The 57,671-nt window shown below is 59.6% G+C and carries 52 protein-coding genes and 1 other RNA gene (2 of these 53 running past the window's edge); 36 read left to right on the plus strand and 17 right to left on the minus strand.

Annotated features, from left to right (window positions below):
* The 4 genes from IC235_RS09110 to IC235_RS09125 form a co-directional block, all read left to right on the plus strand.
* Positions 1-228 carry the 3' end of an electron transfer flavoprotein subunit beta/FixA family protein gene (locus tag IC235_RS09110; RefSeq protein ID WP_191004862.1) on the plus strand. It extends 513 nt beyond the left edge of the window, so 228 of the gene's 741 nt are visible here — the last part of the coding sequence; its start codon lies beyond the left edge, outside the window; its stop codon occupies positions 226-228.
* A 98-nt stretch (positions 229-326) separates the two neighbouring features.
* The gene (locus tag IC235_RS09115; RefSeq protein ID WP_191004863.1) at positions 327-1,304 is read left to right on the plus strand and encodes an electron transfer flavoprotein subunit alpha/FixB family protein; all 978 of its coding nucleotides are present in this window, start codon (positions 327-329) and stop codon (positions 1,302-1,304) included.
* Positions 1,305-1,518: 214 nt separating this feature from the next.
* On the plus strand, positions 1,519-2,154 hold the full coding sequence (locus IC235_RS09120; RefSeq protein WP_191004864.1) for a bifunctional nuclease family protein: 636 nt from the start codon (positions 1,519-1,521) through the stop codon (positions 2,152-2,154).
* Positions 2,155-2,277: 123 nt separating this feature from the next.
* Positions 2,278-2,826: a YfiT family bacillithiol transferase gene (locus IC235_RS09125; RefSeq protein WP_191004865.1), complete on the plus strand. Its 549-nt coding sequence runs from the start codon at positions 2,278-2,280 to the stop codon at positions 2,824-2,826.
* Positions 2,827-3,106: 280 nt separating this feature from the next.
* Here IC235_RS09125 and IC235_RS09130 read toward each other — a convergent pair whose 3' ends face one another.
* A complete protein-coding gene (locus tag IC235_RS09130; RefSeq protein WP_191004866.1) occupies positions 3,107-3,922 on the minus strand; it encodes an ABC transporter ATP-binding protein in 816 nt (271 codons plus the stop codon).
* Between the two features lie 99 nt (positions 3,923-4,021).
* Entirely contained in the window at positions 4,022-4,753 is a 732-nt protein-coding gene (locus tag IC235_RS09135) for an MlaE family ABC transporter permease (protein WP_191004867.1), read from the minus strand.
* Between the two features lie 106 nt (positions 4,754-4,859).
* Here IC235_RS09135 and IC235_RS09140 point away from each other — a divergent pair, with 106 nt between their 5' ends.
* Positions 4,860-5,579 carry an SDR family oxidoreductase gene (locus IC235_RS09140; RefSeq protein WP_191004868.1) on the plus strand — a complete coding sequence of 240 codons (720 nt, stop codon included), beginning with the start codon at positions 4,860-4,862 and terminating at the stop codon, positions 5,577-5,579.
* A gap of 13 nt (positions 5,580-5,592) precedes the next feature.
* Here IC235_RS09140 and IC235_RS09145 read toward each other — a convergent pair whose 3' ends face one another.
* Entirely contained in the window at positions 5,593-6,375 is a 783-nt protein-coding gene (locus tag IC235_RS09145) for a GIN domain-containing protein (protein WP_191004869.1), read from the minus strand.
* A 42-nt stretch (positions 6,376-6,417) separates the two neighbouring features.
* Between IC235_RS09145 and IC235_RS09150 the strand changes: the two genes are divergently transcribed.
* The 8 genes from IC235_RS09150 to IC235_RS09185 all read left to right on the plus strand — a co-directional run bounded on the left by IC235_RS09150 (position 6,418) and on the right by IC235_RS09185 (position 15,534).
* A complete protein-coding gene (locus IC235_RS09150; RefSeq protein ID WP_191004870.1) occupies positions 6,418-7,113 on the plus strand; it encodes an SDR family oxidoreductase in 696 nt (231 codons plus the stop codon).
* A gap of 250 nt (positions 7,114-7,363) precedes the next feature.
* Positions 7,364-8,272 carry a gliding motility-associated ABC transporter ATP-binding subunit GldA gene (gene gldA / locus IC235_RS09155; protein ID WP_191004871.1) on the plus strand — a complete coding sequence of 303 codons (909 nt, stop codon included), beginning with the start codon at positions 7,364-7,366 and terminating at the stop codon, positions 8,270-8,272.
* 38 nt (positions 8,273-8,310) lie between these two features.
* Positions 8,311-9,651: a DUF262 domain-containing protein gene (locus IC235_RS09160; protein WP_191004872.1), complete on the plus strand. Its 1,341-nt coding sequence runs from the start codon at positions 8,311-8,313 to the stop codon at positions 9,649-9,651.
* Entirely contained in the window at positions 9,648-10,847 is a 1,200-nt protein-coding gene (locus IC235_RS09165; RefSeq protein WP_223847165.1) for an AAA family ATPase, read from the plus strand. The genes IC235_RS09160 and IC235_RS09165 overlap by 4 nt, the downstream gene beginning before the upstream one ends.
* 3 nt (positions 10,848-10,850) lie before the next feature.
* A complete protein-coding gene (locus IC235_RS09170) occupies positions 10,851-11,795 on the plus strand; it encodes a hypothetical protein (RefSeq protein WP_191004874.1) in 945 nt (314 codons plus the stop codon).
* A 6-nt stretch (positions 11,796-11,801) separates the two neighbouring features.
* Positions 11,802-12,527, plus strand: a complete 726-nt coding sequence (gene gldF / locus IC235_RS09175) for a gliding motility-associated ABC transporter permease subunit GldF (RefSeq protein WP_191004875.1) — start codon at positions 11,802-11,804, stop codon at positions 12,525-12,527.
* Entirely contained in the window at positions 12,527-14,257 is a 1,731-nt protein-coding gene (gldG, locus tag IC235_RS09180) for a gliding motility-associated ABC transporter substrate-binding protein GldG (protein WP_191004876.1), read from the plus strand. The genes gldF and gldG overlap by 1 nt, the downstream gene beginning before the upstream one ends.
* Before the next feature lie 404 nt (positions 14,258-14,661).
* Complete coding sequence (locus IC235_RS09185; protein WP_191004877.1) at positions 14,662-15,534, plus strand: manganese catalase family protein; 873 nt, start codon at positions 14,662-14,664, stop codon at positions 15,532-15,534.
* Positions 15,535-15,761: 227 nt separating this feature from the next.
* Here the strand turns inward: IC235_RS09185 and IC235_RS09190 are convergent, their stop codons facing one another.
* Positions 15,762-16,388, minus strand: a complete 627-nt coding sequence (locus IC235_RS09190; protein WP_191004878.1) for a chloramphenicol acetyltransferase — start codon at positions 16,386-16,388, stop codon at positions 15,762-15,764.
* A gap of 222 nt (positions 16,389-16,610) precedes the next feature.
* Between IC235_RS09190 and IC235_RS09195 the strand changes: the two genes are divergently transcribed.
* The 3 genes from IC235_RS09195 to gldC all read left to right on the plus strand — a co-directional run bounded on the left by IC235_RS09195 (position 16,611) and on the right by gldC (position 19,352).
* A complete protein-coding gene (locus IC235_RS09195; RefSeq protein ID WP_191004879.1) occupies positions 16,611-16,793 on the plus strand; it encodes a hypothetical protein in 183 nt (60 codons plus the stop codon).
* 961 nt (positions 16,794-17,754) lie between these two features.
* The gene (dnaN, locus tag IC235_RS09200; protein WP_191004880.1) at positions 17,755-18,879 is read left to right on the plus strand and encodes a DNA polymerase III subunit beta; all 1,125 of its coding nucleotides are present in this window, start codon (positions 17,755-17,757) and stop codon (positions 18,877-18,879) included.
* Between the two features lie 137 nt (positions 18,880-19,016).
* Positions 19,017-19,352 carry a gliding motility protein GldC gene (gene gldC / locus IC235_RS09205; RefSeq protein WP_191004881.1) on the plus strand — a complete coding sequence of 112 codons (336 nt, stop codon included), beginning with the start codon at positions 19,017-19,019 and terminating at the stop codon, positions 19,350-19,352.
* 205 nt (positions 19,353-19,557) lie between these two features.
* On the opposite strand, the gene IC235_RS09210 is transcribed toward gldC, so the two are convergent.
* From IC235_RS09210 to IC235_RS09230, 5 genes are all read right to left on the minus strand, one after another.
* Complete coding sequence (locus IC235_RS09210) at positions 19,558-20,106, minus strand: hypothetical protein (protein WP_191004882.1); 549 nt, start codon at positions 20,104-20,106, stop codon at positions 19,558-19,560.
* Positions 20,107-20,236: 130 nt separating this feature from the next.
* Entirely contained in the window at positions 20,237-20,776 is a 540-nt protein-coding gene (gene dcd, locus IC235_RS09215) for a dCTP deaminase (RefSeq protein WP_191004883.1), read from the minus strand.
* Positions 20,777-20,835: 59 nt separating this feature from the next.
* Positions 20,836-21,708: a hypothetical protein gene (locus tag IC235_RS09220; protein WP_191004884.1), complete on the minus strand. Its 873-nt coding sequence runs from the start codon at positions 21,706-21,708 to the stop codon at positions 20,836-20,838.
* Between the two features lie 93 nt (positions 21,709-21,801).
* Complete coding sequence (hemL, locus tag IC235_RS09225; RefSeq protein WP_191004885.1) at positions 21,802-23,103, minus strand: glutamate-1-semialdehyde 2,1-aminomutase; 1,302 nt, start codon at positions 23,101-23,103, stop codon at positions 21,802-21,804.
* A gap of 86 nt (positions 23,104-23,189) precedes the next feature.
* Positions 23,190-24,923 carry an ABC transporter substrate-binding protein gene (locus IC235_RS09230; protein WP_191004886.1) on the minus strand — a complete coding sequence of 578 codons (1,734 nt, stop codon included), beginning with the start codon at positions 24,921-24,923 and terminating at the stop codon, positions 23,190-23,192.
* 145 nt (positions 24,924-25,068) lie between these two features.
* Between IC235_RS09230 and IC235_RS09235 the strand changes: the two genes are divergently transcribed.
* Positions 25,069-25,743, plus strand: coding sequence for a DUF1361 domain-containing protein (locus IC235_RS09235; protein WP_191004887.1), 675 nt, complete (start codon positions 25,069-25,071; stop codon positions 25,741-25,743).
* Positions 25,744-26,059: 316 nt separating this feature from the next.
* Here the strand turns inward: IC235_RS09235 and IC235_RS09240 are convergent, their stop codons facing one another.
* The 4 genes from IC235_RS09240 to IC235_RS09255 form a co-directional block, all read right to left on the minus strand.
* A complete protein-coding gene (locus tag IC235_RS09240; RefSeq protein WP_191004888.1) occupies positions 26,060-26,707 on the minus strand; it encodes a response regulator transcription factor in 648 nt (215 codons plus the stop codon).
* A 29-nt stretch (positions 26,708-26,736) separates the two neighbouring features.
* Positions 26,737-27,534 carry a sensor histidine kinase gene (locus IC235_RS09245; RefSeq protein ID WP_191004889.1) on the minus strand — a complete coding sequence of 266 codons (798 nt, stop codon included), beginning with the start codon at positions 27,532-27,534 and terminating at the stop codon, positions 26,737-26,739.
* Positions 27,510-28,154, minus strand: a complete 645-nt coding sequence (locus IC235_RS09250; protein ID WP_191004890.1) for a hypothetical protein — start codon at positions 28,152-28,154, stop codon at positions 27,510-27,512. Before IC235_RS09250 ends, IC235_RS09245 begins: the two co-directional genes overlap by 25 nt.
* Before the next feature lie 95 nt (positions 28,155-28,249).
* Positions 28,250-28,708 (minus strand): hypothetical protein, encoded by a 459-nt coding sequence (locus tag IC235_RS09255; protein ID WP_191004891.1) that lies wholly within the window; start codon positions 28,706-28,708, stop codon positions 28,250-28,252.
* 382 nt (positions 28,709-29,090) lie between these two features.
* On the opposite strand from IC235_RS09255, the gene IC235_RS09260 reads away from it, so the two are divergent.
* The 5 genes from IC235_RS09260 (at position 29,091) to IC235_RS09280 (ending at position 38,179) form a co-directional block, all read left to right on the plus strand.
* Positions 29,091-30,104, plus strand: coding sequence for a hypothetical protein (locus IC235_RS09260; RefSeq protein WP_191004892.1), 1,014 nt, complete (start codon positions 29,091-29,093; stop codon positions 30,102-30,104).
* Between the two features lie 32 nt (positions 30,105-30,136).
* Positions 30,137-30,619 carry a hypothetical protein gene (locus tag IC235_RS09265; RefSeq protein ID WP_191004893.1) on the plus strand — a complete coding sequence of 161 codons (483 nt, stop codon included), beginning with the start codon at positions 30,137-30,139 and terminating at the stop codon, positions 30,617-30,619.
* A 46-nt stretch (positions 30,620-30,665) separates the two neighbouring features.
* The gene (locus IC235_RS09270; RefSeq protein WP_191004894.1) at positions 30,666-31,424 is read left to right on the plus strand and encodes a hypothetical protein; all 759 of its coding nucleotides are present in this window, start codon (positions 30,666-30,668) and stop codon (positions 31,422-31,424) included.
* A gap of 115 nt (positions 31,425-31,539) precedes the next feature.
* Complete coding sequence (locus IC235_RS09275; RefSeq protein WP_191004895.1) at positions 31,540-36,714, plus strand: S8 family serine peptidase; 5,175 nt, start codon at positions 31,540-31,542, stop codon at positions 36,712-36,714.
* A gap of 46 nt (positions 36,715-36,760) precedes the next feature.
* Positions 36,761-38,179, plus strand: coding sequence for a M15 family metallopeptidase (locus IC235_RS09280; protein WP_191004896.1), 1,419 nt, complete (start codon positions 36,761-36,763; stop codon positions 38,177-38,179).
* 60 nt (positions 38,180-38,239) lie between these two features.
* Here the strand turns inward: IC235_RS09280 and IC235_RS09285 are convergent, their stop codons facing one another.
* Both IC235_RS09285 and guaA read right to left on the minus strand, forming a co-directional pair.
* Complete coding sequence (locus IC235_RS09285; RefSeq protein ID WP_191004897.1) at positions 38,240-38,959, minus strand: type 1 glutamine amidotransferase; 720 nt, start codon at positions 38,957-38,959, stop codon at positions 38,240-38,242.
* Positions 38,960-39,061: 102 nt separating this feature from the next.
* Positions 39,062-40,597, minus strand: coding sequence for a glutamine-hydrolyzing GMP synthase (gene guaA, locus IC235_RS09290; RefSeq protein WP_191004898.1), 1,536 nt, complete (start codon positions 40,595-40,597; stop codon positions 39,062-39,064).
* A 219-nt stretch (positions 40,598-40,816) separates the two neighbouring features.
* Here guaA and ffs point away from each other — a divergent pair.
* The 9 genes from ffs to IC235_RS09335 all read left to right on the plus strand — a co-directional run bounded on the left by ffs (position 40,817) and on the right by IC235_RS09335 (position 48,258).
* Positions 40,817-40,914: signal recognition particle sRNA small type (gene ffs, locus IC235_RS09295), an RNA gene on the plus strand.
* Positions 40,915-41,096: 182 nt separating this feature from the next.
* On the plus strand, positions 41,097-41,753 hold the full coding sequence (gene fsa / locus IC235_RS09300; RefSeq protein WP_191004899.1) for a fructose-6-phosphate aldolase: 657 nt from the start codon (positions 41,097-41,099) through the stop codon (positions 41,751-41,753).
* 255 nt (positions 41,754-42,008) lie between these two features.
* Positions 42,009-42,212 (plus strand): fructose-6-phosphate aldolase, encoded by a 204-nt coding sequence (locus IC235_RS09305; RefSeq protein ID WP_191004900.1) that lies wholly within the window; start codon positions 42,009-42,011, stop codon positions 42,210-42,212.
* Between the two features lie 102 nt (positions 42,213-42,314).
* Positions 42,315-42,995 (plus strand): cell division ATP-binding protein FtsE, encoded by a 681-nt coding sequence (locus IC235_RS09310; RefSeq protein ID WP_191004901.1) that lies wholly within the window; start codon positions 42,315-42,317, stop codon positions 42,993-42,995.
* Positions 42,996-43,048: 53 nt separating this feature from the next.
* Positions 43,049-43,939 (plus strand): glycosyltransferase, encoded by an 891-nt coding sequence (locus IC235_RS09315; RefSeq protein ID WP_191004902.1) that lies wholly within the window; start codon positions 43,049-43,051, stop codon positions 43,937-43,939.
* 95 nt (positions 43,940-44,034) lie between these two features.
* Positions 44,035-45,189, plus strand: coding sequence for a DegT/DnrJ/EryC1/StrS family aminotransferase (locus tag IC235_RS09320; RefSeq protein ID WP_223847166.1), 1,155 nt, complete (start codon positions 44,035-44,037; stop codon positions 45,187-45,189).
* Positions 45,179-46,225, plus strand: a complete 1,047-nt coding sequence (locus tag IC235_RS09325; protein ID WP_223847167.1) for a Gfo/Idh/MocA family protein — start codon at positions 45,179-45,181, stop codon at positions 46,223-46,225. Before IC235_RS09320 ends, IC235_RS09325 begins: the two co-directional genes overlap by 11 nt.
* A gap of 54 nt (positions 46,226-46,279) precedes the next feature.
* Positions 46,280-47,293, plus strand: a complete 1,014-nt coding sequence (locus IC235_RS09330; protein WP_191004903.1) for a hypothetical protein — start codon at positions 46,280-46,282, stop codon at positions 47,291-47,293.
* A 314-nt stretch (positions 47,294-47,607) separates the two neighbouring features.
* Complete coding sequence (locus IC235_RS09335; RefSeq protein ID WP_191004904.1) at positions 47,608-48,258, plus strand: HD domain-containing protein; 651 nt, start codon at positions 47,608-47,610, stop codon at positions 48,256-48,258.
* A gap of 1,345 nt (positions 48,259-49,603) precedes the next feature.
* Here IC235_RS09335 and IC235_RS09340 read toward each other — a convergent pair.
* Positions 49,604-50,536, minus strand: a complete 933-nt coding sequence (locus tag IC235_RS09340; protein ID WP_191004905.1) for a DUF3078 domain-containing protein — start codon at positions 50,534-50,536, stop codon at positions 49,604-49,606.
* A gap of 102 nt (positions 50,537-50,638) precedes the next feature.
* Between IC235_RS09340 and IC235_RS09345 the strand changes: the two genes are divergently transcribed.
* A complete protein-coding gene (locus IC235_RS09345) occupies positions 50,639-50,905 on the plus strand; it encodes an SMI1/KNR4 family protein (protein ID WP_191004906.1) in 267 nt (88 codons plus the stop codon).
* A gap of 357 nt (positions 50,906-51,262) precedes the next feature.
* Here IC235_RS09345 and IC235_RS09350 read toward each other — a convergent pair whose 3' ends face one another.
* Entirely contained in the window at positions 51,263-51,625 is a 363-nt protein-coding gene (locus IC235_RS09350; protein ID WP_191004907.1) for a hypothetical protein, read from the minus strand.
* 569 nt (positions 51,626-52,194) lie between these two features.
* Here IC235_RS09350 and IC235_RS09355 point away from each other — a divergent pair.
* From IC235_RS09355 to IC235_RS09370, 4 genes are all read left to right on the plus strand, one after another.
* Positions 52,195-55,368, plus strand: coding sequence for a PD-(D/E)XK nuclease family protein (locus IC235_RS09355; protein WP_191004908.1), 3,174 nt, complete (start codon positions 52,195-52,197; stop codon positions 55,366-55,368).
* A 45-nt stretch (positions 55,369-55,413) separates the two neighbouring features.
* The gene (locus tag IC235_RS09360; RefSeq protein WP_191004909.1) at positions 55,414-55,605 is read left to right on the plus strand and encodes a deaminase; all 192 of its coding nucleotides are present in this window, start codon (positions 55,414-55,416) and stop codon (positions 55,603-55,605) included.
* A gap of 589 nt (positions 55,606-56,194) precedes the next feature.
* Entirely contained in the window at positions 56,195-56,950 is a 756-nt protein-coding gene (locus tag IC235_RS09365; RefSeq protein WP_191004910.1) for a DUF4272 domain-containing protein, read from the plus strand.
* A gap of 84 nt (positions 56,951-57,034) precedes the next feature.
* A protein-coding gene (locus IC235_RS09370) for a DUF2071 domain-containing protein (RefSeq protein WP_191004911.1) crosses the window boundary here: on the plus strand, positions 57,035-57,671 show its 5' portion. Its footprint extends 98 nt past the window's final position; the window shows 637 of its 735 coding nt (coding positions 1-637); it begins with the start codon at positions 57,035-57,037; the stop codon falls past the right edge of the window.

The raw sequence follows: 57,671 nt of genomic DNA on the forward strand, positions 1-57,671 counted from the left end.
GTGGCTTCGTGCCAGCAGCCCATGTGCGAGCCCCGCATCCCGAACATGCGCGGCATCATGACGGCCCGCACCAAGCCCCTGAAAGTAATTCCCCCCGTGGGCGAGCCCGCCCGCACTACCGTGGCCGAATATGCGTTGCCCCCCAAGAAGCAAGGCGTGAAGCTTATTCCCGCCGAAAACGCCGGCGACTTGATCAAGCTGCTGCGCAACGAAGCCAAAGTCATTTAAATTAAAAATTCATAATTAAAAATTAAAAATTACAGGTTGCCGTCACTAACTGATAGTCAATTTTTTAATTCTTAATTTTTAATTTTTAATTCCCTACTATGTCTGTATTAGTTGTTGTTGAATGCGCCGAGGGTGAAGTAAAAAAATCTTCGCTCGAAGTAGCCTCCTACGGGGCGCAAGTTGCTGCTCAACTGGGCACCACGGCCACGGCCATCGCCGTCGGGGGGGCCACCGAGGCCAACCTCGCCAGCCTGGGCGAGCAGGGCATCACGAAAGTGCTTTACGATGCCGAGCCCCGGCTGAAAGAGTTCTCCAATAATGCCTACACCAAGCTTATCGCTACGGCGGCCGAGCAGGAACAAGCCACTATCATCGTGCTGGCCAATTCCAACATTGGCGCGGCGGTGGGCTCGCGCCTATCGGTGCGGCTGAAAGCCAGCCTGGCCACCAACGTGGTCGAGCTGCCCAAAACCGACGGGGGCCAGTTTGTGGTGAAGCGCGGGGCCTTCTCGGGCAAGGCATTTTCGAACGTCGTGCTGAGCGGCGACCGCAAAATCATCGCGGTTAAGAAGAATTCGACCGAGGCCCGGCACGAGGCCGGTAAAATCGCCGAGGTGGTCAGCTTCTCGGCCCAGCTCAGCGACGCCGACTTTGCCGACGCCCCCACCAAGGTGGTGATGCAGGAACAAGCCGGCGGCGTGCTCCTGCCCGAAGCTGAATTAGTGGTATCCGGCGGGCGCGGCATGAAAGGCCCCGAAAACTGGGGCCTGATTGAGGATTTGGCGAAAGCTCTCGGCGCCGCCACCGCCTGCTCCAAACCGGTTTCGGACGTCGACTGGCGCCCCCACCACGAGCACGTGGGCCAAACCGGCATCACGGTTTCGCCGAACCTGTACATTGCCTGCGGCATTTCGGGGGCCATTCAGCACCTGGCCGGCGTGAACAGCAGCAAGGTGATTGTGGTCATCAATAAAGATCCCGAAGCGCCGTTCTTTAAGGCCGCCGACTACGGCATCGTCGGCGACGTATTCGAGGTACTACCCAAGCTAACTGCTGCCGTAAAAGAGCTGAACTAGCTTATTGATTGAGTATTGGGGATTTGAGCACCTGGTTTTCGCGAGAAAGCTGCCGCTTGGGTCCCCAACTCTTTTTTTCGCATTTTAGCAATCCCCGACCGGTTTTAACGGCAGATACCTGGACTTTTCTTTATTTGCACGTACATCCCTCTTACCGGCTTTCGTCGGGCGCACGTCTTTCCTCCAAAGTCCCCAAGACCCCAGCTCCATCCCCTTGAAAAAAATCCAGCTTGAAATCCTGGGCCTTTCGTCCAGCCAGTCCCAATCTGGCTCCTTTGCGCTCATTTTGGGTGAGAAGGGTGGCAACCGCCGCCTACCCATCATCATTGGCATGTTTGAAGCCCAAAGCATTGCCATTCAAATTGAGAAAATCAGCCCCAACCGCCCGCTCACGCACGACCTGTTCAAATCCTTTGCCGAGCACGTGCACGTCGTGATCCTGGAAGTGGTCATCTCTGACCTGAAGGAAGGGGTATTCTACTCGCGTATCGTGTGCTCCGACGGGGCCACCACCTTTGAGATTGATGCCCGGCCTTCCGATGCCATCGCCATTGGGCTGCGCTTCGGCGTGCCCATCTTCACGGTGGAAAGTGTGCTCAGCGAGGCCGGCATCATCCTTTCGGACCTCGACGAAGCCGACAATGAGGCCGAGGAAGACGATGAGGAGGAGGACGACGAGGACACCGATTCCGATTCTTCCCGCTCCTCCCGCTCCCAGCCGGAGCCGCGGGACCCCAGCGGCCAGGTATCGCTGGATGAGCTAACCAAAATGCTGGCCCAGGCTCTCGAGAAAGAAGACTACGAGAAAGCCGCCAAAATCCGCGACGAGCTCAACAAACGCAACGGCTGACCACGGATTCATTCGGATTTTTCGGATTCCGCGGATGGTAACGTGCCTTACCTTAGCGCGTATCCACTGGTGCTTGAACGCTGCTTTCTACTGGGAAGCAGCGTTTCTGTTTTCTTTGCGGCTATGGAATCACCCAACCAAGACCTTAACCTTAGCTACCCTATTGGGCGGGCGCAGTTGCCGGACGGCTCGCTCACGGCAACCGAGCGCACGGCTCTTATTCAGCAGCTTGCCGAGTTGCCGGCCCAGCTCACCGCGGTGGCGCGGGCGGTGGGGGGCGAGGGCTTGCAACGTTCCTACCGCCCCGGCGGCTGGACCGGCCGGCAAGTCATTCACCACTTAGCCGACTCGCACCTGAACAGCTACTCTCGCTACCGGCTGGCCCTCACCGAGGAGCACCCCACCGTCCGGCCCTACGACGAAAAAGCCTGGGCCGAGCTGCCCGACGTAGCCGCCACGCCCATCACGGTATCGCTGACGCTGCTCGAAGCCCTGCACTCGCGCTGGGTAACGCTGCTGCACCACCTCACCGACGAACAGTGGCAATGCACCTTTTACCACCCCGGCATGCAGCGCGACTTCACCCTCGACCAGGCCCTGGCCCTGTACGTCTGGCACGGGCAGCACCATCTGGCCCATTTAAAGCTCTTGCTGCCAGCAGCATCGGCCTAGCTTCCCTGCAGGCTATTACAAAGGTCCTGCTTCTATGCACAGCGCGTCGGGTGCAACCTCACCCCCGGCCCCTCTCCGCAGGAGAGGGAAGCCAGGCGACAAGAACACGGAGCGGAGAAATGCTTTAAGTAGCTATTCATAAAGTGTACCCTTACTGATGACCCACTACTTAAATCCGTGGCTAGAACATTCTTCGGTTCTGTATCCTCTTCGTTAGGCTTCCCTCTCCTGCGGAGAGGGGCCGGGGGTGAGGTCCCGCCGCGCCAACTCAGCTCCCGCCCTAGATCCCGCCGCCCGACTCGCTTTCTTCGGCAAAGGCGGCCATGCCGCCTTCGGTTTCTTCGTCGATGCGCTTGGCGGCCCGGACCAGGCTGCTGCTGAAGATGAAGTCGCGCAGCTCGGGTACGGGTGCGTTGAGAATTTCTTCCTTGGTGCCGTCCCACAGCTTGCGGCCCTGGTGGAGGAAAATGATGTGTTCTCCGATTTCAATCACCGAGTTCATGTCGTGGGTAACGATGACGGTGGTGATGTTGTACTCGTGCGTGATTTCGTGAATCAGCTCGTCGATTTTAATGCTGGTGGCAGGGTCGAGGCCGGAGTTGGGCTCGTCGCAGAACAGATAAGTACAGTTGGGCGCGATAGCACGGGCAATTCCGACCCGCTTTTTCATGCCGCCTGAAATTTCGGCGGGCATCTTGTTGCCCGCGTTTTCGAGCCCCACGCGCTTGAGGCAGAACTCAACCCGTTCGCGGCGCTCGGCAACCGACATTTCGGGCGTGAGCATTTGCAGGGGAAACTCCACGTTCTGAGCCACCGTCATCGAGTCGAACAGAGCCGAACCCTGGAATAGCATCCCGATCTTGCGACGAATCTCCTGCCGGATGTCAATCTTGTTGTTGGTGTACACCGTGCCATCGAAGGTGATAGAGCCAATATCAGGCTTCATCAGCCCCACGATGCACTGCAGCAGCACGCTTTTGCCGGTGCCCGAGCCACCGAGCAGCAGGTTGCACTTACCGGTTTCGAACACGCAGGTAACGCCCTTGAGCACGGGCGTGCCGTTAAAGGATTTTTCAACGTTTGATACTTCAATCATGTTAGTTGTCGGTTGATTGTTGCTCGTTGTCAGTGAAAAGCCTCGTTCTAAGCTAGGCAGCAAGTCCTGCCAACTGACGAGGAACCGCTGGCAACTAAATCACAGCAGCAGCGCGGCCAGGGCGAAGTCGGCGATGAGGATGGCAATGATGGAGTTGGTAACGGCCCCCGTGCTGGCCGCGCCCACTTCCAGGGCACCGCCGGTGGTGTAAAAGCCTTTGAAAGATGAGATGCCCGACACCAGGAAAGCAAACACGACGGCTTTGATCAGGGCAAACGTGATGTTGTAGGGCACAAAGTCCAGACGGATGCCTTCGATGTAGTCCTGGGCCGTCATGACGTTGGTGAGCGTGCCGGCCAGGTAGCCCCCGAGGATGGACAACACCATGGCCAGAATCACCAGCAGGGGAAACATGAGCAGGGCGGCCATGATGCGCGGGAACACCAGATACGAGGCCGAGTTGATGCCCATTACTTCCAGGGCCGACACTTGCTCGGTGATGCGCATGGTTCCCAGGCCGCCGGCGATGCTGCTCCCGACCTTGCCCGCCAATACGATGCTGGTAATGGTGGGGGCCAGCTCAAGGATGGTCATCTCGCGCACCATGTAGCCGATGGTGGACTGCGGAATGAGCGGGTTGGTGAGGTTATAGGCAATCTGCACGCAGGTCACGGCCCCGATAAAGGCCGACACGATGGAAACGATGACCACCGAGTCGACCCCAATGAGGATGGCCTCGTCGATGGTGCGCTTCCAGAGCACGTTAAACCGCTCCGTGCGCGAAACCATACCGCGCAGAAATAAGACGAAGGAGCCGAAAGTTTGAAGCATGGGAGGTTGTTGGGAAATAAAAACCGAAGTTTGAGCCAGCGGGTTGCTTCGGGCGGAAGCTTAAGCAACCAGCCACTTTACGTAAAATCACGCAGACACAGTGCAAATGAGCGAAAAAATAATTGTTGTAACGGGCGGCAGCAAAGGTATTGGCCGCGCCATCGTGTTGCGCTTTCTGCGCGCGGGCTACCCGGTAGCCACCTGCGCCCGCTCGGCGCCCGATCTGGCGGCCCTCACCACCGCAGTGGCGGCGGCCGTTCCGGGGGCGGTGCTTCATACGTTGCCGGCCGACCTGAGCCGGGCCGAAGACTGCGCGCGCTTCGCGGCCTTCGTGCGGGCCCTGGGCCAGCCGATAGCCGTGCTGGTAAACAATGCCGGGGCCTTCCTGCCCGGCCGCCTGCAGGATGAGCCCGCCGACGGCTCGCAGCTGCGCCAGATGCTGGCCGTGAACCTGCTCAGCGCCTACGACGTGACCCTGCCCCTGCTGCCAGGTTTCCTGGCCCAGGGCTCCGGCCACATCTTCACGATTTGCTCCACGGCCAGCGTCACGGCCTATCCCAACGGGGGCTCCTACGGCATTGCCAAGCACGCCTTGCTGGGCTTCACCAAAAACCTGCGCGAAGAACTAAAGCCCAGCGGCGTGCGCGTCACGGCGGTGCTGCCGGGCCCCACGCTCACGGCCAGCTGGGCTGGCGTCGAGCTGCCCGCTGAGCGGTTCGTGCAGGCCGAGGACGTGGCCGAAGCCGTGTTCTCAGCCTATGCCATGTCGCCCCACGCCGTGGTAGAGGAACTGCTGATTCGGCCCCAACTGGGCGACCTGGGCTAACCGCGCAGGGCTGCTACTCGGCTTTTTTGCCGCCTGAGCCCGTTATCCGAATATCGGTGGAAGCGGGCGGGCCGCCGTAGTACAGGGTGCCGGTGCCGGCAACGGTGCCGCCCACGATATCGGTGGCCCGCACGTGAGCATCGCCGTAGCTGTCGCGGGTCATGGTGAAGTAGCAGCGGCGCGGGGTGATGCCCTGGGCAAACAAGCGGCCCGCCCCCCCCAGCGTGAAGTTTAGCTCCTCAGCGGTTCCGCGCACGGTGATGTCGCCCAGCTCGTACTGATCCAAATACAGCTGCCGGGCCTTCACGTTGAGGTCGTAGTCGCCGGAGCCCACGAGGTGGAAAAAGATGGTGTCTTGCTCGAACTGGCCCACAGTGCTGCCATTGCCCTGCCCGCGCAGGAACACGTTGGTAATGTGAGGCAGGTGCAGCGTTACCTCACGCGGGGTGTCGTAGCTGCGGGCCCAGTTACAGGAGCTCGTGTTAGCAATTTCCAGGCTATTGCCGTGGCGGGTGAATTCAATATCCTCGATTAGGCCCTCCCCCGCTCGCACTTCGGCGTACGTCTCGGAGTCCTGCACCAGGCGCAGGTCCACGTTGTCGAAGGCTGTTACCACAGCAAGACCGGGGGCCAGCTCGCGCCGCTGGGTGATGATGCGGCCGGTACTTTTCAGGCAGTCGGTGCCGTGGCCGGGCTTACAGGTGCTCAAGCCAGCCGCCAGCAGCAGCCCGAGCGCCACCCGGCTCAGCCTCTGCCCTACCCCAAACCACCCCGGGCCGCTAACTTGCGGCGGCAAACTCGTATAGCACATTTGCATCCTTATTTTTTTCAAAGATAAATGGACCTTACCGGCAAAATCGCCATTGTCACCGGCGCAAGCAGAGGAATTGGGCGCGCCACGGTAGAAGCCTTGCTGGCCCGCGGCGCCGCCGTGGCCGGCTGGGGCCGCACGGCCCCAACGGGCCTGGTGCACGACCGTTTCCAGTTTTTTGCCTGCGATGTACGCGACGAAGCAGCCGTGGGCGCGGCGCTCACTAACACGGTGCGCGAGCTGGGCCCCGAAATCCACGTACTGGTCAACAACGCTGGGCTCGGCATCGCCGGCCCCGTCGATGGCTTTAAAGCCGAGGACTGGAAGCTGATGTTCGACACCAACGTGCACGGCACCTTCTTTTGCTCGCGGGCCGTGCTGCCGCAGATGAAGCGCCAGCAGGTGGGCCACATCATCAATGTTGCCAGTATTGCGGGCACCACCGGTATCGAGAACATGGCGGGCTATTGCGCCACGAAGTTTGCGGTGCGCGGCTTCTCGCAGTCCTTATTCAAAGAAGTGCGGAACGACGGCATCAAAGTGACGTGTTTGTACCCAGGTTCGACCCAAACGAATTTCTTCGACGACATCCCCGGCACCACGGCCAACGACTCGATGATGAAACCCGAAGACGTTGCCAGTGCCATCATCTACGCCTTGGAAACGCCCTTCAACTTCCACATCGTAGACGTGGAAATGCGCCCCCTGCAACCTCGGAAATAACGCTTGGTCGTTTTGGAGCCTGGTTGTTGGTGCATAGTGCTTGGAGCCTAGTGCTTGGTATGTAGAATCTCATGCTAAGCTTGCCGAAGCATCGTACAAGTCATCCCATCACCAGAACAAGAAAATAATTACCACCCCATGCGGGCTGCTTCGGCTAGGCAGACGCCAGATAAGCGGGACGTTTTACGTACCAAGCACCAGGCACTAGGCACCAACAACCAAGCACTAGGCTCCAAGCACCAACAACCAAATGGTAGAGATTGAAAATCTGACTAAAACCTACGGCACGCAAAACGCCGTGGATAATATCAGCTTCACCGCTGGCAAGGGTGAAATCGTGGGCTTCCTCGGGCCGAACGGCGCGGGCAAAAGCACCACGATGAAGATTGCCACCGGCTACCTTCCGCCCACTGCCGGCACCGTTTGCGTGGCCGGGCACGACGTTCTGACCGAGAGCCTGGCCGTGCGGCGGCACGTGGGCTACCTGCCCGAGCACAACCCCCTCTACCTCGACATGTACGTGCATGAGTACCTGGAATTCATCGGCTCGGTACACGGGTTACGGGGTGCCGGCCTCCGCACCCGCGTGCGGGATCTCGTGCGGCGCGTGGGGCTTGCGCGGGAGCAGAACAAGCAAATCGGGGCGCTCAGCAAAGGCTACCGGCAGCGGGTGGGGCTGGCGCAGGCGCTCCTCCACGACCCAGACGTGCTGATTCTGGACGAGCCCACCACCGGCCTCGACCCGAATCAGATCCTGGAAATCCGCCAGCTCATCCGCGAAGTCGGCGAGAATAAAACCGTCATCTTCAGCACCCACATCCTGCCCGAGGTTACTGCTCTATGCTCGCGCGTGCTCATCATCAGCCGGGGCAAGCTGGTAGCCGACAGCCCCGTGGCGGAGCTAGCAGCCCGCGCCGCGGGCGAAACCGTGGTTAGCGCCGAGTTCGAAGGCGTGGTGGATACCGCCCTGCTGGCCCAATTGCCCGGCGTGCGCCACGTCGAAGCCACCCCCGCTGGAGTGGTGCTGCTCCGGGCTGCGCCGGGCTTGGATGTGCGCGCCGCCGTGTCGCGGCTGGCCGCGCAGCAAGGCTGGATATTGCTGGGGCTGCGGCAGGAAAAGCAGTCGCTGGAAGCAGTGTTTGGCGAACTAACTAAATAAATATATTAATATCAATGAATAATACTTTACGCATCCGAATGCTAAAAGACCATCCTAGATACTCCCAAATGCGAGTGGGGGATGAGGCTGCTATTCTTACTCAAGAGGCTGAACAGCTAATTACAAAAGGCTGGGCTGAGCTAGCCCCACTGCCAGAGCCCGTATCATTGCCAATAGCTGCCGAAGCTGTTACTGAGCCTAGCCAGACCGGAGTAGAAGTGGAAGATATTGAAGGTGACCCACAAGATGCAACGGGAGAGAGCATAATACAGCCCTTCGACCCGAAGAAAATTCAGGTCAGCATTCAACAACTCACCGTTGATAGTATTATCAAACGCATTGCAAATGATGAGATTGATTTAACAACCCCTTTCCAACGTGCAGCTGGGCTGTGGAAAGATCAAGAGCAGAGTCGCTTGATTGAGAGTATTCTAATTAGGTTTCCACTACCGGCGTTCTACTTTGATGGTTCAGATGATGACCATTGGCTGGTAGTGGATGGATTGCAGAGACTTAGCACACTTCGACGCTTCATTCATACAAACGAGCTGCAATTAACTGGTATGGAATATTTGCAACAATTTGAGGGATGTAAATTTAAGGAATTGCCGCGTTCGATGCAGCGAACGATTGAAGAAGCTCAAATAACGGCGTATATCATCAAGCCGGGCACACCAGAACAAGTGAAGTTCAACTTGTTTAAGCGCATCAATACTGGCGGTCTGATGCTGCGGCCACAGGAGATTCGCCATGCTTTGAATCAGGGCACCCCAGCCAATCTGGTAGCTGATTTGGCCGCGCTATCAGCGTTCAAGACGGCTACGGGCGGTTCGGTAGACCCACGTCGGATGGATGACCGGGATTTTGTCATGCGCTTCGTGGCATTCTATCTCACGCCTTATCCACTATACCAGCCCGACCTCGACACCTTCCTGAATACGCAAATGAATAAGCTGGGGCTCCTCACCTTAGCACAGCAAGCGACGCTAAAGGCAGACTTTACCCGGGCCTTACAGTTGGCCCGGGACATTTTTGCGCGGCAAGCTTTTCGCAAGATGATGACCCCTGAACCGCGAGGGCTAAACCCTATCAACAAGGCGCTATTTGAGAGTTGGACCGTAAGCCTAAGTCGACTGACAGAAGAACAGGGCAGACTGCTGGTAGCCCGGCAACGCGAGGTGGTGCACGCCTCGGTAAACTTAATGCAGGACACCGATTTTCTGCGGGCCATTTCGTCCGCAACCGGCGACCGAAAGCGAGTTGAACAACGTTTCCGAGCCGTAGAGCGGCTGATTCGGGAGCAATTGCAACTTGCCGGTGACGAGGCTATCGTGCCTGGATTTGCGCCGGCCCCACCCACTTCGAGCGAGATAATATGATAACCCGACTTCGCATAGAGAATTTCAAGTCGCTGCAAAACGTAGACGTACCCTTACGCCCATTAAGCCTTTTTACCGGACTGAATGGCATGGGCAAATCATCATTCATTCAGGTATTGCTACTGTTGCAACAGAGCCATTCGCAGCAATTAAGTGGGCAGGGCCTAATGCTCAATGGACCGCTGGTAAGCTTAGGCACGGGACAAGATGTGCTAAGTGAGGGGGCTGAGTCGGAATACATCAGTATTCAAATTTGGTCAGATGCGATGAGAGAGCCATTCAGTTGGAAATTGAAAAGCCAAAATGACTCAGACGCTCTTAAAGTAGAAGCTTTTAAGCTACCTGATGAAATAACGGCTTCTTACAATGATTCAAACTACATATATACACTACCGGCTCACAAACAGCCTATTTCGACTGTTTCTTACGCTGCAAGCAGGTTTCCTTTTCTAAAAGGCGAAAAAACACAATACCTATCGGCAGAGCGTATCAGTCCGCAATTGGCCTACCCCACTTCTTCACACGAAGTAAGCCAGCGGCATCTGGGCAAGCACGGCGAATATACTCCCCACTTCTTAGCCGAACATGGTGATGAGCAGGTAAGATTCCGTAACGTATTATTTCCCGACACAGTTGGACAGGAAACGCCGAATACATTGGTTCAGCAGGTTGGCGCGTGGCTTAATGAGATTAGCCCTGGGCTTCGTTTGGAAGCTTCGCTTAACCGCGAATTTGGCTTAGCACGGGTAGGCTATGCTTACCAGACGGCGGTGGGCTATACGCGGCCTTTCCGACCAGATAACGTAGGGTTTGGCCTGTCTTATGCTTTACCCGTGTTGACGGCCATTCTATCGGCACGGAAAGACAGCCTGCTAATTATTGAAAATCCAGAATCGCATATCCACCCAAGAGGACAATCGAAGCTGGGAGAGTTGCTCGCGCTGGCAGCCCAAAACAATGTGCAGTTACTAGTAGAAACGCACTCAGACCATGTACTAAATGGCGTACGGGTGGCAGTAAAGAAATATCAACTCGACCCAGAGCGAATAGGGCTGTACTTCTTCGAGCGGGCCGATGAGCAGTTGAGTCACCAAACCCGTATCGTCCAGCCCAAGCTGGATAAGGATGGAAGAATTGATGTATGGCCCCGCCATTTTTTTGATGAGTGGGATAATAACCTGATGGAGCTTCTATAGGTTATGGACATCATACTTAATGAGCTGTCTCTTCGAGTGCTACCAACTACGGGCAGCCACGCAGCGGTGTTATTAGATGCGTGGCTAACGCAACTTATAGGGTTGGCTAAAGTGCATAAGGTATTGCCAGCCTTTCGAAGTCTAGCGTCGGTACGGGATATGCAAATAGCAGCCGATGGCACTTTTTTTCAACAATGGTTGGGACAATTGCCTACTGACCGAAAACGGTTGGCGCTGACATTTACAACAAAAGCACCTTTCATTCATTACTATCCAGAATACTGGTTTATCGGGCCAGAGCCAGCTGGAATGCGAGGTCTAGAATGTAAAGGTTTGGCGTTTGCTGCGGAGAATAATTTACTAGCCTGGAGCCTCGACCCATTTGGACAATGGGCTGCGCCCTACTACCACATTCACTGCACTGCCATTGACGAAGTGCGTGATGCGTTGGACGAATATGAGCTAACCACTTGGCATCTGCCTGCCAGTGGCGAAACTAGTGAGCATGCCGCATACTACGCAGGAGTTCTAGCAGCGGAGGAAATGCAAGTAGTGCAGGCCGCTACCAGCGGCAACGTGCTACTACAACGATGGACAGAGTGGTTTCCGAAACTTAGGCTTACCGATATAGCCAGCGAGTGCTTGCGTGAACTCACCATTGAGGCCACTCGACCGGTAGCAGAACGGCTAATTGCCTTACATCGCTTCTTCGCTGTCTGGGATAGAGTGCCCGCGAACTATGACCAAGTCTTGAGCTATAGAACTTCGCCGGAATCTGACACTAGATTACGAACACTATCTGAATTACAATTGCGTTGCCCCGATGGCCAGACACGGGCCATGAGCTGGCACATGCGCTATACACCGCAGGCGGGCAGACTATATTTCGTGCCAGATGTAGAGACAGGTGATTGTTTTATTGGTCATATAGGACATAAAATCATCTAGCAATTTATGCTAACCATTCTTCAAAAAGAATTCAACTCCTTTCTTAATTCGCCGGTTGCCTACGTGGTGCTGAGCGTCTTTCTGATTGCTACCGGCTTATTCGTCTGGGTTTTCCCCGACAGCAGCGTGCTCGATTACGGCTACGCCGACTTGCAGACGCTCTTTTCGCTGGCCCCCTGGATATTTCTGTTCCTGATTCCGGCCATCACCATGCGCACGTTCGCGGAAGAGAAAAAAGCCGGCACTATTGAGCTGTTGTTAACCCGCCCGCTCACCGACGGGCAGATCATTGGCGGAAAATATTTAGCGTGTTTCTTATTGGCGCTAGTGGCCTTGGTTCCGACCCTGCTATACTATTTCTCAGTGTACAAATTGGGCAGCCCGGAAGGCAATGTTGATTCCGCCGCCACGGTGGGCTCGTACCTGGGGCTGGCCTTATTAGCGGCGGTGTTCGCGGCCATTGGCGTACTGGCTTCGGCGCTTACCCGCGACCAGATTATCGCGTTTCTGGTGGCCGTGGTGGGGTGCTTTCTGGTTTACTCCGGGTTCGACTCCCTGGCTTCGGTGCTCGACGGCAGTCCGGCTTATTACGTCAGCCAGCTGGGCATTGCCGCGCACTACCGCGACCTCAGCAAGGGCCTGGTCGACTCCCGCGACTTGGTTTATTTCTTCAGCGTGGTAGCGGTGGCTTTGCAAGCTACCCGGCTGGTATTACGGAGCCGGAACTGGTAATGGAAGATACGCTAACGAACCCGCCGCTCGGCACTCCGGCCCCGGCCTCGCGCAAACGGCACGACTTGCTGCTTTTCGCGGCGGTACTGGGGGGGCTGCTGCTGTTTAATTTTATCGCTCAGCGGTTCTTTTTCCGGCTCGATTTAACGGAAGAGAAACGCTATACCATGTCGCCGGCCACCAAAGCGCTGCTGCGCGGCCTCAAGCAGCCGGTAACCATCACGGTGTACCTCACGGGCGACTTTCCGCCGGCTTTCCGTCGCCTGGAGCAGGGCGTGCGCGAAACCCTGACCGAATTCCAGGTCTACGGCGGGGCCAACCTGAGTTACATCTTTATTGACCCCAGCGCGGCCGGCACTGCTGCGGCTCGCAACCAGTTCTACGCTTCCCTCTTCAAAAAGGGCCTGAAACCCACCAACCTCGGGGCCACCGAAAACGGCAAGCGCGTGGAGAAAATCATCTTTCCCTGGGCTGTGGTGAGCGTCGGCGGGCGCGACCGCAACGTGCTGCTGCTGCGGGGCAACCAGGCCGCGCCGCCCGAGGTCCGGCTCAACCAGAGCATCGAAGGCCTTGAATACGAGCTGGCCAGCACCATCCGCTCGCTGGTGCCCAGCCTGCGCAAGCGCCTCGGCATAGTCGAAGGCCACGGCGAGCTCACCAACGTGCAAGCCGGCGACATGCTCAGTACCTGGCAGCAGCAGTACGACGTGTACCGCGTCACCCTCAGCAAGGTGCCGGACCTGCGCGCGCTCGACGCCATCGTGGTTGCCCAGCCGAAAACGCCCTACTCCGAAGACGACAAGTTCAAGCTCGACCAGTTCATTACCCAGGGAGGGCGGGCCCTGTTCTTCGTCGACGCCCTGCGCGTGAACCTCGACAGCGTGAGTCGCAACGGCGCGGCCCTGGCCACGCCCTACAACCTCAACCTGGAAGACCTGTTCTTCAAATACGGCGTGCGCCTAAACCAAAACCTGCTGCTCGACCTCAACTGCGGCCAGATTCCGCTCGTGACCGGCATGGAGGGCAACAAGCCTAAAATCGAGCCCATGCCCTGGCAGTTGTACCCGCTCATCAACAAGTTCAGCCCCCACCCTATCACCCGCAACCTCGACGCGGTGTACCTGAAATTTACGGGCAACCTCGACACTGTAAAGGCTGTGGGTATCCGCAAGACACCGTTGCTCACCACCTCGCGCTACACCCGGGTGCTGCCCGCGCCCGTGCCCATCAACTTCAACGACGCCCGCCTCGAGCCCAACCCCAAGCTCTACCAGAAAGGCTTCCAGCCGGTGGGCTACCTACTCGAAGGCCAGTTTACTTCGTTGTTTGCCAATCGCGCCCGGCCGGGCACCCTGCAGTTCCAGCCCGAGAAATCACCCCAGGCCCGGCCCAGCAAACTCGTGGTGCTGGCCGACGGCGACTTCATCCGCTCCGAAATCGACCCCAAAACCGGCAACCCCTTCCGCCTGGGGTTCGACCGCCTGGCTAACACCGAGTTCGCCAACCGCGAGCTGGTGCTCAACGCCACCGACTACCTGCTCGACGAGACCGGCCTGATTGCCGTGCGCGGTAAGCAAATCACCCTGCGCCCCCTCGACAAAGTGAAGCTGGCCGAGCAGCGCCGCCGCTGGCAGTTGCTCAACCTGGGCGCCCCGCTGGCGCTGCTGGGGCTGTTCGGCGCCGGGCGGGCTTGGCGCCGCAAGCGGCGCTACGCGCGGTTTGCAACCTAAGCAGGGATAGCGCAAGAGCTAAGAACAGAAATTCCCGGTAGGGCTTCGGCGTTGAATTTCGGTGGGATTGGGCGCCTCACAAAACGGGTATCAATTGAGAGCATCCAGCAGGCTTTCATCATGGTGCATCTGCACGATAGACAGCCCGCGCCCTTCGGGCAAGGGGCGAACTCGTTGGTTTTCCACTACTCTGCCGCTGGGCAGAAGGTGACCAAGCTGGTGTATTTGCCTAAGGTGCCACTGGAAATCAGGCAGGTCCATTTCGTACATCTTTGGCCGGATAAGGGGGAGGAAGTAACCTAGCTGGTTTCTTTTTCGTCCTACTAAGAGCGTGAAAATTTTAACGCTCTACACTAATAGCCCCTGGAATGTCCAGAACAGGCTACCTTACTTTCTACCATCCTATGTTTTATCACGACCGAGAGCTCCAGTACAAAGTCCGGGTTGACAACCCCAACCCCGTGTTTGCCCGAATGCTCCAGCAAGCCATTGGCGGCATTGAAGGCGAAATCCGCGTGTGCCTGCAGTACATGTTTCAGGCCTGGGGCGCCCGCGGTCCAGCGAAGTACCGCAACATGCTGCTCGAAACCGGCACCGAGGAGATGGCCCACATTGAAATGCTGGCCACAGCCGTTGCCCTCAACTTGGAAGGAGCGCCCGTAAGCATGCAGGACGAGTTTGCGAAGGACAAGATGGTGGGCGCCATTATGGGTGGCATGGACCCGCGCCACATCCTCTCCTCGGGCATGGCGGCCATGGCCGTGGATGCCAACGGGGTGCCCTTCAACGGTTCTTGGGTAGTGGGCAGCGGCAACCTGGCCGCCGACATGTACGCCAACGTGATGGCCGAGAGCACTGGCCGCGTGCTGGCCACCCGCCTCTGGGAAGCCACCGACGACGCCGGCATGAAAGACATGCTGGCCTTTCTCATTGCCCGTGACACCATGCACCAGAACCAGTGGCTGGCCGTCATAGAGGAACTCGGCGGGCTCAATGCCCACCCCATCCCCAACAGCTTTCCCCAAAGCCAGGAAGTGCAGGACTTCAGCTACGCCTTTGTGAGCACCTACGTGGGCAACCAGGAAACCATTGCGGGCCGCTGGGCGGCCGGGCCGTCGCTGGACGGCAAAGGCGAGTTCCGGGTCGAGAAGGCTGCGCCCTTAGGCGGGGAGCCCAAACTGGCGGCGCCCGACCCGCGCGGCCATGCCCAAACCGAGCAGATGAATGGAGAAGGCATGATTGACCAAGCGGCGCACAAGCTGGCCTCGATCAGTTAAAGTAAACGTCCTGCTTCCTTCAACAGCCCCGGCCACTGGTGTTTCCACTGGGAGCTGGGGCTGTTTGAATGGCAGTTGCGCCTGAGTATTTTCTTAGTTCCTTATTTAGGCTGACTCCCCGTTCCGGGGATAGATTTTCAGGCATAGTCACGCCCCATTGTCCGGTCTAAAAAAGCCAAAAAAGACGATTTCAGCCAAAATTTTTACGCTAGAAGATACCAGTATTGCTAGCCAAGTCGGTCTTGAAATACCGATAGGAATTGTCCGACGTGGTATCCATCAGCTAAGCCATGATGCATATTCACAGACACCGGTAATAGGGTAGCCCCCCTCTCCAAATAGGTCTGCCCGAACGATATTTTGGGCACACTGTCAGGACGACCAAAGCTGCGGGCGTGCGTCAGGCCACTAAAACGCACCCAAGGCAAAGCGGAAAAATGGATAACATCCGGACGGCCAGTAGTCTCGGTCAAACGCAAGCCCTCACCCGTTCGCACTGCCTCAATTTCTTCTGCGGCTGCCCTTACAAAACTAGTCAATTCATCCTGTTGCTCTATGAAAGAAAACCCAAACGTGTGATCCTCGCGGCCGATGGTAGCAGAAGCGTGTACGCGGTCGTACTGGTAAACTTGGCCGTTTTCAATGCGGTAGCGAAACGCCTCCACTTGATTGGCCGCTTGCAATGCATGATAGAGGTAGTACACAAAAAATGGCACTCCAAGCCGTTTCGCTTCGGCCAAGGTGCGTGTACAATCGACGGGGGCAACTAGGCCAAAAAACGGCTCATCGAAGCTTGAAAAGAATTCAAAATGTTCCCGGCGGTTCCACTGAGCGAGGTTAAGCTGTTTTTTCATAGGAGGCAAGTTAGATAACTTTACCTGCCCTGGCTGGCATGAGACCCGACAATGCGGCGTGGTTATGGGGGGCGCACAACAGTAAGAACGGAAAACAACGCTAAGGCGTTTTGAGCTGGTAACCCAGCTCAAAAAACGCCCGTGGCTGTTGCAGAAGTGAGTAGCACAAGGTGGAAGGCTCGTAGATGCCTACATGCCACAGGCTACGGCCTCATCACGCACGTGCTAGCCGATAGCCGCGACATCCTGCATCTGCCCCGACTGCTGACCGGCTTGCAGCAGCGCTTGCGCATGCACGAGTTGACGTTGCGCAACCTGCTAGCCGATCCCGGCTACGCCAACAGCTCCAACTATGCCCTGCTAGAGCGGCAACACATAACGGCCTGGGTATCCGTATTCGGGTAGTACAAGCCAGTCGTAGAAGGCTTTACCCTTGACGCGGGCACCAACAGCTTTACTTGCCCGGCCGCTGAGGCACTGTCCTTCAAACATTATGAAATATTGGCCGACGGGGACTGGGTCGAACTGTACTCGGCCGCTTATGCAACTGTAAGCAATGTGCGCGTAAACCGACTTGTATCGCGAAGGCGAAGTGCAAACGCCTCACGCGCACCATTTACGACGCGGCCTACTAACAGGCGTGGCAGCGCCAGCAGAGCAACGGCCCTGGCCTACAACCTCAAGCGGCTGTGGAGTGTTCTGCAACAGCCACGCCCGTTTTGAGAGACGCCCAATCCCACCGAGATTCAACGCCGAGTCCTTACTCTTGCGATACCCCAAGCCCTGCCAACATTCATCACTGATCCAGCCAAGTTTTTACCAGAATTCCGCATAGCTTTGTTGACCGTGGAAGATGTTTTATCCCAGAAAGGCCGGCTTACCAGGCCGATGGCCGGCAAGACGATTTAAATTACTTGCGTCAGGACTTTACTATTTGCTTGACTTCGTCATGGATTTTCCACTCACCACGGTCAAGCTCAGTAAGCCCTTGTATCGACCTTCCCGGCAAAAACCAAATGCTCAAATAGGGCATCCAAGGCGCATTCACCGAGGGGCTTTTCCAGCGCGTTGCATGCGCTCAAAGGAGCTGGTTTCAGCACTCTGCCCTTGCTGGCGACGGTTTCCACTTTCCTCTGGAAGTATCAGGCGCTCAACTAGCTCCTTCTATTCAAAACTGAGTGGTCATGATTTGATGCTTTTGCCAGCAGCTTGTTGAGTCATGACGCAACGGCAAGAGGTTTAAGGCAAGGTACGCCTGGCGCAATCAGGTTTTCGGTGAATACGCGAAACCGCTCGGAATGCCCCTTCCAAAGCCCGGCCCCACCCCCTATCTTTGCCCTCCCTCACCCCTAGCCCTGCCTTTTTTATGAAATTTATTGTTTCGTCTTCCGCGCTGCTCAAGCAGCTGCAAAGCATCAACGGCGTGGTTACGAACAACCCCGTGGTGCCCATTCTGGAGAACTTTCTGTTTGAGATTGAGGCTGGTAAGCTTACCATCACGGCCTCCGACCTGGAAACCAGCATGATTACCGAGCTGCCCGTGGAGGCCCGCGATACCGGCCGCATCGCGGCGCCGGCGCGCATCCTGCTCGACACCCTCAAGAACCTGCCCGACCAGCCCGTGACCTTCACCCTGGACGAGGAAACCTACACCATCGAAATCAGCTCGGCTAATGGGCGCTACAAGCTGGCCGGCGAAAACGCTGCCGACTTCCCCCGGGTGCCGGTCGTAAAGGGCTCCTCGCCCATTGAGATGCCGTCGTCGTCGCTGGCGCGGGCCATCAACAAAACCATTTTCGCGGTCAGCACCGACGAGCTGCGCCCGGCCATGACCGGCATTCTGGTGCAGCTGGCCGACGCGCAGGTAACCTTCGTGGCTACCGACGGCCACCGCCTGCTGCGCTACCGCCGCCAGGATGTAGGCGCCGGCCAAACCGCGAACCTCATCATCCCGCGCAAAGCCTTCAACCTGCTGAAAGGCACCTTGCCCTCGGAGGCCACGCCGGTAAAAATGGAGTTCAACCAGAGCAACGCCTACTTCAGCTTCAACCAGATGCGCCTGGTGTGCCGCCTGATTGACGAGCGGTACCCGGACTACGAAAACGTGATTCCGGTGAGCAACCCCAACAAGCTGGTTATCAGCCGGGCCGAGCTGCTTAATTCGGTGCGCCGCATCAGCATATACTCCAACAAAACCACGCACCAGGTGCGCCTGCGCCTGGCCGGCTCCGAGCTGGTGGTATCGGCCGAAGACCTGGACTTCAGCAACGAAGCCAAGGAAACCCTGACCTGCCAGTACGACGGCGAGGACATGGAAATTGGCTTCAACGCCCGCTTCCTGCTCGAAATGCTGTCGAACATCGACTCGGAGGAAATCACCCTGGAGCTGAGCACGCCCAACCGCGCCGGCCTGCTCATGCCCACGCTGGCCGACGACAATGAAAGCATCCTGATGCTGGTGATGCCGGTGATGCTCAATAACTACGTCTGATCACGGATTTAGTCGGATTTTGCGGATTTCACGGATTGCTTGTTACTCCGAGAAGCCTGCAAAATTCGGCCGTATTCGAGTGAGTGTGCGAAGACAAATACTCCGCGAAATCAGTAAAATCAGATTAAATCTGTGATATGAAGAAATCAGAAATCCGCTTCAGCATTGCGCTGGACGAGAACAAAATACCCGAGGCCATCAGTTGGTCGGCCACCGATGCCGGGCCGGACATTCACTTCGCCAAGGCCATCAATATTGCGCTGTGGGACCGGGAGCAGGTGGGCACCATGAAAATCGACCTCTGGACCAAAGACATGCCCGTGGATGAGATGAAGCGCTTTTGCGTCGACAACATCGGCTCCATGGCCGAGAACATCGTGACGGCGACCAACGACAAGGAGATGGCAACCAAGATGCGGGCCCTGTGCAAGGAGCTGTCGGATTACCTGGACAAACAAGAGCAGAACGGCTAGCCCGAAGTAACCACGGCTAAAGCGAGCCCGGGCAATGGGGCGTGTATATCCTAATCCTATATGCCCGCAACTAGACGCCAAACGGAAGAGCTAGCCGCGGGCGGGCTAATAGATACATCTGGTCAGCCATCCTGAATCGAAAAGGCCCGTCGCTTAGCGCGACGGGCCTTCTTATTCTTATTTGGATTGCCTCCATTAGAGTCGGCTAGCGGGCATTGCGGCCCAGGTTCCCGGCGGGGCGGTTAGCCGGCTTGGGGTTGGTCGGGGCCACGGTCGCGTTGTTGGCCCGGGCGGGCGCCGGGTTCTGCACCGAGTTAGTGAGCAAAATGCTAGCCGATTGATTGGCGTAGTCCTTATCGAACTTGTAGTAGGTAGCCCGGGAGCCGAAGTAGCTGCTGTACTGATCGGTGCTGAGCACCGCTTGCAGCTCCTGGTCGCGCTCCTTACACACGCTACCGCACTGTTCATCGATCAGTTGAGGGTTGCCGGCGTTTTTACGCTCGATGGCGGCCATTTTAGCCACTTTGTCGGCGTTGATGGCGCGCAGCCTGGTGGCTTGGTAGTTGTTGAGCCGGAGGTCGCGCACCATTTGGTTGCTGAGGCGGTCGGCCCGGGCCTGCACCGGGTTGAGGCGGGGACTCGGCTGGGTTTTATCCTGCGCTTCGACGGTGGATGCGCGCGGGGCCTGCTGGGCAAAAGCACCCCCGGCCAGTAAGGCCAGCGTGAGGGAAGCAAGAGCGGTTTTGATAGTCATCGTCGTAGGGGTTTTAGTAACACACTTACGCAAGGACTAAGCCAGAGAGAAAGGGCTCAGTGTTCAGGTTAAACGCAGCAAATGCGGTTGCGGTTCGGCCCTACCCCATTAGTATCGCCCTTCCTACTGGCTACCAGTTATTTTTCCACATCATCGATTCGACTGGACGGTCGGTTCGGTCGTTGTATTTGGCGCTCTGCTTGAGGTTGTAGCGGGTAGCCACCTCGCCCTGGACGGTGAAGTAGATAAGCTGACCGATGGGCATGTAGCGGTACACGCGCACGGGCATGGAAACGCTGATTTCCAGGGTCCAGTGGTTGCAAAAGCCCACGTCGCCCTTGCCCGCGGTGGCGTGAATGTCGATGCCCAGCCGCCCCACGCTGCTTTTGCCTTCGAGAAACGGCACGGTGGCGTGCGTCTCGGTATACTCGTGGGTGACGCCCAGGTAGAGCCGGCCGGGCTGCAAGACAAACCCTTCGGTTTCGGGGATTTCAAACGTATCGATTTCGTTGTGCCGGCGCGCATCCAGCACCTCGTCGCGGTAAGTGGCCAGGTACCGGCCGAGGTGGACATCGTACGAATTAGTACCCAGGCAACTGCGGTCGTAAGGCCGGATGACAATGGTGCCTTTCTCAATCTCCGCGAGAATTTGCTGGTCGGTTAGAATCATTGAAATGGTGAGGCTGAATGGAGAGGCGGAACTAGGGCGTCGGGCGAAGGCTAACGGGATTAACGGTGGGGTCCCGTGGCGTGGTCCGGGTCATCGTTATCCTCCTCGTACCGGTCTTCGTGCAAGCCGGGCGAGCGGGTGGCGCGCAGGCGGCTGATCAGACTGCGGGGCTCAGGTTCGGGCTCCGGTTCGGCGGCCAGGTTGTTGATGCGGCGGCTAAGAACCGGCAGCACGCTGGTGGTGAGGTACAAGAGCAGCAGTACGCTGGTCAGGCTCAGCAGCAGGGTGAAATAGTCGAGCCAGTCGTGCCGGGGAGCCGGGCCCGAAGCCGCGGGCTGGGAAGTGAGGGAGGGCTCCTCGGCGGCATCGGCCGCGCTGGCCGAGCCCTCGTCGTGGGTGGTGAGGGGGGCGGCTACCGGCGCTTCGGGCTGAGCATCCACATCGGCGGGGGGCACCGCGGCCGCGTCTTCTGAGGCGCCGGAGGCATTAAACTGGGCCGTGGCTTGCTGGATCAGGCGCTGCTCGGCCCGCACGAGGGCCACCCGCTCGTCGCGTGGCAGGTTATGGATGAAAAACTCGAAATTCTTATCCAACAACACCGAGTTAAGCTGTTTCTGAAACTCGGCCAGGGTATTGGGCCCGTTGCCGTAGCGGTTTTTATAGCGCTCGGCCGCGTCGTTATAGTTCATAAACAGCCGCTTGAGGGTCGCGTTGTTGTCGAACCCATCAAAGCTGCGACGGGCGGCGGCGGTACGCAGCGTGAGCGGGAACTTGCCCCGGGCAAACGACTTGTCGTACACCGTCTCCATGGTGCGAAAGTTTAGCTCGTCAATGGTTTTATCGAAGAGGCGCTTGTTGGCTTCCGCGGGCGTTTCGGCGTGGGCCAACGGGGCCAGCAGGAGCAGCAGAGCGAAGAAAATCTGTTTTACCATAAGGCAAAGGTCGCGCAAGGTCGCGCGAAGTGAAAATATAAGTTTCGCAAAGGACTATAATTTCCCTTATTTAAATTGGCGAAACTTATATTTTCACTTTGCGCTATGGGCTTCCGCCAACGACTCACGGCAGGCGCGGAGGTAGTGGTCCACCAAGTCGTCGGTGATGGCCGTGGAGACGAACAGCGCTTCGAACTGCGAGGGCGCCAGGTAGATGCCCCGGTTCAGCATGGCGTGGAAGTAGCGGCCGAAGGCAGCGGTATCGCATTTTTTGGCGTCTTCCAGGTTGGTTACCGGCTCCGCAGTGAAGAACAGGCTGAACATAGAGCCGACGCGGTTCACGGTGTAATTCAGGCCCAGCTCGGCAGCAATTTGGCGGGTGCCGTCGGCGAGGCGGGCGCTGGTCGCTTCGAGGGCCATGTACAGCTCGGGGTGCTCGTGCAGGTAACGGAGCTGGGCCATGCCGGCGGCGGTGGCGATGGGGTTGCCGGAGAGCGTGCCGGCCTGGTAGACCTTGCCCGCGGGGGCCACGCAGTTCATGATGTCTTCGCGGCCCCCGTAAGCCCCCACGGGCAGACCGCCCCCGATGATTTTGCCGAGCGTCGTCAGATCCGGCCGGATGCCGTAGAGCTGCTGGGCTCCGCCGGACGTGAGGCGAAAGCCGGTCATCACCTCGTCGAAAATCAGGACGATGCCGTACTCGGTGCACAGGGCGCGCAGGGCCCGCAGGAAGCCGTCGGCGGGCGCTACCAGCCCCATGTTGCCCACCACCGGCTCCAGAATCAGGGCCGCTATCTGGCCGGGGTTGGCGGCGATGAGGGCTTCGACGGCGGGCACGTCGTTGTAGGGCGCGGTGAGCGTGTCCTGGGCCACGCCCTGGGTTACCCCGGCCGAGTCGGGCTCGCCGGCGGTCAGGGCGCCGCTGCCGGCGGCAATCAGGAAAGCGTCGCCGTGGCCGTGGTAGCACCCTTCAAACTTGATGATTTTGGCTCGGCCCGTGTAGCCGCGCGCCGCACGGATGGCCGACATGCACGCCTCGGTGCCGGAATTCACGAGGCGCACCTTTTCGATGCTGGGCACCATTTCCCGAATTAGTTCGGCCATTTCCACCTCCCGGCGGGTGGGTGCGCCAAAGCTGAGCGACTGGGGCAAGGCCTGGCTCACGGCCTCCAGCACGATTTGCGGGGCATGGCCGAGAATCATCGGCCCCCAGGAGTTGATAAAGTCGACGTAGCGATTGCCGTCGACATCGGTAAGCCAGGCCCCCTGGGCGTGCTGCATAAACACCGGGGAGCCACCCACGGAGCGAAAAGCGCGCACGGGAGAGTTGACGCCACCCGGAATCAGGGTTTTGGCGCGGTCGAAAAGAGCAGAGGAAGTGCTGAGATTGAGCATGAAAAGTAGCGGGCAGCCTGTGCTGCGGAAATCAGAAGAAAGAATGTTTAGCACAACAGCGGAGGTGCAGCAAAGATTGCGCGCCGCTACCGCAGCACCTGCGCCTCCAGATTGTTCAGCTTGATGATGGGCACCACCTGGTTATCGTGCGCCCCACCCTCGTAGCTCTGGCCCTCAAAAATGGCTCCCTGCACCGGGGGCGCCCCCGCCAGGCCGGCTTGCAAGGCCGGCCCGTACTGATGCAGGGCCGCCCCGAAGTACAGCAGCAGCTCGAAGCCCTGGTTGGCGTACAGCGAGGGCGGCAGGCGCTGCCGCTGCAAATACAGCTGCCGAAACCGACGGTAGCCCGCCCCGCGCTCGTTGTAGTATTTGGGCATAAAAAAGTAGGCGCTGATCGTGTTCAGGTCCCACACATCAAGCCGGGGGTTGTCGAGCCAGGAACCGGGGCACACCAGTACCGGGCGCTTGGCGGCCGGCGGCGTCTGCAGCACGTTCAGGGTGTAGGGGCCCAGGCGGCGGTTATCCGACGCCACTACGATGTGGCTGGCGCCGGGCAGGTCGAGCCCGGCAAAGGCCTTGCTCAAGCTTTCGTTGGTGTCGGCGCTGAAGGAGCGCACGACCGCGATTTTGCCACCCTGCGCTTCGTAAGCGGCTTTGTAGGCGTTGGCAAAAGCCGCGTCGCCCTTGGTTTCTTCGTGCAGCACGATACCCGGACGGCTGGGGCCAAAGGCTCGGAAGGCAAACTCGGCGGCAATGCGGCCCTGGGTAGCGGCGCTGGCCCCGAACAAGTAGTGCCAGGAATTGTCGAGCACCAAGTCGCCATCTTCCGATAGTGGGTTGACGCAGACAATCTGGTGCTCGCGGGCGTAGCGGGCCAGCAGCCGAGCGCCGGATTTATACACCGGGCCGATGAGCAGGTCCATGCCCGCCAGCTCGGGCTGGGCCAGCACCTGCTTGAGAACCAGGGTATCGGCGCTGGTATCGTAGGCGAACAGCTGGACCGAACGGCCGGCGCGCTGCAGGCTGTCCTGAGCCAGGCGCAGACCGGCGTAGAGGTCGGTCACGAACTGGTTTTTGCGCTGGCTTGGCCCGCCCGGGTCGCTCAGCTCGAAGGGCAGCAGCACCGCTACGTTGTAGCTGCTTCGTTTAACCGGGCGCGGCGGGGGCGTATACCGGGCCCGGTTGAGGTCGAGCTTATCGATTAGCTCGTCCAGAATAGGCTGGTCGGCGTCGGTATAGACGCCGCCGGTTATGAGCCGATCGGCGTAGGCCCGGCCCAGGGTGGCATCGTTGGGGTAGCGCCGAAGGAGGCGCAGCCAGGTGCTCCGGTCTCTGATACGCGGTAAGTAATTGACCTTCATAGCCTCGCGTTCGGGCCCCAGCTGGTTGGCCGGCAGCAGCGCCAGGGTTTTAAAAGCGTTATCGTAGTCCTCTTGCTCAAATGAAACCTGGCTTTGTAGAAATAAGGCTTCCGGCAGGTTGGGATAATTGGGGTACTCGGTTCGCAGCAGGTTGAGCAGCTGCTCGGCCTCGGGCCATTGCTTGAGGCGGGCGGCGGCCACGGCGCTCAGGTAGGCGGCATCGGCGGCCTGGGCGAAGCGGGCGGGGCGCTGGGCCAGCGGTTCGAGCTCCTTCAGCGCCAGTTGGTACTTACCCTGGTCGAGCAGGGCTTTGCCGTTGCGGTAGTGCACGGCCTGCTCAGCGGGTGGCGCGGCAACGGGGCGGGGCTTGGCCGGGGTTTGGGCCAGGGCAGAACTGGTTAGCAGCAAGCTGACTGCTAGCCACTGCGCCGGCCGCCACAACGTAGAAGTAAACGTCATCGAAGGGGAAATAGGCTTTCTACGGGGAAAGCGGAGCAAAATTAGCCACAAATGCCGGGGGCCGGGTTGGGCCGGGCGGCTACTTATACGGTCGCCGGCCCCCTCGTCGTTATCTTTCCTCTCGCAACTTTCTTCTAAGTTATTTATGGCACTTTCCTCCAGCCCATCTTTCTCTCGCTCCCGACTGACGCTGGTTTTTGTGCTGGCCAGCTCCATCGCCCTGAGCATCATGCTGGTGGTAGGCCGGGTCTTGTTGACGGGCAAGTTAACCTTCTTCTTCCTGATCTGGAACCTGTTTCTGGCCCTGATTCCCTTTGCCATCAGCACCTTACTCGGCATTTCGGCAGGGCCCCTGCGGGCCCGCCTGCTGGTGCCTGCCGGGGCCGCCTGGCTGCTGTTTTTCCCCAACGCGCCCTACATCCTCACCGACCTGTTTCACCTCGACGCCCGCCCGGGCATACCGCTCTGGTACGACCTGGCCCTGATTCTGAGCTGCGCCTGGAATGGCCTGATGCTGGCCTACGCCTCGCTTTCCGACATGCAGCGCCTGGTGCAGCAGCGGCTGGGCGTTTGGGCCGGCTGGGGGTTTGCCACGGTCGCGCTGCTGCTCAGCGGCTTTGGCATCTACCTGGGCCGCTACCTGCGCTTCAACTCCTGGGACGTGCTGGCCAACCCGCTCACGCTGTTTTATGACATCGTAAATCGCATTTTTCACCCCTTTTCGTTTCCGGGCACCTGGGGCGTGACGCTGGTTTTCGGCCTGTTCCTGCTGGTTGGCTACAGCACGGTGCGCCTGCTGGGGCACCCGCACGAGGAATAAGTTACCCTGACCAGCAACTCTGCGACAGCGCCTTGAGCCTTATGCACGGGCCACGCCTGCGGTGGTGATGACTACATTTATTACAACCATTGCTTTCTAGCCAACCCAAGTTGCGGACTAGCCGCGTAGCGGCGATAGGTTAGTAGAGAGAACATGGTACCCCGGGCTAAACGAGAGCCGCGTAGCGGTGACAGACCAACGCCAACAGCCGTTTAGCAGGGCCGAATACAATTAAGCTAAATGCCTTTTTTGATGCTGGGGGCCGCGTCTACCAAAGGCAGCGGTTTTATTTATAACAGTTCTGAATAATAGCTGCTCAGACCTGAATCAGGCCTTTTTTGACGGCGTAAATTACCAGGCCCACGATATTTCGGGCCCCGATTTTTTCGAATAAGCGGGTGCGGTACCCTTCCACGGTGCGCACGCTCAGGAACAGGCGGTCGGCAATTTCGGCGTTGGAAAACTCCTGGCAGAGCAGCTGCAGCACTTCGGTTTCGCGCTCGTTGAGCTCGGTCGCGTTTTTCTGCTCGGCATTGCCTTGGTCCACCAGCTGCTTTACGAGGGTCGTGGAGAGGGATTCGTTGAAGTAGAAGCCCTTTTCGTGGACGGAGGTGATGGCAGCGACGATTTCGTCGGGCTCCGCGCTTTTGAGCAGGTAGCCGCGCGCGCCGGCTTTCATCATGCCCACGATGTACTTGTCCTCGTCGTACATCGACAGAGCCAGCACCTTCAGCTGCGGAAATTGCTCGTGCACCTGCGCGGTGGTCTGCAGGCCGTCGAGTTCCGGCATGTTAATGTCCATCAGCACGATGTCGACGGGCTGCTGGGGGAGCACTTCCAGCAGTTGGTAGCCCGAGGACACTTCGACCAGTACCTGAATCTGCGAGTAGTCTTCCAGAAATGCCTTTAACCCTTCGCGGAATATTCGGTGGTCTTCGGCAATTGCGAGGCGGATGGGAGTCATAGCGGGTAGAGCTTGGTTGAGGGCGGCAATTACGTAACTTCGACGGCGGGCTGGGCTTGGAGCTGCACCTGGGTTAAGGTGCCGCCGCCCGGGCCGGGGCCGAGCTTGATCTCACCGTGCAGCAGGGCCACCCGGCTTTCGAGGTTCTTCAGGCCCTGGCCGGGCGTCACCTTATCGCGCTCGAAGCCCACCCCGTTGTCGGTAAAGGTAAAAACCAGGCCGGTGGCGTGCTGCTGCAGCGAAAATTCGATAACCGTGGCCCGGGCATGCTTGAGGGCATTGTTGAGCAGCTCCTGGGTTACCCGGTACAGGGCCACTTCCACTTCGCGGGCGTAGCGCCCGCCTCCTTGCTCGGCCCGAAAAATGATGCGCAGGCCGGTGGCCTTTTCCATTTTCGTGGCCAAGTGTTGCAAGGCCGCTACCAGGCCATAGTCGGTAAGCAGCGGCGGCAAGATGTTGTGGATGATGTTCCGGATTTCGTTGATGCAGTCCTCGGTCAAACTGTTGGTATCGGCCAGCAGCGCCTGCCGGGCCGGTAAGGGCGCCGGGGCTTCCATCTTTTTCAGGCGGTGCAAGTTGAGCTTGATGACCGATAGCACCTGGCCCACACTGTCGTGCAAGTCGGCGGCCAAGCGCTGGCGCTCCCCCTCCTGGGCCTCAAATACGGCTTTGAACACCTCCTGCTTAGAGGCGTGGAGGGCCACCTGATAATTAATCATGCGGCGCTGCGAGAGCACCACCATCACAAAGATGAAGACGAGCAGGACGACCATTACGGTCGTGCCGATAATGAGCACGAAAATCAGGTCAGGCGTTGGGGTTTGCACAGCAGGCCGGCGGCGTAAAATAAGTTGGCGAGGATATTAACGATGGAGTGGATCACCCAAAAATTAGTATAGTGCTGGGCCTGCGGCGTCTGGCTAATCCAGGCCTGGAGCATGAACAGAAACAGGTTGCCGGAGAAGTAGATCAATACCCCGGCATTGACCCACAGCAGCGGGTTGTTTTCGATGGCTACGACTACGGGTTGCCGCAGCAGCTGGTAGAAATAAATCAGCGATAACACGATAAAGAATACGCACTGAGCCGTCATCACCGCCGACGGAAACTGCCAGATCTGCCCCGGCTGCCCGGCGCTATACACCGTGTAGAGCAGAATAGCGCCGGCCGCCAGCCGAATAGTATACCGAACGAGCACTCCCGTTAGCGCCTGATGGTACAGGGCACTGAGAAACAATAGATTTACTACGGAAAATACGTGAAAAAGCGGAATATTCCGAATGCGGAGATGGTCCGTGACAACGGAAACCAAATCGAATAGGACCGAGATGAAAAAGAACCAAGCCAGCTGCCGCAGGACTGGGCCGAAGGTGCGGAAACGCAGGCCCACCGCCGTTAGCGGCAGCAGGCCTGAGCAAGCCGAAAGTTGGTTGAGGAGAGAGGACATGGCGAGTGGAGGGGCGTTCGAACCCAACCAGTTGAACCCCTTAGTGATAGGCTGCGTGGTCCCGGCTCCGAAGCCGGGACTGCGCTAGCCCAGACCTAGGCATAGCCGTTCAACTGGTTGGAGTCGCCGCACTGGTTGGGGCAGGGAATGGCCATTTCCGCGATGATGTAATCGGGGATGGTGGTCTCGTCAATCGTTTCGGCTGACTCAGTCGCCGCTTCGGGGGGCGCGGCGGAACGGGCGGTGCTTTCGCGCGTGGGCTCCAGGGGCGGGAGCTGGTCGTTCTGCTCAGCATCGGCCCCTACTATAAGCAGGTGCCGCTGGCCGGTGCTGGGGTCGATGGCGTAGTGCACGCGCAGGCCCATGCAGCCGGGCTGGGCCAGGATTCGCTCGATGATGTCGCGGCCGAAAAAGAAAGCCCGGGCTTGGTCGGGGTTCTGACGGCGCTCGGTGGCCGTCCAGCGGGCGGCGGTGCGCAAATCGAGCGGAGAAGCTTCGGCGCCCGTGAAGGGAGTACGTTGGCGGGTAGCGCCGCGTTGGGGAGTTGTGCTCATAAGGAATGAGATGGTAAAAGAGAATTTTTCCGGAAGCTACCGCCTGTCGTCACAAGCACAAAGCCCCCGCCGGCTACGCGCGGGCTGGGCAAATGGGTAAGTTCTTTCTTATCAAAGAATTATATATCCTGAATGCGTAATACTACGCATGCGATTAGGTGGCACTACGCAAAACCGAACGCGTAGTGCACGCACTCATTTTGCGTGGTGGCTCGCTTGAGAACGGCCGGCCGAAACCCCCAATTTTGCATTCGTTAATTCTCTCTGATTATCAGGGCGATTATCCCTCCCCAACGCTCGGGCTTAAGCCTGTTAACGAAATCGCCCCGAATCGGAAACGCCGTCGTGCTCCTTCATTCTACACTTTAAAATACCCCACGTCATGTCCGAGTACCCAAAGCACCAATATCGCACGGCTTTCCGCGCTACTCTCCACCCCGATTACGAAAGTATTTCGGATGAAGAAGCGGATGCCTTATTAGAGAGCGTCACGGCGGGGCTCTCGCCGCAGGAGGCCGAGGCATATATGGAAGGCCTGGGCAGCTGGCTCCGAAAAGCGGGCCAGACGATTGCCAAATCGGCGCCCATCTGGGCCCCTATTGCGGGCTCGGTGATTGGTAGCATCGTGCCGGGCGCGGGCACGGCCATTGGCGGGGCGGTGGGCGGCCTGGTCGGCAACGTGGCCGGCCGCCTGGCCAACTCCCCCCGCGCCAATGCGGGCTCCGTTATTGGGGCCGGGCTGCAGGGCGCCGTGGCCGGAGGCCTGGGAGCCGCGGGCCGGGGCACCGGCGGGAGCGGCATTGCTTCCACGGTTGCGGGCCTGGCGGGCACGGCCCTGGGCACCGGGGCTGGCCGCGGCTCCACGGTCGGCGGTTTGGCGTCGGCCGCCGGCTTAGTAGGGGCCGCCCTGGCTGGTGGTGCACCGGCAGGCAGGGCTGGAAGCACTGCGACGCCAGTTACGGGCACCGCCCGGCCTGCCACCAGGCAACTCCTTGGGCTGCTTAACAGTCCGCACCTGAACCGGGCCGTTATCGGGCAGGTAAATGGTAACGTGGGACGCGCTACCGTACCGGTGCAGGCCGGGGGCCGCCGCCACGATATATCGTTTGCCACCTTCATGAACGCCCTGCTGCAGCTGGCCCAGCGGGCGGCTACCGAGGCTCCCGCGCCCAGCGCCGACACCAACAGCACCAGCTACCTCACCGACAGCGAAGGCCTCTACGCCTACGACCCCGCCTCGCCCGAGCACCGCACCGAAGGCCTACTGGCCCTGCTGCAACAGGAGCACGAAGAAGCCTGGGCCGAAAACGACCAGGAAGACTACGCCGAAGCGGCCGGCCCTGGCTATGACCCGCTGACGGAATGGTTTCTGGAATCCGGCATGATTCGCCACTAAGTACCCACCGCTCTTTCACTTCTTCCTGCACTATGAACTCCTCTCCCAACCCCATGCTCGACATGCTGAGCCAGCTCAGCGCCGACCGGCCCGAGCTCCAGCCCCTGCTGGAAGCCATGCGGACCCAGCACCTCACGCACGCCGAGGAAGTGGAGGAAGGTCCCACTCGCGAGGAGCTGCTGCTTCAAAATGAGCAGCTGGTGGCCCTGCTGAAGCGGGCCCGGCACGAAATCAAGCGGCTGGATGCCCTGGTAGAGAACCTCCAACAGGAAACCGACGCCACGGCGCAACTGCAGCACGACCTGGCCGCCGCCCTCGGAGCCTGCCCGCACTGCTGGGGCACCGACCCGGGCTGTGGCAGCTGCCGCGGCCGGGGCGGCCCGGGGGCCTACCCCACCGACCAGCCGCTGTACGCCCGCTTTGTGCGGCCGGCGGTGCGCCGCCAGGCCGGCCCGCCCCCGGCCCCCGCCGCCCCCGCGGGGGCGGCCAACCCCACCTTCAACCCCCAACCCTAATTCAATAATTTTTTCTTTTCCTCACCCTTTTACCCCCTTTTTTACGATGGCTTACGACGAAAGCTTTGCCGAAACGCTGGAAGACAGCACCTACACCTTAGAAGCCTACGATGAGGCTTATGACAACGAGAGCGACGAGGCATATGACAACGAGAGCGATGAAGCCTACGACGAGGCTACGCGCCGCCGCTACCGCCGCCCGCCCGTTGCCAAGGGCCGCTACAACCGCCCCAGCCGGCCCTACACGGGCCGCGCTACGCTCAACACGCCCGCCGGCCCGGCCAGCCTGAAGCTGCCCGCCGACCTGGTGCGCAAGGATGAGCTGCGGGCGGCCCTGGCGGCCATCAGCAGCGACATCAAGAAGAACTCGCAGGCGGTTCTGAAAATCAACGCCAACCTCAACGACCTCAACGGCAAGGACGGCAAGAGCACCAACGCCCTGAGCAAGCGTATTACGGAAACCGACCGTAAAATCGCCGCCCTCCAGCAGCAGCAGCTGTTCAGCTTGTTGCTGCCCACCCGGATTGAGGAAATCACCATCCAGGACCCCAATGGCACCGACGGCACCCGCCTCAGAACCGAGAAGGTGGACAGCATTAAAGTCGACAACACCAACGCGCTGATGGTTAGCATGATGAGCGGAGGCTTTGGCGGCGGGGGCAACTCGATGACCAGCATGATGCCCATGCTGCTGCTGCTCACCCAGAAAGAGAACACCATTGGTGGCTCGGGTAGCAAGGATAACACCATGATGATGGTCATGATGATGATGATGATGAATCAAAATCAGAATCCCCCCAAGTAAGCCCTGACGGTGAACATGCAGCGCCGTCCCGCCTGGGGCGGCGCTGTTGCCACCCCACCATTTCCGGGGCCTTACCCCCATTTCTTAATTCCTGATCTACCCCGTTGCGCAGCTCATGGACCCCGCTCTCCAAGAATTACAAAAAGGCTCTCCGGGAGCAGTAATTGAGGCCGTTATTCGCCTGCACGACCCGGCCGTGGTGCCGCCCCAGGTGCGCCTGGTCGCTCAGTTTGGCCTGGTGGCTACCTGTCGGCTGTACCGGCGCGACATCGCCGCGGTATGGAGCAGCAGCGCGGTGGTCAGCCTCAAAGCCTCTCGCCTGATTGCTCGTGAGCCCGAACTGGAATCGTTTACTTCCCCGTCCTTATCTGCAGAAAACCCTACTTTTTCATCCCCCCAGCCGGCGGACTATCCTTCGATCACGGGCGAGGGCACCATAGTGGCAGTGGCCGACTGGGGGTTTGACTTTACCCACCCCAATTTTTTAAACCCCGACGGCACCACCCGCTTTCTGGCCATCTGGGACCAGTCGGCCCCCGGGCGGGGGGCCACGAAATACGGCTACGGCCGGGTGTACACCGAGGCGGAAATAAACGCCGCCCTGCGCACTGAAGCCCCCTTTAAAACCCTGGGCTACCACCCGGCCAAAGCCGACCCGAGCGGCGAAGGCACCCACGGCACCCACGTGTTCGACATCGCCTGCGGTAACGGCACCGTGGGGCCCTCGGGCATGGCTCCCCAGGCCCGCATGCTGGGCGTGCACATGGCCGCCGACGCGCCGAGCGAACACACGACCCTGGCCGATTCGGTGCACCTGCTCGAAGCCCTGGACTTTTTTGGCTCCTGGGCCGGCGACCGCTGCGTGGTGGTGAACATGAGCATGGGCCGCCACGGCGGCCCCCACGACGGCCTCACCTCGGTCGAGCAGGCCATTGACGCCTGGCTCGAAGCCCGGCCCGGCCGGGCCGTGGTGCAAAGCAGCGGTAACTACTACCAGGCCCAGACGCACTCGTCGGGCCGCGTCGAGCCGGGCCAGCCCAAAACCCTGCACTGGATAATTGACGCCGCCGACTCCACGCCCAACGAGCTGGAAGTCTGGTACAGCGGCCACGACGAATTCCGGGTGGAAATAACTATTCCGGGTCGCTCCACTGCTATTTCAGTGCCCCTAGGCGATAAACAGGATATTACTGATGACGGCCGCCTGATTGGCCGCATCTACCACCGCGCCAAAGACCCCAATAATGGCAACCACCACATCGACGTGTTCATGTACCGGCACGCGCCGCCGGGCATCTGGCTGGTGACCTTAGTTGGGGAGGACGTGGTTGATGGGCGCTTCCACGCCTGGATTGAGCGCGACGCCGGCTGCTACGGCTGCCAGTCGCGCTTCGCGCCCGAAGACGTGGACCCCCGCTTTACCACCGGCACCATCTGCAACGGCTTTCGGACCATTGCGGTGGGCGCTTACGATGCCCACTCACCCGATGCCGCCGTGGGCAGCTTCAGCAGCTCGGGGCCCACCGTGAGTGGCCGGATCAAGCCCGATGTGTGCGCTCAGGGGGTTGCCATCGTGGCCGCCCGCTCGAGCCCGGCCCAGGCCCTGCGCGCCGGGCCGGATAACCTGCTCACTCGGAAATCGGGCACCAGCATGGCCGCGCCGCGCGTGGCCGGGGTCGTCGCCCGCATGTTCCAGGCCCTGGGGCGCCCGCTGCCCATTCACATCACGCGGCGGCTTTTGCTGGCTACTACCGACCAGCCCGCTACCGACTCACCCCCCGACCGCCTGCGCTACGGCCAGGGCCTGCTGAACCCCGAGCGGGCAGTGGCCGCCGCCCTGGCTTACCGCGCTTCGCTCGACCCTCCTACCCCAAGCTCCTCATTTCTTCCCCTCCCCGCTATGGAAACCAACTTTACTGAGGCCGTGCAATCGGCGGGCTCCATCGCCCTGCAATCGGGCCAGGCCCTGCCGCTGCGCTACGACGACACCGCCGTGGTAGCGCAGGCCACCGACCTGGACTCCGCCCTGCGCCAAGCGTTGGCCGGCCCGGCCGGCGTGTACCTGGTGCTGGGCAATCTGGCCGGCGGCACCCTGTTCCGGGTGTTTCGACTGGAACCCGCGACCCCAGCGCCAACCCCGGCCTTACCGCCCCTGGGCCTGGTGATGGAATACGTGGGAGCGCCCGCTGCGGCCGCGGCCCTGCTCGCCAGCCAGGGCGGCCAGGGGCGGGTTTTCCTGCCCGCCAATGTGGTAGCGCCGGCGGCGCGCTGGGTGGAAGTGCCTCACCTCAGCGAATTCTACAAGCTGGCCGCCGCCGACCAAACGGCACAGCGCAACATCTGGGTACGCCGGCTCTTCAACATCCGGGCGCACATAGCCCTGGCGGGCGCCACCATCACGCAGCACTGGCTGCGCAGCCTGGGCACGCCGGTACTCCGGCTGCTGGTGGCGCAGTTTGCCGAGCACGCCCTGCCGGTGCGGGCAGTGAACCAGCCCCACGAGCGCTTTCTCGGCGCGCGGGCCGGCGGGCTTACCAAGCCCACCCTGCCGCTGCCCCTTAGTGAGCCGGGCTGCTACCTGCCGGTGATTTCGGTGGCCGAGGGCAGCATGGAAACCATCAATGCCTACGACTTAGGCGCCGGCCTCAGCCTGGGGCCGATTCAGTTCAACGCCCAACGCAGCGAGCTGATGCGGTTTCTGGGCCACTTGCAGCAGCAGGACCCGGCTCTGTTTCAGCAGGAGTTTGGGGGGCCGCTCGGCTGGTCTATCCGCCGGGTTGGTACGCGCACCGATATTCTGGTGAACGCGGGCCAACCCGATGAGATTGCGCTGATTGGCGACTCGGCCCACGCCCCGCACAACATCGGATTCCTGGAATCGGGCCGGCTGCACGATTCCGACTTCGACCAGATTGATGCGGCGTTCCGGCACGGGCTCACCGTCCGGTTTCGCAACGTAGTGGCCTGGCCCCACGTGCAGGAGCTCGTGGCCGAAGTGGCCGCGTGGTGGCTGGCCCCGGGCCTGCAGCAGATCCACGAGCCCATCAACGGCATTCCGGTGCTCGACCCGGCCCAGCCGGATGAAGACTTGTTCGTGTTGAAGGCGCTGCTGCTTTCGGCGTACGTCCGGTATTCGGCCTGCCTGAGCCGCATCCTTGAGCACCTGCGGCCCTTCCCCACGGTGGCCGAAAAGCTGGCCAACTTCCGCGCCGTGTTAGCGGCCAATAGTGGCGACTGGGGCCCCTGCCGCGATGCGCTGCGGCGCCGGCTTATCCGGCGCCTGTTCGAGGACAACGCCCAACACATCAGCCAGCACACGGCCGCCCGCAACACCTGGGCCGTCATCCAACGGATGCCAGTAGCGCCGGTCGTGCTAACCGAGGCCTGGGACGATATTATCCGCGAAGAAATGCCCGCCGAATGGGCCCACGAGGACCTGTATGATGAAGTGGCCGACAGTGAGGCCGCGGCCGCCCCGTGCGGCTGCGGCGGCCACGCCCGGGCCGCGGTGCTCATGGAAGAGATTCAGGAAGCCGACTGGGACTCGGAAAGCTGCGCCGAGGGCTGCGGCTGCGGCAGTGCCTGCGGAGCCGGCGAAGACACCTTTTACGAAGACTACCTCAACCCCGCCACCGCCTTCGTCTTAGGAGCAATGGTAGGCGGCTCAATGGCCAGCAACCACCCCGCCGCCCCAGCTCCGACCAGCAAAAGCAATGACGAAGACCGTACCGAGTCCGGGCCGGAAATCATCAGCGAAGCCGACTGGGAGGCTGACTGGGAATCGGATGAGGAGGACGACACAGAAGCTGACGACGAAGCCGACTACGGCGACCACTTAGTTGAGCTGGCCGAAGTAAGCCTCGATGCCGACCCGGGCAGCGTGTCCGCGCTTTTGCAGCGGGTGGTTTTCGCTAATTCGCCCTCCCCCCTGGCTCCTACTACTACGCCCGGCCTGGTATTCGACGCCTTCCTCTCGCAGGGCCCGGCCGAGCTGCGCCAGCAGTTGAGCAACTACCTGACCTTAATTGCCCTGCCCCGCCAGGTCCTCGTTCAGGACCTCCGCCCCGGCGACATCCTGCTTCAGCGGGCCTACGGCGAGGGCCAGACTTACGCTGCCCTGGTGGTGGCCGGCACCCTGATTCCTTTTCAGGAGCTGCGCACCGGCCAGTACCAGGCCTACGCCACCCAGCCCGGCAAATATGTGCACGTGGTGGAAGCGGGTCCGTTTCCCAAGCGCCGCGAATTAGCCTTTGTCCGCCGCGTGACCGACGCGCAGAACCGGCTTGACTTCGACCACATGATCGTGCGCCCGCTCCGCGGCGGCAGGCAGGCCAGCGCCGCCAGCGGGTTCGCCTTTCCCGATGCCGTCGAAGACCTCAGCGAAAAGGCCCCGCGCACCCACTTTCGCTGCTGTAACTACACGCCGAGCGCCGGGCGGCAGGCCTTCCACGCGGCCATCACAGCCAGCAACTGGAGCGAGGCTTTCCGCAACCTCAACGGCTTGAGCATGTACGAAATCATGTGCGCGCTGGGCTCGCTGGCCCGGACCACGCTCGATGCTTTTTGGGAGCAGCGCACCACCGCCGCCGGCGATGCCAACGTCCCGCGCCTCGACTTCGCCCACACGGCCGTCGTTACCGGCCTGCTGCCCGCCACCGCCCCCGGCGATTTGGAGAGCACCGGGCAGGTCAACGAAGCCGCCGAGTTTCTGAGCGAGCGCCTGATGCCCGAGGCGGAAAAGGTGAACTCCGAAGCCCTCCCGCATCTGGCCCTGATTCTCAAGGAGTGCCGCTTTTACGGGGTCACCGATAAGAGCCACGTGGCCTACATTCTGGCTTCGGCACACCACGAGTCAGGGGTGGGCAAATCGTTGTCGGAGAAGTACAACGGGAATGCCGACAACTACTTCAACGGCAAATACCAGGGCCGGCTAGGCAACGACCAGCCCGGCGACGGCTCCCGCTTCCGGGGCCGCGGCTACGTGCAGCTCACCGGCCGGGTGAACTACGCCCGCTACACCGACATCCTCTCCGCCACCCGATTCACCGTCGATTTGATTGGCAACCCCGTGCAGGCCGCTGAGCCCTCGGTGGCCGCGCCTATCCTGGTGCACGGGCTCGTTAACGGCCGGTTCACCGGCAAAAGCCTGGCGGATTTCGGCACCGATGGCGACTTCAAGTTTAAAGGCGCCCGGGCCATCGTGAACGGGGACGTGGCTAAAAACGGGCCCGCCATTGCTGCCATCGCCCGCCGCTACCGCAAGCTGCTCGACTACAAGCCGTGCGTCTGAATCAAGTATCCGAGTTGACTTACCATCCCTTCTTTCCCCTGCGACCATGAATTACGACTTGGATTTCCTGCCCGAAACCCTGCCTGGCACCTCGCTGCAATGGCCCGGCGCCACCGCCTCGCAGCTAGATTTCATGCGAGCCGTGTACGATGCCCACGTAGCCCGCTCCTCGGCCCGCCACGCCTTCGTGGCCGACGTGCCCGCGGCCGAGCTCAGTGTCATCGAGGGCTCTTTCCTGGCCCGCACCGCCGCGGCGTCGGCCTGCCAATCATTGCTGGCCGCGGCTCGCTTAGCCATCAGTAGCCAGGGCCTGAACGTGACCCTCGGCCTGACCAGTGCCTACCGCTCCGCCACGCGGCAGCTGCGCATCTGGCAGGACAATTTCCCCACCTACTACCAGGAAACACGCACCCGGCGCCGGGCCCTGGCCAGTGGCGAGCATAGCAGCGAGGCCGCGCAGCTCCTGGCCGCCTACGTGGGCCAACGGGTGGGCGCACCCGGCTTCAGCAATCATAACAACGGCTTAGCCGTGGACTTCGGCGTGCAGGAAAACGGCACCCGCGTGGTAAACCGGACCCAAGCTACCTACACCGCCCGCTGGCGCCAAACCTGGACCTGGGGCTGGCTCACCACCAACGCGGCCCGGTTCAACTTCTACCAAAACCCCAACATCGACGAGCCCTGGCATTGGGAATACCGCCCTGCTGCCACAGCCACCGAAGCCGCCAGCGACGAAGAAGCTGCCGATGTGGCCACCGAGCTGCTGAGCGGCCGCCAGGTGGGCCGCCTGGCTTTGTCGAATAGCGTTCTCCACCAATTGGAAGCGTTAGCTCAAACCGGCAGCATTCCGCTCGACCACTCCAGCGATACCGTAGTGCCCTCTCCTACGCTCTTGGCCCTGTTGCAGGCCCTGCTCCGGGGTACGCCCCCACCGGCGGCGGGCACCCGGGCCCCGTTTGGCCTGATGAGTCTGGTGCGGCCCCGGGCCAGCTACCACACCCGCGGGCAGGCCGTGGACATCAGCCGGTTCGCGGGCCATGACATCCGGATGACCAACCCGGCCCGGGCCCTGCAAGCCGTCCTGGCCATCATCGACCTGCTGCCCGCCGGCTGCTACGCCCTGGGCCTGCCCCGCCCCGTACGGGCCGACGCCGACGGAGCCCGCCGCGACCACGCCCGCTACGGCTACCTGAACCTCTACCAACCTGGCAACCCGCCAACCCTACGCCCCGAGTACGAAAACCTGCCGGCGGCCAATGTGTTCCTGCCCGTCAATTCCCAAGCCGACATCGACGTATCGCCCTCGCACGGCAACATTGCCCGCGACTTGGATTTCATTGTCGACGCCACGGCGCAATCCCTGCTCCGGACCGCCGTAGCTAATGCCCGCCAACGGGGTGCGCGAATCAAGTACCTCTTCCCCGATGCTCTCGACCATCTCCACATTCAGGTAGTAGCGTGTTAGCGGAGGGCGGTCTTCAGCATAAACGACGAAGAGCTTTTAAACTGGGTTTAGGGCGAAACCTCACCCCTGGAGTTCTTCCTCATGCACGGCCACCAGGTTCGCCAGCAACGATTCCAGCAGCTTGCGCCCCTTCCACACCGATTTCAGCCGGGCCCGAATCTGGGCCGCCGTCTGCACGAACTGCTGTTCTTCGGCGTTTTCGTGGTCCTCAAACGCCATGAGCTGCTCTACCATTTCCGCCTTCATCTCGGGGTGGAACTGCAGGCCGATAACGCCGTCGCCCCACACGAAGCCTTGCGTGGCGCACCCAGCCGACATGCCCACCCGAATTGCACCCGGTGGCACCGTAAACGTGTCGAGGTGCCAGTGCAACACCGCCGCCTTTTCGGGCCAGCCCCGCAGCAGCGGATGTGCCAACGCCTGGGCCGAGAAGCGCACCGTCCAGAACCCGATTTCGGGCTCGTGGTTAGGGCATATCTCGGCCCCCAGTGCCTGCGCCACCAGCTGGGCACCCAGGCAAATAGCCAGCGTCACCTTCCCGGCCCGTAGCGCTGCTTTGATGAAGGCTTTTTCGGCCCCCAGCCACGGGCAGGACTCGTCGTCGTAAACGCTCATGGGCCCGCCCAGCACCAGCAAGCCGTCGAAGTCGGCTAACCGGGGGAATACCGGGGCCGGCGCAAACAAATAAGTAAAAGCCAAAGAGTGGCCGTGCGCCGCCAGCCAGTCCGCGGCGTGGCCGGGCCCTTCCGAGGGCAGATGTTGGAGGCAGTGCCAGCGCATGCTGTTCAGCGTAAATCGTCATCCAAGTAAAGCCGCGGGGGTGGGATGACCGTCGACCCGAACGGCGCGGCGCTAGCCGTCAGAACCTATACAAGCGGCAGTCTATTCCCACTCTATCGTCGCGGGGGGCTTCGAGGAAATATCGTACACCACGCGGTTGATGCCCCGCACCTGGTTGATGATCTTGTTGCTCACCTCGGCCAGAAACTCGTAGGGCAAGTGCGCCCAGTCGGCGGTCATGCCGTCGATGCTGGTTACGGCGCGCAGGGCCACCACCCGCTCGTAGGTACGCTCGTCGCCCATCACGCCCACACTTTGCACGGGCAGCAGCATGGCGCCGGCCTGCCAGACCTGACTGTACAAGCCGTGCTCTTTCAGCAGGTTGATGAATACGCCATCGGCGCGCTGCAGTAAGTCTACTTTCTCGGGGGTGATGTCGCCCAGAATGCGGATGCCCAGGCCGGGACCGGGGAAGGGGTGGCGGTTGAGAATCTCGCCGGGCAGGCCAAGGGCGGCGCCCACCTCGCGGACCTCGTCTTTGAAGAGCATCCGCAGCGGCTCCACCACTTTGAGGTGCATCTTTTCGGGTAGGCCGCCCACGTTGTGGTGGCTTTTGATGGTAACGGCCGGCCCTTTCACCGACACCGACTCGATTACGTCGGGGTAGATGGTGCCCTGGGCCAGCCACGCGGCCCCGGTCACTTTCTGGGCTTCGCGGTCGAACACCTCAATAAAGGTGCGACCAATGGCCTTGCGCTTGGCTTCGGGGTCGCTGAGGCCGGCCAGCGCGGCGTAAAACTCGGGGGCGGCATTTACGCCGGTCACGTTCAGGCCCAGCCCTTCGTAGGCTTTGAGCACGGTGGCAAACTCATCCTGCCGGAGCAGGCCATTGTCGACGAAAATACCGTGCAGGCGCGGCCCGATGGCGCGGTGCAGCAGCAGCGCCGCCACACTCGAGTCGACGCCGCCCGACAGCCCCAGAATTACTTGGTCGGTGGGCCCGATGGTGTGCTGCAAGGCCAGCACGGCCGAATCCACGAAGTGGTCGGGGGTCCAGCTTTGCTCGCAGCGGCAGATGTCGACCACGAAGTTCTGCAGCAGGCGCTTGCCTTCGGTGGAGTGGGTTACTTCGGGATGGAACTGGATGCCGTAGGTTTCCTGACCTTCGACCTGGAAGGCCGCCACCGCCACCTCGGGCGTGCTGGCAATAACCGCGTAGCCGGCGGACAGGGTTTGAATCGTATCGCCGTGCGACATCCAGACCTGCGAGCCCGTGTGCAAGCCGTGCATGAGCGGCGAAGCATCGTCGAGGGCCGCCAGCCGGGCGCGCCCGTACTCGCGAATGGTGGCCGGCAGCACCTCGCCCCCGCCCTGCTGGGCCAGCAGTTGGGCGCCGTAGCACACGCCCAGCACCGGCACCCGGCCGAGCACATGGCCCAGGTCGGGGTTGGGGGCCCCTTCCTCGCGCACCGAACAGGGCGAGCCGGAAAGAATAATGCCCCGAATGTCGTCGGTCAGAACGAGGTTCGGGGCGTGGGTGAAGGGGTGAATTTCGCAGAAGACGTGCAGCTCGCGAATGCGCCGGGCTATCAGTTGCGTGTACTGCGAGCCGAAATCCAGAATGATCAGTCGTTCCATGCCGCAAAGCTAGTCACGGATTTAGCCGGATTCGGCGGATTTCACGGATTATGGGTAACCCCAGCGGGTCCTATGCCGGCAGCTATTAGTTCCGTCAACCAGGCGTAGCGATTTAACTACCAGGCGTCTTTGCTATCAGCGCCCTCCTCCCCGACCAAGCAGACAACAAAAAATCCGTGAAATCCGATGAATCCGACTGAATCCGTGATTACCTTTGCAGCGGCAAGTCAGAACGATCAGCTCCTGCTGAACTCCCCCAGGACCGGAAGGTAGCAAGGGTAAGTGGTTGTAGCGGTGCGATTTTGGCTTGCTTTTTTTTGCCCTTTCGCGTCGGCCCCGGCGCTGCTCAATTCCGCGATGTTGGCGGTTGCGTGAGTAGCTTTGGGGCCGATTCTTTTTTATCAGTCGTTCGCTGAAGGCACGGGGCCGTTCACTTTGATTTTAGTGGATTGCGCTTGCATAAGGCTAACGACTGATGGCTACTCGCTAACCTTAACGAATGAAATTTTTTCTTGACACCGCCAACCTCCACGAAATCCGCGAAGCAGTAGAGCTGGGCGTCCTCGATGGCGTGACCACCAACCCCTCGCTGATGGCGAAGGAAGGCATTCGCGGCCTCGACAACGTGATGGCCCACTACCGCCAAATCTGCGAATTGGTGGATGGCGACGTATCGGCCGAGGTCATTGCCACCGACTACGACGGCATCGTGCGCGAAGGCGAGGCGCTGGCCGAACTACACCCCAGCATCGTGGTGAAAGTGCCCATGATTCGGGATGGCATAAAAGCCATCAAGTATTTCGCTGAAAAGGGCATCAAAACCAACTGTACGCTGATTTTCACGGCCGGGCAAGCCCTGCTGGCTGCCAAGGCCGGCGCCACCTACGTGTCGCCCTTCGTGGGCCGCCTCGACGATATTGGTCAGGATGGCTTGCAGCTGGTTGAGCAGATCGTGCAGATCTTCAGCAACTACGGCTACCCAACCGAGGTATTGGCGGCGTCGGTACGCCACGTGCCCCACCTGATTCAGTGCGCCGAAATCGGGGCCGACGTGGTGACTTGCCCCCTCAGCGTCATCAGCGGGCTGCTCAACCACCCGCTCACCGACAAAGGCCTGGCCACATTCCTAGCCGACCACAAGCGCGTCAATGCTTAACTTTTCAATTAAAAATTAAGAATTAAAGGCATAAGAAACCACCCACCCCGGCAATTGCTCAATGAAGCGGTCTAGAAAGTGTTCGGTCCGGCTAAGCTTGCCGCAGCAGCTCTCCCGCTCCGGCAGAGCTATTCAACGCGCTAGGGCTGCTTCGACAGGCCGACGCCAGAGCAGCAGGACCGCGCCTGATGAGGTAGGTGGCTTCCTAAACAGCTTCATTTTTAATTCGTAATTTTTAATTCTTAATTAAGAAGAATGTACATCATCAAAGTAAAGGGCAAAGCCAAAATCCCGGATTACATTCAGCTGCGGGACGAAGCCTTCGTGCTCATCGCCTATTTCCGGGCCGACCGGCCGCTGAAAGACCTGCACCGCTACGGGCTGGAAGGCAAGGAAACGGAGCTGGCCGCCGTGATTGCGGACCTGGAGTTTGGCAAGCTCCGGGCGCTGAGCCTGTAACGACCGCCGTGGCCGGGCACCGCTCGGAACAATACTTAGTGGGGCGGTGCGCCCGGTGCCGCAACCGAAAGCCGAAAGTTTATTTATTGGAGTTATTTAGCTATGTCCGAAACTGTTATTGAGCTACGCGATGCCACGATAATGCAGGAGCAGCAGGCGGTGCTGCAGGGGGTGTCGTTTTCCTTGGAAAAGAGTGCCTTTGTCTACTTGGTGGGCCGCACGGGCTCCGGCAAATCGTCGCTGCTGAAAACGCTGTATGCCGACCTGCCCCTGCTGGTTGGCAGCGGCACGGTCGCGGGCTTTTCGCTGTCGAAGCTGCCGACGAGCAAAGTGCCGTACCTGCGCCGACGCCTGGGCATCGTCTTCCAGGATTTCCAACTGCTCTCCGACCGGACGGTAGCCGAGAACCTGATGTTCGTGCTCAACGCCACGGGCTGGAACAACAAGGCCCGCAAGCAGCAGCGCATCAGCGACGTGCTGAGCCAGGTAGGGCTGAGCGGGGCCGCCAACCGCATGCCGCACCGCCTCTCCGGGGGCGAACAGCAGCGCGTGGTAATTGCCCGAGCCATGCTGAACGAGCCCGCCCTACTGCTCGCCGACGAGCCCACCGGCAACCTCGACCCGGACGTTTCGGACAGCATCATGCAGCTGTTCGCCGAGATAAACAACGCGGGCACGGCCATCCTGATGGCCACGCACAATTTTCAGCTGCTTGAGAAATACCCGCACCGCGTACTGACGTGCAAGGATGGCGCGCTTCTTGACTCGGCGAGATACCAATAAGCGGCAACTGGCGTTAAGTGGGGGTTGCTTATGGATTGATAACGTTGAATAAAATGATACGCCCTGGACTTTCGGTATTAATCCCGGTTTTTAACTGGGACGTCAACGAGTTGGTTAAGGCCCTGGTCGCCCAGCGCACGAATTGGCCGGGCCCGGTGGAGATTATTGTGTTTGACGATGGCTCCAATGAGGCAGCCCGGGCTTTAAACCGGCCCCTGGCCCAGCAGCCCGGGGTGCGGTACCACGAGCTGAAGCAGAACATCGGCCGCGCGGCCATCCGCAACCAGCTGGCGGCCGCGGCCCAACACGAGTGGCTGCTGCTGCTCGACAGCGACAGCCTGCTGCCCGATTCGCAGTTTCTGGCGCGCTACGCGGCGGCACGCAGCCGTGCCGCCGTGGTCATTGGCGGCACTTGCTACGCGCAGCTCCCGCCCCCGGACTCGGCCTTACGCCTGCGCTGGCTCTATGGGCAGGCCCGGGAGGCACGGCCCGCCACCGTCCGCCAGCAAGCTCCGCACGCGCAGCTCAGCATCAACAACGCCTTGATTCGGGCCGATATTTTCCGGCGCTACCCCCTCGATGAGCAGCTGAGCGGGTACGGCCACGAAGACACCAAGTTCGGCCAGGTACTGGCCGCCGCCAACATCGAAGTGCTGCACCTTGATAACCCGGTGCTGCACGACGGCCTGGAGCCGGCCAGCACTTTCCTGGCTAAAAGCGAAGAAGCAGTGCGCAACCTCACGCGCCTGCACCGGCAAGCCGACACGCCCGACTCCAGGCTCCTGCAGGCCGTGGGGCGCGTGCGCACCTGGGGGCTGGCTACCCTGGCTAAAGCCGCCCTGGGCGCCGCCGAGCCCCGCCTGCGGCGCAACCTGCTTTCGCCCAAGCCCAATCTTCGGGCTTTCGACCTGCTGAAAATGCACTGGCTGCTCCAGTTGCTGTAGAGCGGCCCGCCGCGTCGGGGTCGGCCCAGGGGCCAGGCGGGCCGGTTTGGTGAGCCGGCCCGGCTATCTTTAACCGAATTTTCCGCTTGCCGCAGTTGATACTTCCCTCCCCTCCCACTCCCATCCAACTGCTTGATCTGGCCGCTGAGCACGCCGCCATGCAACCGGCCCTGGACGAGGCCTTGCTCGAGGTGATGGCCACGGCGGCGTTCATTCAGGGGCCCGCCGTGGGCCAGTTCGCCACGGAACTGGCCGAATACCTGGGCGGCGCGCACGTGGTGCCCTGTGCCAATGGCACCGACGCCCTCACCCTGGCCCTGCTGAGCTTGCAGCTACCCGCCGGAGCCGAGATTATCGTGCCGGCGTTCACTTACGTGGCCACGCTCGAAGCGGCTGCTTTGCTGGGCCTGCGGCCCGTGCTGGTCGACGTGCGTCCCGATACGTTCAACGTCGACCCGGCGGCGGTGCAAGCCGCGCTCACGCCGCGTACCGGCGCCATCGTGGCGGTGCATTTGTTTGGGCAGTGTGCCGATTTAGAGCAGCTCCGGACTATTGCGCAACGCTGGGGCGTGCCCTTGATTGAAGACAACGCCCAGGCCCTGGGCGCAACGTTTCAGTTCGCCAGCGGTGAAATTGCCTTTGCGGGAACTGTAGGAGCCATTGGCACCACGTCGTTTTTCCCCTCCAAAAACCTGGGCGCCCTCGGCGATGGGGGGGCCTTGCTGGTTCGCGACCCGGCGCGCGCGGCCCGGCTCCAGCAGCTGGCCAACCACGGCCAGAGCCAGAAATACCACCACGAGCACGTCGGCCTCAACTCGCGCCTCGACACCGTGCAAGCCGCGCTGCTGCGGGTGAAGCTGCGCCATCTGCCCGCCGCCACCACCGCCCGGCAGGCCGTAGCCGCCCGCTACGATGCCGCGCTCGCGGCACACGGCGCTGATCTGCACTTGCCGGCCCGCGACCCGCGCAGCAGCCACGTGTTTCACCAGTACACCCTCCGCCTGGCCGCACCCGACCGCCGCGACGGGCTGCGACATTTTTTAAGCCGCTGCGGGATCCCCACCGCCATTTATTACCCCCTGCCGGTGCCCGCGCAGCCGGCTTACGCCTATCTGGGATACCGGGCGGGGCAGTTTCCGGTGGCGGAGGAGCTGTGCGGGGCGGTGCTCTCGCTGCCCACCCATCCGCTGCTGACGGCCGAGCAGCAGGATTACATCACGGAATGCATCGGTACTTTTTTTGGACGTTAACGCTGTGTTGGTGAGTAATCCTGCCCCTGAAGTACGATTCGTCGTTTGCGGTGTCGGCCACATCGGCCGCCGCCACGCGGCGCTCATAGCGCGCCACCCGGGAGCCAGGCTCGTCGCTTTAATCGACGAGCGCGCCGAGCTGCGGGCGGGCTTAGCCACGGAGTTTCCCGACGTGCCGTTCTTTGCCTCGCTCGAAGCCTATCTGCAAACCGGCCTGGCCGCCGACGTGCTCACCGTGGCCACGCCCAACGGCTGCCATGCCCCGCAGGCGGTGGCCAGCCTGCGCCACGGCCTGCACGTGGTTATCGAAAAGCCCCTGGCCCTGACCAAGGCCGACGCCGAAACCATTGTCCGCACGGCTTTGCAAACCGGCCGGCTGGTGTTCGGCGTGATGCAGAACCGCTACTCGCCCCCCGCCGCCTGGCTCAAGCAGGTGGTAGACGAAGGCCGCCTGGGCCAGGTGTACCTCGTGCAGCTTAACTGCTTCTGGAACCGCGACGCCCGCTACTACCGCCCGGGGGGCTGGAAAGGCACCCAGGCGCAGGATGGCGGCACGCTCTTCACCCAGTTCAGCCACTTTGTGGATTTGCTCTACTGGGTGTTTGGCGACATCACGAACATCACGGCCCGCTTCCGCGACTTCAACCACGCCGGCCTCACCGAATTTGAGGACAGCGGCCTGGTCGCCTTCGACCTGGTCCGGGGCGGCGCCGGCACGCTCAGTTACAGCACCGCCGTGTGGGACCGCAACCTCGAAAGCTCCCTCACCGTGGTGGCCGAGCGCGGCAGCCTGCGCATCGCCGGCCAGTACATGGACAAGGTCGACTACTGCCACATCGACGGCTATACCCTGCCCGAGCTGCCGCCCACCAACCCTGCCAACAACTACGGCTCCTTCCAGGGCTCGGCCGCCAACCACGTGCAAGTAATCGAGAACGTAGTGGATACGGTGCAGCGCCGCAGCATTGCTACTACCAATGCGCTGGAGGGCCTGAAAGTGGTGGAGATAATCGAGCGGATTTATGCGCTACGGTAGCAGTTATCTTGAGGACGAAACTCGGCAATGGCTCGGCTCAACTTAATAAGTTTCGTGGTGATTTTGCTCACCATTACGCAGTGTGTTTCGCCGGCTTCAAAAGAGAAAATCGCGGGGGTTAAAGTTCCGACTGAATGGGTAGAGCGCGTCCGTGAATACGATTATAAACAGGATAATTTACCGATTTTGAAGCAGTTGGAAGGTTTTATTAAGTCCGACACGTTAGCGGGCGAGACTGATTCCACGCACATAGGCAGGGGTATAGTGGACCAGTCATCGGGTGGAATTTTTACACTACTATTCATTAATCTGGATGATGACCCAGCCGTAGAACTGGTTGGGATATTCGGTTATGCCCGATACGACCCTATTTTAGCGGTATTCAAAATGATTAATAATTCCTGGTACTTAATTTATCGCGAACCATTTTTCATATTTAATGGGGAAAGCGGCATTCAGATTGTAAATACCCCTTCCGCCAATAAAACATTCTACATGCGAGTACTCAACGAGAGAGGCTCAGGCGTTTATCAGGATGCCTATCGATTTTATAAGCTGATTCATAACAAAATATATCCTTGCCTTGAATTAACTAATGAGGCCCGTATCTATGGGTGGGGCCTGCACTTAAATCAAGATGTTAAACTGAGATTAGATTTTAGTAGTACCAGCTCCGATGAGTTTAGGGCTTCCTACGCTTATCGTTTTTTCCCAGGGCCTGGATATGATGTCTCTTCGCGAAACAATGACCAAATCGGTGCCGATGCTGCATTTGTGACCGGTGAAAAAAGCGTATCCTACGTATGGGACGCTGCCACCTATACCTATCAACCTCACCCACTCTCTTACCCAGATATGCTGCCTGAAGACGCAGACCTCACTCCGGATAAAGTGGCTTGTTTCGGTCAATTCGGAAATGATTCCTTATTCGTAAAGGCCTTTGCTCACGAAATCCAACAAACCCTTCGCATGGGTGCAAAAGAGCAAAAGAGTTCTCTGCAAGCGTATCTGAATTTTGTTAAAAGCCTAAACAGGACCGCCGTAACCCGTGATAATTCCCTGAAATAAAATAAAGTACTAAGTGAATGGAATAAAATTCTATGGCCTCAACAAGAGACAGCGGAAATTATCCTTTCCTTGCTTGTCAAGCGGAGCAACTACAATCGAAAAAGGGCGGCCCCCAGGCTCCGAGGCTTCTTCAGCCCCGCAGGTTTCAGGCCCTGAACCCAGCCACGCTTTCCGCGGTGCATTTGGGGCGCCGGGGTGCTCGGTGAGATTGATAGCGTCCTCTACTTGCTCAAGCCAGTTTAAAAAGCGCTGGCTGATACTGTAGAGAGTTCGTCGTAGAGGCGCATAAAGCGCCGCGGCCGTACCTTGGTGTCATGTCCGTATTTCTTCCCGACATGGCGGCCCGTTGGCACAGCCTCACCGCCCCGCTGCTGGCCGATACAGCCCGCCGCGAGGCCGTCTTTCAGGAGTTGATAGCCGCTTATGAGGGGCCGGCCCGCCATTACCACACCCTTCAACATCTTGATAGCCTACTGACGCACTTGGCCGCCGCCCCGCTGCACGATGCCGTGGTGGTGCAGTTGGCAGTCTGGTTTCACGACATGGTGTACCAGTCCCTGCGCTCCGACAACGAGGCCCGCAGCGCCGACCGGGCCCGGGCGTTTCTGCAGGAAACCACCCTGGAACCGGCCCGGCAGCAGCGGGTCGCCTTCCTCATCGAGCGCACCGCCGACCACACCCAGCCCCAACCGTCCGACGACAATGACTTGCTCTGGTTTCTGGATGCGGACCTGAGCATCCTGGGCGCGCCGGAAGAGGCGTACTGGGAATACGCGCGGCAGGTGCGCCGCGAGTACCACCTGGTACCCGACCTGCTGTACCGCCCCGGCCGGCGCAAGGTGCTGGCCAAGATGCTGGCCACCCCGGCCCTGTTCCGCACCCTGGCCCTGCACGCGGCGTTGGAGGTGCCCGCGCGCCGCAACTTAGCAGCCGAAATAGCGGCCTGGGACCGGGGCGGGCTGTAACAGAGGCTTATTTCCTAGCTGGTGCGCGTCTACAACGCGCTGCCCACTGGCTTCTAGTCCTTCGACTTGGTCGCTGAATAAGGCACGGGTCAGTTACACTTTCGGGTCCCCATAAGTGCTCCCGAAGCATGCTAATTCAGGGTGGAATACTTCCCGAAAAAGCAAGCCGGAACTCAGACGCTACTTTTCGCTGGTAAAGCTCTGCCCCGTGTACGGCACGCCGATGGCGATCCCCTAGCATAGCTGTGCCTTGCGACCCTGGTAGTAATCGCGATGCCAGGGAGCGATAGCCCAAGTATTTGATTGCCCACCTTGGCAATCAGGCCCGAAGCGCCTACAGCGCTTCGGCTCGTAGCCGCCCGGTGACGAGCTCAGGCCCTACCTGGTACCTGATTCGGTGCCAGAACCAACAAATTTTGTCGTTAGCCCTAGTGATAAGGTTACTCATCCAAATGGGAGTGCCCATCCTTAGGAAGGCGGCAGCCTACTGGGCAACTTTGAAGCAATCCTTGAGCGCTAGGACTGGCCTAAGTGCCTAGCCCAGCAACAATGGCCAAAGCCGCACCCATTGTGCATTGATCAAGCGTGTACGGGCTGCATTCATGATCATCGACTTAAGAGAGAACCCGTCTTTAAATTTTTTACTTTCTGTTTTTCGTTTACATCATGAAGAAGCAATTTCTGTTTGCCTTGGTGGCTGTGACAAGCTTGGCCTCTTGCCAAAAACAAGACGTAACCCCAACTGCTCCTGAAGCAGCCACTGTTTCTGCTGACGCGTGGAGGTCTTCCGTTGGAACTCCTACCAGCTCTACAAGCTACCGGTATAACTTGTACTACTCTGGCACCGCTCCAGTCACCTATATATTAACATTGGATAACAGTGTGATAGCAAGAGGTTCGCGGTCGCCGGTCAATGGTCAGGTAATAGTTAACTTCTCTGGGCTAAAGCCAAGACGACGGTATTTCTTGCAACACTACCAAGTAGTAAACGGGAAATACACAGGTAATGTGGAGCACTTTCAGCTTTAATAGATAATAGCTGACAAGCTAGTACCGACGTGGTACTGCACCCTTTGCCTTGACTATATCTGCACGGCTTTAGCACCATTGGGGTGCTAAGGCCGTGCAGATATAGTCTACGTGCCATTACAACCCACCCTTTGTTTAACGCTGTTCCGGTCCGTTTACCCATCGCCCGCTTCGCGCTTCCAGCAAACCAGTTACTCACAGGGGTTACTTGGTGGTCCCACGACTCCTTAAGATACTCTTCCACAATTCGTTCAGACGCCGGCCATTATCGCAGGCCAAAACTCATCTGATAACGGTTGTTGGCAGCCCCAGTGGCTTATTTCCTCACATCGGTAAAGTTTTGTACCGTGTAGGCCACGCCAATGGTGAGGCCCTGCGAAAACTGCACCTCGTGGTCCTGGTCGTAGTCGTAGAGCGCGATGCCAGTGAGCGACAGGTTTACGTATTTGCCCACCTTGGCACTCAGGCCCACATCGAGGCGATGGTCGATTTCCTTGGGCTTGAGGTTAGTGTAGTTGGCGAACAGCAGGTAGCGAGCTTTCAGGTTGACGTTGGTACTGATGTTGCGGTCGAGCTCGGCCAGGACCTGGGCGGCCAATACCTCGAAGCGGGTAGTGTGGCCTGGACTTACCCCATAGGGCGCGTCGCCGAGCGCGGGCCGGAAACGTTCGGCATCGCTCACCACCGTCAGACGGGGGGCAAAGGGTGCGAGGCGCAGGTGGAAGTAGGGTGCGGGGCGGTATTCGAAGCCGTAGGCGGCGGTGATGAAGGCCGGGGCGAAAAAGTTGGATACCTGCCGGGCACGCTCGTTACCGGTGGCGTCAGTGTCGTACTTGTAGCCGGCGGCGAACTGGGTAAGCAGGTTCAACGATAAAAACATGTTCCAGTGCGGGCTCAGGGCGCGGCCGTACTTGGTGTCGAGGTAAAGACGGTCCTGGCCTTTGCGGTAGCCCAGCCCTTTGGTTTGGGAGAAGGCAAAGAGGAAATCGGATTCGTTATCGAAGCTATGGACGCCCACCTGGCGGTTGGCGCGCAGGTTGGCCAGGGCATTGAAGCCGATGGTGCTGACGCCCCCGCCCCGCCAGTTGTTGCTAAGCAGGGCCTCATTGAAGCCGAGGCCGGTTTTGGCCGACTTGCGCCAGCGGGGCGCGGGCGGCGCGGCTACAGAGTCGCGGGTGGCAGCGGGAGTTTGGGCGGACGCAGCATGGGCCAGCAGCACAGCCAACAACGAGAGCAAGGGTAAGCGCATTGGTAAAAAGCAAGTATTTCAGGGCAAAAGGAAGTATTCGGGGGCAAAGGACGTCAAAAAGCGTCAATCTACCGTTATTTACCATCTCCAGATCCTACGCAAATGGCTATTTACCAGAACATAAGAAAACTTTACCACTTATCTGACGACGAAAATTTCGGTTTTTCAAAAGCTGATATTGCCGAAGTTGAAAAAAGGCTAAACATAGAGCTGCTGCCACAGGAACTCAGAAGTTATTACCTCACTCTGGGGAAAAATAAAAATATTAATTATTCTCACAATAGACTCCTGAAACCTGACAGCACAATCGGGTTTTCTAACCACTGGTATTTAATCTTCTACAAAGAAAACCAAGCGGTAACCTGTTGAAAATCAAATGAGGGGTTTTAACACTCAATAATCCAAGCATTTGGGGAACTATGAAGCAGAAGCAGACTCTGATTGGCACATAGAGGCGAAGATTACTGATAGTTTTTTCTACTCATAGCTGTGTATAACGGAAACCTAGTCGGATTGAGATTTAATATTACGAGTCCGAAATGCTTAACCCCGAGATGATAAGCTTTATAGAAAGGAGTACAAAGGAGCTGGGTAGAAGTGTCCGAAATCAGACGCGAGGAACAAGAAGTTTACACGAACACATTTGATGGATGTAATAAGTGGATTCTTCTTGATGAAGACAGAAATGCTATTGGATGTCAGAGCCTCTACTATTTCTCAATCTTTTCAAATAATCTTTTCAAACAGTATTCCGTCAAACAGCTCTTTGGGATACAATATCCAGGAGATTCCGTCTTCAATTTGTTTAACATGCCATATGACTACTCCTTTTGTGAATTCTGTTTGTTTATCTTCGTTCAGCATAAAAGGTGGAACCCACATAAGTTCTACCTCACCATCTCCATGCCATCCGTCTTCTAAGAACCTCTGTTTAGCAATAGCAACATATTCATCTGCATTTTCTATACACTGTTTCGGACTCAATGTAAAGTTTAAATTATCAATCCACTCGTAAGCCATTAGCTTAAATGCTTTTAGCTTTTCAGGTGGATAGTCAATAATTTCTGTTTTTTTGATTGTATATGCCATTAATATTTCATATTTAGTTCATGCTCGATTTTCGTTACAAGTAATGCTGCTGTGTTTCCTTTTGTGTTATCAGTAGGAGTTACGCTATAACGATTTACGAACGTAAGAGTACCTACACCAGACGCTAACATTATCCTACTGCAAGGTAAGCAGGATGACGCGCTAACTTCAAGCTATCAGGTAGAGACACAAATATATTGCGGAGCATAAGCAATGCTTAAGTAGTGAAACCTTAGATGTACGGAATTGGAGCTTAAAAGCTTATTTGCTTTCAGAGCTTTATTTCAAATACTTTGCACGGTGATTTTCGCACTATTATCTAATACGTCACTTCCCGTGGAGTCGGACAGAGGCTATAATGGCAATGTGGGCTGTTGAATGTTTGGTGCGGGCTGAATGTTTGCCCTTCGGTTACCCTACTCTTGCCGAGTCATATTCTTGCCGAGCCATTCAACGAACTGCTCGCGTTGGCTGGGCACTGTTCGAGGGCCGAGGCCCAGGCCTGCCGTGAGCGCGGCTGGTCATTTTTATCCGCTGGTTGGTGTTAGGGAGCCAGTATCTTTACGCCAATGCCCGCTCATTCCGCTGCCTACCCCACTTCTGCTTCGGCTACGCCGCTGGTGGCTCCCGTTTCCTTTCTCGCCGCCACCGCCCGCGAGCTGCTGGACCGCTATGGCTCCGGGCCCCTTGATGAGCTCTCGGAAATCGTGGTGGTGGTGCCCACGCGCCGGGCCGTGGTGTATTTGAAAAACGAGCTGGCCCTGGCCCTGCCCGTGGGGGCCCCGCTGTGGGCCCCGCGCGTAGCGGCCATGGAAGACTACATGGTGGAGCTGGCGGGAGTACAGGTCGAGGAGCCGATTGCGTTACAACTGCTGCTCTACGATATCCTCAAAAACATTGATACGGGCCTTGATTTCGACCGGTTCGTGGGCTGGGCGGGCCTGCTGCTGAGCGACTTTTCCAACCTCGACCAGAACCTGGCGCCCACCCGTAAAGTATTCGAGTACCTGAGCCAGGCCAAGGCGCTCGAGCGCTGGGACCTCGAAGCCCTGCCCGCCAACAGCCGGGCGGCGGCCCATTCGTTCAGCTTCTGGGACCAGCTCGAGCGGGTGTACCGGGAGCTGCAGCGCCGCATGAAGGCCAACCACCTCGCCTACCCCGGCCTGGCTTACCGCCTGGCCGTGGAGAAGCTGGAGCAGCGGCTGAAAGACCCCGCCGCGCCCGAGCCCGCCCGCCACGTGTTCGTGGGCCTGGGCAACCTGTCGCGGGCCGAAGAGAAGCTGATTCGCCTGCTTCTGGGGGCGGGGCGGGCCGAAGTTCGCTTCGACGCCGACCCGTTTTACCTGGAAGAGGACTCCCCCAACCGGGCCGGCCAGCACCTGCGCCGCTACTTTAAAAGCTGGAACCTGCCCCGCGAGCACATGGGGGGCGGCGTGGAGTGGCTGCGCGGCCAGCCCCACCACGTGCGCTACCTGGGTGTGGCCAACCCCAGCATGCAGGGCAAGCTGGCGGGCCAGCTCCTCGCCGAAGCCCGCCGCCAGCACCCCGACGCGAGCGTGGCAGTGGTGCTGCCCGACGAAACCCTACTCCTGCCGGTGCTCCACGGCCTGCCCCCCGACGAGGTGCCCGACTATAACGTGACCATGGGCCTAAGCTTCCAGGCCACGCCCCTGTTCAACTTAGTCGATTTGCTGTTTGAAGTACACCTGACGGGCATCCGCGAGGGCAGCCCGGAAACGGGCTACGGCGTGCCCCGCTACCACCACCTGGCGGTAACCAAGCTGCTCTCGCACCCCTTCCTGCGCCGCTATCAGCAGTGGCTCGACCGCCAGCCTGCCCAGCCCCAGTACCACGGCATTCTCGACCAGGTGTGTCGCGAAATTGTGCGCCTCAACGCCGTGCTCCTGCCCGCCACTGAGTTGCTCAAGCTCGGCGGGCACCACCCCATCATCGAGGCGCTGTTCAAAACCTGGAACAACTGCGACGACATCATTACGGCCTGCCATACGCTGATTGACTTGCTCAAGCAGGTGTACACCGATAAGCAGTCAGGCATTGAGGCCGAGTACCTGTACCTGTTCTACACCCTGATCAAGCAGCTCGACTCAGCCTTCGACCACCGCGAGCAGCGCTTGTCGGTGCGCTCGTTCCGGCGCTTCCTGTACGAGCAGATGGCCCGCACCCGCCTGCCCTTCAGCGGCGAGCCCCTAGCCGAGGTGCAAGTGATGGGCCTGCTCGAAACCCGCGCCCTGGACTTCGATCACGTCATCATCCTCAGCTGCAACGAGGGGGTGCTGCCCGCGCCCAAAAAGCAGCAGTCCCTGTTTCCCTACGACGTGCTCACCGAGTTCAGGCTGCCCACGTACGCCGATGCCGAGGCCATCACGGCTTACAACTTCTGGCGCTTGCTGCAACGGGCCGCCCGCGTCGACCTAGTACACGTGCTGCCCGGCGCCGAAGGCATTAAGAGCGGCGAGCGCAGCCGGTTTTTGCTGCAGCTAGCGAACGACCTGCTGCCCCAGAACCCGCAGCTCACCCTGGAGGACTTAACGGTAAGTGTGCCTCCCCTCACGCAAACCTCACCCCCTGCCCCCCTCTCCGTGGGAGAGGGGGCACCGAACGATAACAGCAACATTACCGGTGCCCAGCCTGGCCGATCTGGGGTTCCGGCGCAGTGGGTACCGAACGATAGCAATAGTAGGAGCATAACCGGTGGCCCTTCTCCTGCGGACTCCGCGCATCAAGCAGATACGAGGTCCGGGGGTGAAGCTGCGTTGGGCGACCTCGTGCTTGAGAAGGACCCCGAGATGCTGGCTGCCCTGCGCGGGGTGCTGGAACGCAACATTTCGCCTTCCCGCCTCAACGATTTCCTGGCCTGCTCGCTGCGCTTCTATTTTTCTAAAGTGGCCCGCTTCCACGAAAACGAGGCCGTGGAGGAAACCCTGGAAGCCGGCAGCTTCGGCACGATGGTGCACGCGGCCCTGGAAAACCTGCTGCGCCCCTTCGAGCAGGACGCCCGGCCCCTTACAGCGGCCGACATCCCGGAGCTGCTCCGGCAGACGCCGGAGGAGGTGCGCAAGGCCCTGCGCCAGGAAGAAACCGAAAAGTACGCCCGCCTGGACGAAGGGCTGAACCACGTGTACGGCCAGGTGGCGGAGCGCCTGATCACGCGCTACCTCGAAGGACTGGCCGCGAACGAAGGCCTGCCCCTGCGCCTGTTCAGCCTGGAAAAGGACTTGGCCGCCACGGTGTTCGTCGACGTGCCCGGCTCCGGCCAGTTGGCCGTGCGCCTCTTCGGCAAGGCCGACCGCGTAGATCAGCTGCCCGACGGCCGCCTGCGCGTGGTCGACTACAAAACCGGGCTCGTCGAAGCCAACGACCTTAACCTGACGGGCTACCGCAACCGCTTCACGCCCGCCGAGGCCACCGAGCGCCTGCTCTGGGAGGCCACCTCGAGCGCCGACAAAGTGCGCCAGCTCTGGCTCTACCGCTTCATGCTGGCCAGCACCGAGAAGCGCGAAACCGAAAATACGGCCATCGTGTCGATGCGTAACCTCGACAAAGGCCTGCTGGCGGCGGACTTAAGCTTCCTGACCAGCGAAGGGCAGGATTTCGTCACGGTTTCCGAACAATTAGTCGCTAAAATTGTACTGCGAATCCTGGACCCTACCGAGCCCATTCGCAAAACCGATGATTTAAAAAAGTGCGAGCATTGCCCGTATCGGGGCATTTGCGCCCGGTAGCGGGGCCCGCGCCGTAATAGCTTCCATCTTGCTCCCTCCCTTCCCATGAGCAAGCCCATCCAGAAAGACGAATTCATGCAGGCTGCCATCGACGAAGCCCGCCTGGGCCGGTCACAGGGCGGCATCCCCATCGGCTCGGTGCTCATCCGCGACGGCAAAATCGTGGGCCGGGGCCACAACAAACGCGTGCAGGAAGACTCCGCCATCAGGCACGGTAAGATGACTTTGTCTGCTTAAATCTGGCTTTACAAGCTCTCAATGCATCTTTTTGTCTAATATTGTTGGGCTTGTCCCACTTTTTACACCTTTATTGTGACAGCATTCTATCTCATACAGGGTGCCCTTCCAGCGATTGTTGATTGGATTAATACTTAACAAACGCAGTGTATTAAACCAACTGACTATGACTGGTGACCTTACCAAATCCTATCAGGACTTCTGGTCTTGGTTTTAGAAAAAATGAGAAAGCGTTTTTTCATGTAGTCAAGGAAGGGAATCTGCGCACGGAAGGTTACTTTCGCGGTCTTCCTTTCCTATGCTAGCTGGCAAGGGAAGGGCATAGAAGTCCTATTTGAAGCAAATGACCCTACTTCGGGCGAACGCTTCGTGCAATACTGTCGAAACTTGGTCGTGAATGACGTTGGCTACAACTTCAGTATCATACCCAAGAATGCGAACAGCACCAATGATGGCATTGAGAGGAAGAAGCGCAAAAAAATTTTCGAGTCCATAGCAGTCAGTCCCATCGAATAAGCTATTTCTTGCTCGGCTGCGCCAATCATCTTTTCGTCTAAACAGAACCCCTTACAAGGGTAGCTGCTGTCGCATGACCAGATTTTTTCATTGTTGCTTAGCCTTCGCCCTTTTCTCCTGTAACGAGCAGCCCGCCGCTCAGGCAGTACGCGCAACTGTGCCCGTTGAGCACATTATCGCGACCAAAGACCAGCAAGCTCGACGGGCACAATCGGAAGCCTACTGCAAAGCTCACGGCATCCCGATTTACAGCAACCCCAATGCGATGTTTACCGAGTCTGAAGCGGAGACAACACTCCGAACCAAAGACCAAATCGTAGACAGAGCGCTGGCGCTTTGCTTCATTGGTTTAAAAAGTGAAGGGCTGTCGCCAGAACGTTTGGCGGAAATAGACAAAGCGTACGGCATCACCCGCAAGCTCACGCCCGTTGAGCGGGCTTATGTCACGGCTGCCCATCCCACGGGCCAACAACGACGGGATGCGAACTGGCGCTACGAAAGCCTGCACGTCCTGCTGTGGTCGCTAGGGTACGTTGATACCCTCTCCTACCCCGGTGCCATGTGTGACGTTGCCCATGACGCGGCGATTATCCACGATTTATCCGCGTCTCAATTTCGGCAGTTGGCAAAGCTGCGAAGCAAAAAGGAAATACTTGACCAAGCAGACTTAATTCTACGCCTTGATTGGGCATGCTACGACGCCCGGCTGGCGCAGAAACCAATACCCGGCAACCTCAGCACCGATATCGTGTTGGAAAGACACCATTCGCTCAACTGGCTTATTCGCTATGAAAACCAAGAGTGGGATGATGTTAGTACTGATACCTAAGCAACAGCACTGCCCCGACCGGGCTTACTTGGTCTGCTTTAATCGAGCGGCGGTGCGTTACCTTGGGGGCGTAATCCCACGCCTATGAAACTCCCTGTTCTCCACGGGTACATTGACCGCCGGATGTTGGTCAACTTCACAGCTGACCCGGCAGTAGTACGCCCCCTGTTGCCTGCGCCGTTCCAGCCGCAACTTTATCAGGGGAAAGCGGTGGTGGGCATTTGCCTCATCCGCTTGCGCCAGATTAAACCGAAAGGCTTACCCGGCTGGCTGGGCGTTAATTCCGAAAACGGTGCCCACCGCATCGCCGTGGAATGGGAAGAAGCCGGGCAGCTTCGTCAGGGGGTATACATCCCCCGGCGCGACACCTCATTTTGCCTGAACGCGCTCGCCGGAGGTCGGCTATTTCCGGGCAAACATCACTTGGCGGCGTTCGACGTCCGGGAAGCATCGGGCAGCTATCACGTCAGCTTTACCAGTGCGGACGGGACGAGCCTTAGCGTGGATGCACAAGAAACCGCTCACTTTGCGCCTGACTCTATTTTTTCCTCGCTGGCGGCTGCCTCCGCTTTTTTCGAGCAGGGAGCCGTGGGCTACTCCCCCGGCACCTACGGTTACGAGGGAATACGGCTACACGCCCGGCAATGGCAGGTGCGCCCACTGGACGTGTTGCGGGTGCAGTCGAGTTTTTTTGAGGATGCGCATAACTTTCCGCCCGGTT

It is taken from the genome of Hymenobacter montanus, assembly GCF_014699115.1.
GTDB lineage: Bacteria > Bacteroidota > Bacteroidia > Cytophagales > Hymenobacteraceae > Hymenobacter > Hymenobacter montanus.

Coding starts and splice junctions, on each gene's coding strand:
- IC235_RS09115 (WP_191004863.1), top strand. CDS start 327: ATGTCTGTATTAGTTGTTGTTGAATGCGCCGAGGGTGAAGTAAAAAAA.
- IC235_RS09125 (WP_191004865.1), top strand. CDS start 2,278: ATGGAATCACCCAACCAAGACCTTAACCTTAGCTACCCTATTGGGCGG.
- IC235_RS09130 (WP_191004866.1), bottom strand. CDS start 3,922: ATGATTGAAGTATCAAACGTTGAAAAATCCTTTAACGGCACGCCCGTG.
- IC235_RS09135 (WP_191004867.1), bottom strand. CDS start 4,753: ATGCTTCAAACTTTCGGCTCCTTCGTCTTATTTCTGCGCGGTATGGTT.
- IC235_RS09140 (WP_191004868.1), top strand. CDS start 4,860: ATGAGCGAAAAAATAATTGTTGTAACGGGCGGCAGCAAAGGTATTGGC.
- IC235_RS09150 (WP_191004870.1), top strand. CDS start 6,418: ATGGACCTTACCGGCAAAATCGCCATTGTCACCGGCGCAAGCAGAGGA.
- gldA (WP_191004871.1), top strand. CDS start 7,364: ATGGTAGAGATTGAAAATCTGACTAAAACCTACGGCACGCAAAACGCC.
- IC235_RS09160 (WP_191004872.1), top strand. CDS start 8,311: ATGCTAAAAGACCATCCTAGATACTCCCAAATGCGAGTGGGGGATGAG.
- IC235_RS09165 (WP_223847165.1), top strand. CDS start 9,648: ATGATAACCCGACTTCGCATAGAGAATTTCAAGTCGCTGCAAAACGTA.
- IC235_RS09170 (WP_191004874.1), top strand. CDS start 10,851: ATGGACATCATACTTAATGAGCTGTCTCTTCGAGTGCTACCAACTACG.
- gldF (WP_191004875.1), top strand. CDS start 11,802: ATGCTAACCATTCTTCAAAAAGAATTCAACTCCTTTCTTAATTCGCCG.
- gldG (WP_191004876.1), top strand. CDS start 12,527: ATGGAAGATACGCTAACGAACCCGCCGCTCGGCACTCCGGCCCCGGCC.
- IC235_RS09185 (WP_191004877.1), top strand. CDS start 14,662: ATGTTTTATCACGACCGAGAGCTCCAGTACAAAGTCCGGGTTGACAAC.
- IC235_RS09190 (WP_191004878.1), bottom strand. CDS start 16,388: ATGAAAAAACAGCTTAACCTCGCTCAGTGGAACCGCCGGGAACATTTT.
- dnaN (WP_191004880.1), top strand. CDS start 17,755: ATGAAATTTATTGTTTCGTCTTCCGCGCTGCTCAAGCAGCTGCAAAGC.
- gldC (WP_191004881.1), top strand. CDS start 19,017: ATGAAGAAATCAGAAATCCGCTTCAGCATTGCGCTGGACGAGAACAAA.
- IC235_RS09210 (WP_191004882.1), bottom strand. CDS start 20,106: ATGACTATCAAAACCGCTCTTGCTTCCCTCACGCTGGCCTTACTGGCC.
- dcd (WP_191004883.1), bottom strand. CDS start 20,776: ATGATTCTAACCGACCAGCAAATTCTCGCGGAGATTGAGAAAGGCACC.
- IC235_RS09220 (WP_191004884.1), bottom strand. CDS start 21,708: ATGGTAAAACAGATTTTCTTCGCTCTGCTGCTCCTGCTGGCCCCGTTG.
- hemL (WP_191004885.1), bottom strand. CDS start 23,103: ATGCTCAATCTCAGCACTTCCTCTGCTCTTTTCGACCGCGCCAAAACC.
- IC235_RS09230 (WP_191004886.1), bottom strand. CDS start 24,923: ATGACGTTTACTTCTACGTTGTGGCGGCCGGCGCAGTGGCTAGCAGTC.
- IC235_RS09235 (WP_191004887.1), top strand. CDS start 25,069: ATGGCACTTTCCTCCAGCCCATCTTTCTCTCGCTCCCGACTGACGCTG.
- IC235_RS09240 (WP_191004888.1), bottom strand. CDS start 26,707: ATGACTCCCATCCGCCTCGCAATTGCCGAAGACCACCGAATATTCCGC.
- IC235_RS09250 (WP_191004890.1), bottom strand. CDS start 28,154: ATGTCCTCTCTCCTCAACCAACTTTCGGCTTGCTCAGGCCTGCTGCCG.
- IC235_RS09255 (WP_191004891.1), bottom strand. CDS start 28,708: ATGAGCACAACTCCCCAACGCGGCGCTACCCGCCAACGTACTCCCTTC.
- IC235_RS09260 (WP_191004892.1), top strand. CDS start 29,091: ATGTCCGAGTACCCAAAGCACCAATATCGCACGGCTTTCCGCGCTACT.
- IC235_RS09265 (WP_191004893.1), top strand. CDS start 30,137: ATGAACTCCTCTCCCAACCCCATGCTCGACATGCTGAGCCAGCTCAGC.
- IC235_RS09270 (WP_191004894.1), top strand. CDS start 30,666: ATGGCTTACGACGAAAGCTTTGCCGAAACGCTGGAAGACAGCACCTAC.
- IC235_RS09275 (WP_191004895.1), top strand. CDS start 31,540: ATGGACCCCGCTCTCCAAGAATTACAAAAAGGCTCTCCGGGAGCAGTA.
- IC235_RS09280 (WP_191004896.1), top strand. CDS start 36,761: ATGAATTACGACTTGGATTTCCTGCCCGAAACCCTGCCTGGCACCTCG.
- IC235_RS09285 (WP_191004897.1), bottom strand. CDS start 38,959: ATGCGCTGGCACTGCCTCCAACATCTGCCCTCGGAAGGGCCCGGCCAC.
- guaA (WP_191004898.1), bottom strand. CDS start 40,597: ATGGAACGACTGATCATTCTGGATTTCGGCTCGCAGTACACGCAACTG.
- fsa (WP_191004899.1), top strand. CDS start 41,097: ATGAAATTTTTTCTTGACACCGCCAACCTCCACGAAATCCGCGAAGCA.
- IC235_RS09305 (WP_191004900.1), top strand. CDS start 42,009: ATGTACATCATCAAAGTAAAGGGCAAAGCCAAAATCCCGGATTACATT.
- IC235_RS09310 (WP_191004901.1), top strand. CDS start 42,315: ATGTCCGAAACTGTTATTGAGCTACGCGATGCCACGATAATGCAGGAG.
- IC235_RS09315 (WP_191004902.1), top strand. CDS start 43,049: ATGATACGCCCTGGACTTTCGGTATTAATCCCGGTTTTTAACTGGGAC.
- IC235_RS09335 (WP_191004904.1), top strand. CDS start 47,608: ATGTCCGTATTTCTTCCCGACATGGCGGCCCGTTGGCACAGCCTCACC.
- IC235_RS09340 (WP_191004905.1), bottom strand. CDS start 50,536: ATGCGCTTACCCTTGCTCTCGTTGTTGGCTGTGCTGCTGGCCCATGCT.
- IC235_RS09345 (WP_191004906.1), top strand. CDS start 50,639: ATGGCTATTTACCAGAACATAAGAAAACTTTACCACTTATCTGACGAC.
- IC235_RS09350 (WP_191004907.1), bottom strand. CDS start 51,625: ATGGCATATACAATCAAAAAAACAGAAATTATTGACTATCCACCTGAA.
- IC235_RS09355 (WP_191004908.1), top strand. CDS start 52,195: ATGCCCGCTCATTCCGCTGCCTACCCCACTTCTGCTTCGGCTACGCCG.
- IC235_RS09360 (WP_191004909.1), top strand. CDS start 55,414: ATGAGCAAGCCCATCCAGAAAGACGAATTCATGCAGGCTGCCATCGAC.
- IC235_RS09365 (WP_191004910.1), top strand. CDS start 56,195: ATGACCAGATTTTTTCATTGTTGCTTAGCCTTCGCCCTTTTCTCCTGT.